Genomic DNA, 57,671 nt, shown 5'->3' with positions numbered 1-57,671 from the left:
GATCCTGACAGAAACCGTATTCAATTGGCCGGGGCTGGGACGCTATGTCGTCGATGCGATTCGTGACTACGACTATTCGGTGGTGCAGGCATGTGCGTTGGTACTGGCGTGCATCTTCGTCACGTTGAACCTGACACTGGACGTGCTGTTTCTGCTCCTCGATCCTCGTCTGCGTGAAGGGAATCGAAGTTGAGTACTGCGACGTACGAACTAACCAATACCGCGCCGTCGATTCGCAAGCGGCTCTTTGAAGTGCCTGGGATGTGGATTGGGGGGGGCTTAATCTTTACGTTTGTGTTCTGTGCGATCTTCGCCGGAGTGATTGCTCCGTATGGCAGTGACGATCGAGACGGAAAGAATCAGCCTCCCAGTGCCGCGCATTGGCTTGGGACCGATACCAACGAGAAAGATGTTCTGACGCGGGTGATCTATGGTTCCCGGCTATCTCTCATCGCCAGTATCACGTCGATCAGCTGCGCGGTGGTAATGGGGGTAGGGCTGGGGTTGCTGGCCGGCTATCGAGGGGGACGCACCGACATGCTGGTCATGCGGCTGATCGATATCTGGCTTTCGTTTCCTAGTTTGCTGATCGCCTTCCTGGTGATCGCCGCGATGCGACCTGGCTGGACAGCCGTGATTCTGGCGGTGGCTTTGATCAATGTGCCCGTCTTTGCCAGGCAGATCCGCGCCGAGATGCTTTCGCTCAAACATGCAGCATACGTCGAAGCGGCCATCGCGGCAGGTGCATCGCCCCTTTACTTGATCGCCTTTGTTTTTCTTCCAGCGGTGAGCGGCACGATCTGGGTGCTGGCGACGCTGGGACTGGGGCATGCCATCCTGGAAGTGGCCGGGCTCTCGTTTCTAGGCATTGCAGGCGATCCGTCGAATGCCGAGTGGGGGTCGATGCTAGTCGAGGCGAAGGGGGAACTTCACGTTACCATCTGGCCGGCGATTGCTCCGGGCATTGCCATTTCGCTGACGATCTTGGGATTCAATCTATTCGGAGACGGTCTCAGAGAGCTGCTGAGTCGACGCTCGCGAAGCTTCTAAAGGGAGCTGCTGCTAGCAAGAAGTCTGGTTTTCTCGGAAAAAATCGAACGAATTACCAACTCTGGCCGTAAGTAACGGCGTGAATCTAAGAAGAATGCGACAAGAATAACTCAGATTAGTCCGGTTTCGCCTATTCATGTACTCGCTTGCTTGACACGTTAATGGCGGCGAGCTTAACTAGAAGGGTAGGTTGAGATCTACATAAACTACCATCTTCCCGCCGTCGAATAACCCACCTGCGACGGTACGAATTTCAACGGACTGGGCGGCGGGTGTACTTTGCTTGGAGAGACAATTGATGAAGAAGCTCGCGTTGTGTTTGGTGGCTGTTGTTGCTGCCTCCTCGTACTATGCCACTCCAGCTTATGCGGTTAAGGCTTTCGCTGACGCATTTGTTGAGAAGTACAATATCGAAAAGCCTACCACGGACGCCGAAAAAGAATTGGCTGCTGCCGTAAAGGAAGCCAAGTGCAACCTTTGCCACGGTGGTAAGAGCAAGAAGATCCGCAACGAATACGGTGTCGCTCTGGGCGAATTGCTGGACAAGGACGATTACGGTGCCAAGCGTCGTAAGGATGAACCAGAAAAAGTTCAGGAAGAGCTCTTAGCTGCTTTGGACAAGGTTGCCAAAGAGAAGTCCAAGTCGGGCGAAACCTACGGCGACAAGATTGCTGCCGGCAAGTTGCCAGCTGCTGAAGGCACCGACGTTGAAATTGAAGAATAAACTTCAGTTTGCGATCGCCTAAAACAAGAAGCCCCGCCAATCGTGCGGGGCTTTTTTTATGCGCTACTGCAAGACGAACTACTTCACGCGAATGCGAACGGTCGTCTCGAAAGTATCGCCGCCGGCCAGAACACGCAAGCCGCCGTTGTACCCTTGGCGTCGCAACTGGAACGCATCGGGAATGCACGTGTACGGTTCGATACAAAATGCTTCGCGATGGCCGGGATTGTAGAGCACGACCGATTCGAATTGATCGTCGAACTGCTGCTCGATCGTGCGCCCTGATTCGGGGTCGTGAATTGAAGTGGTGCAGATACCATCCTCGCATTCGAGTCCGCCGAAGCCGTTATCGAACTGGGTATCCTTAAACAGCAACGGAATAAATGGATCGGAGTCGCGATTGAATTGATTGCCGCTGGCCAGTTGATCTTTGAATTCCCATGTGAACGTGAAAGGAACGATGATCTCGCAAGCGTCCGCAGAGTTGCCGCCGATGGGAACGTGGAAGTAGGGGTGCGTTCCCAGTCCAAACGGCAGAGGTTTGGTGCCGGGGTTCTCTACTCGATAGGTGCCAGACAACGTCGAGCCAGAGACTTCGTAGGTGACTTGGATCTTGAAATCGGCCGGCCATTGTTCCAGAAGGGTGGCATCGTCCTGAGAAGCTTGAAACTCGGCGGTTACTTTCGACTCGGTTTGCTCGACTACGCGCCACGATCGATTCATGACAAAACCATGGATCGCATTGCCGCGTCCGTCCCCTTCCGGGATAGTGAATTCGCGATCTTCCCAGATAAGTTTGGTCCCTTTTAGGCGTCCCGGGAATGGGAAGAGAATGGGAATGCCACTGCTCGAAGGGCGGGCCGTTCCCTCGACGAAATCTTTGGCCGCCCAAAGTACGTCGACGTGCTGATCGTCGAGTTTGGCAACAAACTGGAAACAATTGAATCCAAAGCTCGGGGTAATCTTGGCAAACGATCCGGTGGCTGGGTCGCGAATTTCGAGGACTTCCAAACTCATGGAAATGACTTCTTCGTTAGGTGACTCAATTTTGGTTGAGAGGCGATCCTGACAGACAAGCGACGGCGGCTACATTTCCCCGCGGCTTAAGAGCATTGTCGCTGTCATCAAGACGATCGTTCCTCCGAGTGTCATCAGGGCCATGTTGGCCTTTCGCAGACTGCGATCAAAAAAGGCGAGTCCCGCCAGATGATGCATCAGCCAGAAAGCCAGTCCCACGCTCAGAGCGAACATGGCTGTACACAAGGTATCACCGCCCATCAAACGCGATTGCTGGGCGGAATTCAAGGTGGTTGTTAACACAAATCCAACAGGAATCTGAAGCAGCGTCGGGATAAGGGCAATCGTAAACGCAGTGCCGGCGGTTGATTCTCGCTGATCTTCAGACAGATTCTTCAGGCAAAGCATGCCAGCAATCAGACCGCTGACGGCGAAGGAAGCGAACCAGAAGTGGAGCGTAAACCAGATCACTTCACCATGGACCAATAGCGTTCGGAACTGGCTGGAATCGACTGGAGATTCAATTTCGACTTCTCCGCGAGCAATGAGCCCAAGAATCGTGAAGAGGGTCGGAAAGTGATACAGCAGGTTTGTTGCTGACAGGATGGCTAGAAAACGAGAGAGAAATCGCTGCCAGCGACTGGCACGTTTTCCGAACCCCCACCAAACCAAATATCCAATGGTACACACCAGGGAGAAAGCGATTTCCCAGAAGCCATAGAGGATCTTAGAGTCCCAGACGCTTTCCACGGCCTGGAAGTAGGCTTCGCCTCCTTGCGACCAAATCAGGATTCCCTGGATCAGACCGAGAACGACGCCGAGAACCAAGGCCGCCACCGACCACCACCCAATGGTACGGCCCAGCGATGCAATTTCTTCGCTCGATTGCCGAGTTGATTTCGCGTCGAGCCAAATCGACAGAATCGGACCAACCGAGGCGAGATTCATCAGAATGAGGTGGAGCGAAAGGGTAATTATCCGCAAGTAAATCAAGGAGGACTCCTGATTAGATCGGTCATTGCGAGCGACTGTTACCTGTTATAGTCGACTGGAAGGCGACGAGATGGGAGCAGGAAGTTGGTTGTAGGGAATGTTTTGCGGCACGGAAACAGCCAAAAGTCGGATTGTGCCCTTCGCTTGCTGCTGGAGAAGAGGGATTGGCCTGCATCATCGGTAGATTTTGTCGATTTAATCGACTAATCGCAACCTTGCCCACCATTCGGGTGTCATGTTGACGAAGTGAAAGTCCGATTGTTAAATTGTGCGATCTCAGGGCGATTAGCTCAGTTGGCTAGAGCGCTTGCCTTACAAGCAAGATGTCGGGGGTTCGAGTCCCTCATCGCCCACTTTTTGCACCCGTAACTCGGTTTTGAGTTATGGGTCTTTCTATGCGCTGTGTGTGTGAATAAGGACATTCGGACATGGACGAACGCGAAGAATTGTTGGCAGCCGCTTGTGAAGAAAACTCCATCTCCATGGAGGATCTGGCTGAGCAATATGGTCCCGAAAGCTTTGGAAATCACGAAGCGGTCGATCGAATCTACGTGACCGAAGCTACCTGGAGCGAGCATATCGCCAGCCACCCGGCCATTCTGCTGGACGCCGAGGCCTATGAAATGGCTGTCAAAGTGAGTGAATTGATGGCCGAGCTTTACAATCGCATGTCGGCCAAAGACTAAGCCGCTTGCTCGCATGGGGAAAGCCACAGCACCAATTCGATGCGTGCTGTGGCTAATCTTCTTCATCCCCGGTGTCGTACTGATGCCGGGTTTGAGGAACATCTTTACCAGCGTGCAGTTGAGCGAGTACGTGCTGTAGCATCGCTGGCAAGTCGGACGATAACAGGTCGTCTGTGGAGAAGATCTGGGCAGTACAATTGGGAAGATTTTCCTGGTCTCCCCCAAATTCGTCCGCATCGATCAGCAGCAATACGCCTGTTTTCCGACGTACGAGCATCTCTTCCATGTATTCCATGGGGGTTATTTCGGCCAGCATCGCTTCGAGCTTATTTTTGGCCGCTTTGATACGTTGGGCCCTGTTTTTCTTTTCCCATTCGATCAATTCCGATAGCTCTCGCGCGGAAATCCCTTCTTTAAACTTGATGCCGAGTTTTCTTGCCTCTCGTTTCTGTGCTTCCGAGGCGGTTGGCGAATTCCGCAGGATTACGGTCGAGTCATTTCGATCTTTCTTGCTCGACCTTTCCGAATTCTTTTTCTTACTGGAATCGGAAGTCGTGTCGCCACCAGGCACGCGTATGGATTGCCGACAGCCGGGGCACGAAATCTTCGTACCAGCGTATTTAGGCTTGGCTTTGATGGTGTTTTTGCAGTGTTTGCACTTAAATCGGATCAGGTCGTCCGGCATCGTTGGCCCCCGGCACTCCTGGTTGAAGTCACACGTTCCCTGGGAAACCCATCCGTTCTGCCACCTCCTGGCAGTAATTTAGTTTAGATGGAACCATTAGCCGAACGCATCCTATTGCGTTTATGTTCGCCTGAAAGCAGCGAATTTGGCGAAGGATTACCGTTTCTTCACACTTGCTTCGATTTCCGCTGGGGGCGTTGCCCCTCCTGCATGTCTAAGGCTTCGCCTGTTATGTTAATTTTGTGGCGTTTTGCCCCCGGCAAGCGACCTCCTTCAACTAGAGGGAAGGCTCCGCTTCGAAGCGACATCGGCAGGAAAACGATAGGTTGTGAAGATGGCGATGACCCCAATGATGCAGCAGTACCACGAAGCAAAGAATGCTTGTGGGGACGCGATCTTGCTGTTCCGCATGGGTGACTTCTACGAATTGTTTAACGACGACGCAGTCACCGCCTCGAAAGTCCTGGGGATGACCCTTACCAGTCGGGACAAAGGGGAAAACGCTACCCCCATGGCTGGCTTCCCGCATCATCAGCTCGACTCGTACCTCGCTAAATTGATCCAGCAAGGGTACCGCGTCGGTATCTGCGATCAGGTCGAAGACCCTAAACAGGCCAAGGGGATCGTCAAACGCGAGATTACCCGCATTCTTTCCCCAGGCACGCTGACAGACGACTCGCTGCTGAGCCCCAAGGAAAGTAACTTCCTGGCTGCCGTCTTATGCGAAGGGGAAAACGCCGGCATCAGTTGGATCGAACTTTCGACGGGGCGATTTCTCGCTGGCGTCTTTTCGGCAGCGCGACTTGCTGACGAACTGGCCCGGATTGCGCCATCCGAGTGCCTTCTTTCCGAAGGGACCGACGCGTTGCCGAAGCATATGAATGGGCAGTTCCTGCAGACGCAGCGCCCTGCATGGGCGTTTGGCGGCAAGGCAGCCGATGAGAAGCTGTCGAAGCACTTCGAGGTCAAGAGCCTGGATGGGTTTGGCTTCGACGACGGAGATCGCCTGGCGATTCGAGCTGCCGGGGCGATTCTTGACTATTTGCAAGAGACACAGCGTGGTTCGCTGGAACATGTGCAGACGCTGATTCCATACCGGCAGACCAACTGCGTCGAGATTGACGAAGCGACCAGGCGTTCGCTGGAGCTTACGCGAACCATTCGCGACCAACGCCGGGATGGGACTTTGATTTCAGTCCTGGACCGTTGCCGCACGCCGATGGGAAGCCGCTTGATGGCCGACTGGCTGGGCAGCCCCTTGGCTTCAGTACAGCCCATCTGCGATCGTCACGACGCCGTCGAGGAATTGAAGAACGACCTTTCCCTCTCAGAATCGCTGGGCGATGCGTTGGCAGGCGTGTACGACCTGCAGAGGCTTTTGACCCGCGTGACTACCGGTCGGGCAAGTCCCCGCGACCTGAGCTTTGTCGGCCGCACACTGGCAAAGCTGCCACGAATCAAAGCGAAGGTGACCTCTCGGAAATGCAAGCTTTTAGGAGAGATTGAAAGCCAGATTGATCTGTGCCCTGAAGTGCACGACAAGTTAGCCGCGGCGCTAATCGAGGATTGCCCACTGACGACTGCCGACGGTGGCTTTATTCAAGATGGCTACAATGCCAGGCTCGACGAGTTGCGTGGCCTGGCTGCCGGCGGCAAGCAATGGATTGCCAACTACCAGGCTGAAGAAAGCAAGAAGTCTGGCATCCCGAACATGAAGGTGGGGTTCAATAAGGTCTTCGGATATTACATCGAGATCACGAACACCCATCGTGAAAAAGTTCCCACGTATTTTCATCGTAAACAGACGCTCAAGAATGCCGAGCGGTATATCACGCCGGAACTGAAAGAGTACGAAGATAAAGTTCTGTCGGCTGACGAGAAAGCGAAAACGCTGGAGTACGAGTTGTTCGCTGAACTTCGCGATCTCGTGCAATCGGCCGCCGATCGGCTTCGCAGCACGGCCACGGCTCTGGCCAACCTGGATGCATTGGTATCGCTGGGCAACCTGGCACGCGATCGCAATTACTGTCGACCGAGAATCGATGACGGCAAGGAACTGGCCATTGTCGATGGTCGCCATCCGGTGCTGGACGTGACTGAGGAAGCTGGTACGTTCATCCCCAACGATACGATGCTCGGCGGCGAAGATGTGGACGACATCGCTATCATCACCGGTCCGAACATGGCTGGTAAAAGTACCTACATTCGCCAGGTCGGACTGATTTCGATCATGGCTCAAATGGGAAGTTTTGTCCCGGCCAAGGAAGCCCGGGTTGGCATCGTCGATCGTGTGTTTGCCCGCGTGGGGGCAAGCGACGAACTTTCACGCGGCCAGAGTACGTTCATGGTTGAAATGACCGAGACGGCCCGAATTCTCAATACAGCGACCGAACGAAGCCTCGTCATTCTGGATGAGATTGGCCGTGGGACCAGTACCTACGATGGCGTTTCGCTGGCGTGGTCGATTGTCGAATACATCCACGATCGGATCGGTTGTCGCACGCTGTTTGCCACGCACTATCACGAATTGGCCGATCTGTCCCAGTCGCTGGCTCGTGTGACGAACCTGAATGTGGCGGTGAAGGAGTGGGACGATAAGATCATCTTCCTGCATAAGATCGTTGCGGGGGCGGCCGATAAGAGCTACGGGATTTACGTGGCTCGACTGGCAGGGATTCCCAACGATGTCAACGAACGCGCCAAGCAGATTCTGACGCAACTCGAGCAGGAACATCTCGACTTGGATGGGCAATCGAAGATTCGTCCCAAGCGAGATCGTCACCCGAAGACCGATCTTCAGCTGACGTTGTTCGGCCCGAGCGAACACCCGGTGGTCGAAGAGATTCGGCAGACGGATCTGAGCGGTCTGACGCCACTGGATGCATTCCAAAAGCTGATCCAGTGGCAGAGTGAACTCAAGAAGCCAACAAACTAGGCGTCCTTGCGATGCGTGGGCATCTTGGCTCCAGTCTCGTTACGCCACGCTTTGAGTTTGGCATGTAGCTTTTCGACGAGGTCCGGCTTCTTGGCGGCCAGATCGTGTTGCTCGCTGATGTCTTCAGCCACGTTATACAACTCCAGGTGGCCGTCTTCGTAGAACTCGATCAGCTTCCAGTCTCCTTCGCGAATCGCCGAAGTGGGGGAGCCTCCTTGGTTGCCGTAGTGAGGATAGTGCCAGTAGATCGCACCACGGTCGAGTTCTTGGCCTTCTAAGATTGGGGCGAAGCTCATGCCGTCAATCGTCAAATTCTTGGGAACTTCGATGCCTGCGATTTGCAGCATCGTGGGGAAGAAGTCAACACTGCTGACATACTGCGAAGTTTCGGTTCCGGCCTTGGTGTTGCCTGGCCAACGGACGATCATCGGTTCGCGAATTCCCCCTTCGTAGATCCATCCTTTGCCGGCACGAAGTGGCAGGTTGCTGGTTGGATGTCCTTCAGAAGTCGACAGGCCGCCGTTGTCGGACATGAAGATCACCACCGTGTTTTTCGTCAGCCCCAACTCATCGATTCCGTTGAGCACCTTGCCGACGGCCTGGTCCATGGCCTCGACCATGCCGGCGTAAACGGCGTGCTCTTGAATGAGACGTACTTTGCGTTCTCCTTCCTGTCCCCAAATCTCGCCGGGTTTCAGCGTTTCCTTCTTCTGCTGGTACTTCTGTTTGAGGTCTTCGCGAGACATCAGCGGCGTGTGTACCGAATAGAAAGACAGGTACGCCAAAAACGGCTCATCCTTGTGCTCGGTCATGAACTTGACCGTTTCGGTTGCCAGGCGATCAGGCAGATGTTCGCCGTCGGGGCCATCTTTCAGGCGAGGGTTGGCGTAGGGTGAGAAATACTTCTTGCCACCGTAAGGGCCCCCGCGATCGATGCCCCCTTTGTTGACGTCGAAGCCTTGATGCTCGGGCCAGTACTGTTCGCCTCCGAGGTGCCATTTGCCGGCGAAGAAGGTCGCGTACCCGTTGGCTTTCAACAATTCCGCGATCGTCGTTTCGTCGTGAGCAAGTTGCACTTCGTACGGAGCCGGCAGCATCTTGGTCTTGCGATTCCAACCCTCAGGCTGGGCCGCGCCAATATAATCGGTAATGCCGGTCCGAGTGGGGTATCGACCGGTGAGAATGCTTGCGCGCGTGGGTGAGCATACCTGGCAGGCCGCGTAGGCATTGGTGAACTTCAGGCCGCTGGAAGCCAGTTTGTCGACGTTTGGCGTTTCGTAGAACGAGCTTCCATAGCAACTTAGATCGGTCCATCCCAGGTCATCGACCAGGAAGAAAACGAAGTTCGGTTTCTGCTCGGCACCCAAGGCTAATTGAGGGGCCAGCAGTATTGCCAGGGCCGAGAGTATGATCGCAAGCGTTCGCATGGAAAGGGTCTCGATTCGCGGAAGGAAACAGGATAAGGAGTGAGGCAAAGCGGCAAGTTTATTGTGCTTTAGGTTTTCGGACGCGTCAAACTACCGCAGCCGGTACGGGGCTGGGTCGATATGGGGAGTCAAGCCGTCGAGAAGTTGCCACGCCAGCTTACCGGTACCTGTACTCATCGAAAGTCCCAGCATGCTATGTCCCGCGGTGATCAGCACGTTATTGAACCGGGGCGCAAAGTCGATGTACGGCAGATCGTCTGGTGTCATGGGCCGCCAGCCGTACCACTCTTCGTAGGTCTCGTCGGTGAATGGTTCTTTCAGGTAATGCGAAGCACCCTTCTTCAGGAGTGCCAGTCGCTTGGTGTTGATGCTGGGGTCGTATCCGCCGAACTCCATGGTTGAGCCAAGTCGATACCCATCGTCGAAAGGTGTCACGCCGACGCGGCTTTCTTCGAGCAGCATCGGGATCTGCGGGCAGATCGATGGCCGTGCCATGGTGATGGAGTATCCCTTACCAGGCTGAATTCGCAGCGTACAGCCCAACTGGCGATTGAAGAAAGGGCTCCAAGCCCCGGTGGCAACCACAAAGCGGTCAGCGGCCAGTTCTTCGGTTCCACAGCGAACCGCTTTCAGCTTGCCTCCTTCGCCGAGGAATTCAGTGACCTTGTGCTGTTCGAGAATCTTCACGCCGTGCTTTTCGAGGATCGTCTTCCAGGAGCTAAGCAGTCGATCGGGACGCAGGTGGGCATCGTTGGGGTAATGCCAGGCACCGGCGATTTCGTCTTTAAGTGCAGGCTCAAGCTTCTGTAGTTCTCCCTGGGCGTAGGGAGATGACGTCACGCCGAATTCTTCAGAGACCCAGTCGCTGATCTCTCTGAACTGTTCGAAGTGGTGCTGATCTTTAAAGACAAACAGCAGTCCTTTTTTCTCCCAATTGCAGTCCAGGCCTTCTCCTTCGATCAACTCTTGATAGAGCTGACGCGAAGAGTCGAGCAGGGCATGCTTCCCTCGAGCGGCCTTCTTCATTTGCTTCTCGCTGCAATTCCACCAAAACCGCAGGAGAAAGCTCCAGAGCGAAGGAGAAAGCCGAGGCCGTATATAGAACGGCGACTCGCTGCTAAGCATCGACAGCATCGTCGGACCGATCAGGCCTGGCTGTGGAATGGGAGGTACGTGACTCGGAGAAACGTAGCCGCAGTTCGCATGCGAACAGGCACCTCCGTGGCGGCCTTGATCCACGATGGTGACATCATGGCCAGCCTTGGCTAAATAGTAGGCGGCCGCCGTACCGACGACGCCTCCACCAATCACAATGGTCGAGCTACTCAAGGTGGGATGCTTTCAGAGTTTCAGTGGGATTGCTTTTGACTAAAGCCGAAGGTGAGTGTATCGGTGGGATCAATAATGACTTTCGTCTCCGCTGTAACGAAGGCCTCGCCCATGATACGTGGGATTACCTTGTCACCCTGCCAGACAAAGGAACCTTCAAACAGGCTGCCGGTAACCGATTCCTGACCCCAGGTCTGGCCAGGCTCTAGTTTTCCAGCCGCAGCCAGGCAGGCGATCTTGGCGCTCGTTCCGGTACCGCAGGGGGAGCGATCGTACTCGCCGCCAGGACAGTCGACGTAGTTCTTCGCGTTCGCGTCGTCTCGGCTCGGTGGGCCAATCAATTCGACGTGATCGATGATGCCACCGTTTTCGCCACCGATACCCTCGGTATCCAACGTGTGGCGGATTTCACGACAACACCTGTCGAGTTCAGCGAGATTACTTAGCGAAACCTCTAAACCGTGATCGGCGCACAAATAAAACCAGTTTCCTGCATAGGCGATGTCTCCGCTTAGTGTTCCGAAGTTTTTGGTCGCAACCGGAACATTTGTCCGATAGCGATAGCTGGGGACATTCACAAACGAGACTCGGTTATCTTCGTGCAGCGTGAAGACCACGTCGCCGGCAATCGTTTCCAGCAGGTGTTCGCCAGGCGAGATATTACCCAGATAGGAAAGGGTCGCGGCGACTCCAATCGTGCCGTGGCCGCACATCCCGAGATAGCCAACATTATTGAAATAGACAACACGGGCAACGGCTTCTGGGTTTTGCGGTTGTAGCAGCAGCGCTCCGACCATCGCCTCGTAGCCACGAGGCTCATGAGTTAAAGCCGTCCGCATCCAGTCGTGTTCTTGCTTCAGTTCCTGAATCTGGTCGGCAATGTTTGTTGTGGAAAGCTCTGGCGATCCTCCGATAATGGTTCTAGTGGGTTCCCCCCCGGTATGGGAGTCGATGACGTTCAGTTCAACGCGGTCTGTCGGCAAAGCCATGTTGCATGGTTTCCAATAGGCGATAATCAAAGGGATCGGGGATGAATCCACACATATCATAAGGCGCAGGAAGCGGAAATCGAAGCCGGATAAGTCTGGATCTATCTTTCTAGATGTGCACAATTCGGAGTAATTTGACGACTGGGGCGTCTTGTTTTCTGGCGAGAATGTCCCACAACACGACGTTTCACGCGTAAACCGTAGACACTGAGCAAGTTTCTACGAATTCAAGGGTTCGGCAATCATGGGAAAGTGGATTCAGTCGCTTCTCTATTTCATGCTGCGAAGACTTCTGCATCGCCGCTATCAGGTAGAAGTTAAGGGGCTCGAAAAGCTGGAAGGCCTGGAAGGGCCGATCCTGGTGTGGCCCAACCATCCGGCCTATATCGATCCGCCCACCGTCCTGAGCCACCTTCGTTTTGGGAAGTCGCTTCGGCCGTTGGTTTTTACCGACACGTACCGCAGCCCGCTCTTTTATCCCATCATGAAGATAATCGACGCGTACGAGGTGCCAAATCTGAAGTCGCATAGCCGGGACGCGCATGCCAAAACGACCGAACTGATCGAGAAGGTCGCTGAGGAACTAAAGCAGGGACAAAACTTTCTGATCTATCCCAGCGGCAGACTGCAGCGGCAGGGATATGAAGTGGTCGGTGGAGCACGAATCGCTTACGAACTGTTAGAACGCGTCGATAACGTGAACGTGGTGCTGGTCCGCACGCGAGGCTTGTGGGGTAGCCGGTTTGGTTGTGCCCGGGAAGGGGATGTGCCGGCGCTGGGTAAGAATGCATTGGCAGCGGCGTGGTGGATCATCGCGGGGCTTGTCTTCTTTCTGCCCAAGCGAAAGGTGACGCTGGAAGTCGTGCCGGTCGATCGCACATCGTTGCCTATGAAGAGCAAGTCGGCCCTGAATCGTCACCTCGAAGCGTTCTACAATGCCGACGGGGGCGAAGAGGCCAAGTTCGTTCCGTACAGCTATTTGTTCGGGCCGCGCGACTTTGATTTCGATGCCGTCAAAAAGAAGTCCGATGTCGATGTCAGTGAGCTTTCGCCAGAACTGGTGGCGGAGGTGTACGGGATACTTGAGCAGCGTCTCGATCGAACGCTCGATGACAACGAGAAAGAGCCAGGGACGACGCTTGATTTGATTGGACTCGATAGCCTGGAACGCATGGACCTGGCGCTAGAGCTAGAGCGGCACTTCGGGTTTCGCAGCGATCACGTGCCGGCAACGGTGGGTGAACTTTGCGTGCTGGCCGCCGGTCAGGCATCCAGCGACGAAAAGCCCTTGGAAGTTCCCGAGCACTGGGACGATGCCCGTCCGGCCGATAGCGATCATCCGGAGGTTCTGGCAGAGACCATTGCCGAGGCGTTTGTGCGTCGTGCCCTGAAGAGTGCCGACAGTCCTGCGGTTGCCGATCCACTTTCAGGCTGCTTGAGCTACCGCAAACTTCTCATCGGAGCGACGCTGCTTGCCAAGCGAGTCGCGAAACTCGATGGAAAAGCTGTGGGAGTCATGTTGCCGGCTTCGGTCGCTGCGGACACGGTACTTCTGGCGTCAGCGATCGCAGGCAAGTTGCCGGTCATGCTCAATTGGACGACCGGTCCTGCGGGGCTTCAGCACGCTGCCGATAAATTGGAAATCAAGTACGTCATCACCTCTAAAAGGTTCATGGATCGGCTGGGGGTCGAGATGGATGGCGTTGAGATGTTTTACCTGGAAGATACGCGTGAGGACATCTCGACATTCGAGAAGTTGAAAGCACTGGTTGCGACTTACATCGCTCCAGGATCGTTCCTGCGGAATCTGCCCAAGCCTGGAGTCGATGACCCGGCTGTCGTGTTGTTCACGTCAGGCTCGGAAAGCCTTCCCAAGGCCGTTCCCCTTTCTCATAAGAATCTGATCGCCAACATGCGCGGCGGTATCGATCATATGAACTTCCGCAGCGATGATACGCTTCTGGGATTCCTGCCGCCGTTTCATAGTTTTGGACTGACAGCAACCGCGTTGATGCCCATTCTGGCTGGAATTCGGGTGGTGCACCACGCTGATCCGACCGACGCGCGGATGTTGGCTCGGGTGATTGCGGCCTACAAACCAACGCTCATGTTTGCCACGCCTACGTTTCTGCAATACATCGTGAGCAGCAGTGAGCCAGGTGAACTCGAGTCGTTGCGTCTGGTCTTGGTAGGTGCCGAGAAATGCCCGCCGGCGCTTTACCAACGCACCATGGAGATCTTGCCTAAGCTGGATTTGCTGGAAGGATACGGCATTACCGAATGTAGCCCGGTGGTTTCTGGCAACCGCCCAGGGCACAACAGGCCAGGCACCATTGGCCAGTCGATTAACTGCGTTGATACGCTCGTGGTGCATCCGGAAACCCACAAGCCGCTACCTCAGGGAGAGGCAGGGCTATTGCTGATACGCGGCGACTCGGTCTTCAATGGCTATTACAAACACGACAAGCCACAGCCATTTCTAGAAGTTAATGGTCACCAGTGGTATAACTCAGGCGACCTGGTCTCGAAGGATGAGGAAGGCTTCATTGAGTTCCGAGGACGCATGAAACGCTTCCTGAAGATCGGAGGCGAGATGGTAAGCTTGCCGGCGCTAGAAGCCCCGTTGGCAGAGAAGTTCCCGGCTGATGAAGAGGGGCCCAAGGTCGCCGTCGAAGGAATCGAGCAGGATGGAGGTCGCTGCATCGTGCTCTTCACGATCGAGGAAGTCACCCTGCGTGAGGCGAACGATTGCTTAAAAGCCGCTGGTTTTCAAGGGATCATGCGTCTGGATGAAGTTCGTAAGGTTGAAGCGATCCCTGTTCTGGGGACCGGGAAAACCAACTATCGACAGCTGCGAACCTGGATTCAGGAAGGGAATGAAGTGACCTCGGAGTCCTAGGCTTGGGTGATCCATTGAATCACTTCGTTCTCGCCGTTGGTTGAGCCAACCAGCAGACGTTGTCCAGCCTCGCCGGTCTCGTACATCGCGGACACGCGAACTTTATCCCCTGGCAGAAAGCTCATTTCATAGCCGGTGTGATACGAGACCAGTGGAATGCCTGCGGTTGTATCGTACGAGACCGGGAAAAGCAGGCTGTCGTCGTGACCGCTGATTTCCAGCTCGCATTGCCGAGGCTCCTGCGGCCGAAAGAGTGTCTTTCGCTCAGGGATCCACAGTAGTTCTTCGTCTGTCAGGGCACCGCGAATGCTGAAACGGGTCCCATGATAGAACCCTTGGTTACCTTTTCGCTGAAGCATTACCTGGAAGGTGTTTTCATCCACACCAGGAGGACGCTGCACGTATTGCTGCTCGATGTGCTCGATATCGTCGAACTGAAATAGTTCGTGCGACGTGGACAGAAAACGCGTGATGACGTCGCTGCCGTAGATAACCAGGTCAATATCCGAATTCTCGTTGCCGACCCCCCAAAGCAATGAGTCGGTGATTCCAATCTCGGTTGCCGGAACGTCGCAGTGCTCGGCCAGGATATGAACCAGGTCGACGGCCAACGCCAACAACGGGGAAGCATGTTCCTTTTCGGTCAGTAAGTGTCGCGTACGCTCGAGCGGCTTCAGGTGCTGCTGGATCTTTTCGATGGGAACGCGAATCTTGCCGTCGACGTATGTGGGAAAAGATTCGCTCAGGAATCTTGCGGCGTCGTAATAGCTATCGACCCACTTGTTGCCGTTTGCATATTTCAAGCCGGATGTTACAAATCCCGCATCATGCTGGTCTCCGAGAACATTGAAGATCAGGTCATCCTGAGTTAGCAGGTAGTCTTTATCGCGATACATGGAGCGGCTTTCTCGTTAGGGGGCAGGGCCCATTGTAAACCAGTAGCGAGTGGATCAGATTAGAGAAAGAGCAAGTCAGGCACCATAGGCACATGAGGTAGTCGAATGACGCGATTGACGTTTCACGGAGCGGCGGAAACGGTCACGGGATCAAAGTATCTGCTAGAAGCGGACGATGCCAAGGTCTTGATCGACTGCGGATTGTTTCAGGGGCTTAAGGAGCTACGTCTACGAAACTGGGACCCACTACCTTTCACTGCGGACTCGCTTGATCGGATTGTGCTTACGCACGCCCATATCGATCATACTGGCTACCTCCCCAGAATCGTCAAGGATGGCTATCATGGCCCCATTCTTTGTACGCCAGGAACGAAACGGCTGACAGAGCTTTTGCTTTTGGATTCGGCAGAAAACCAAGAGCGGGATGCCGAGTACTTTAATTTTAAGGGACTGTCGAAACATAAGCCGGCGTTACCGTTGTACGATCCGAAAGATGCACGCAAGGCAATCAAGCAGTTGACGGCCAAGCCTCGAGGCGAATGGCATAAGGCCGCCGGTCCGATCTGGTTTCGTTTTCACGATGCTGGGCATCTGCTAGGATCGAACATGATCGAAGTCGAGATCCGCAATCAAGACCCGCCACTGCGGATCTTGTTTTCTGGCGATGTGGGGCGTTACAACGCACCGCTTTATCACGATCCTCACGAGCCACCTCGCTGCGATTTTCTGATTTGCGAGAGCACCTATGGCAACCGAGATCACCCAGAAGGAGACGTGCTCGACGACCTGGAAACGACAATGAACGAAGCGATCGATCGCGGTGGCGTGATCCTGATGGCTTCGTTTGCGGTGGGAAGAGCCCAACAGCTCATCTACTTGCTACAGGTATTGATGCACGATGGTCGAATTCCGAGAATTCCGATCTACCTGGACAGTCCTATGGCGGTCGATGCCACAGAGATCTTCCGCGACTTTGCCGAAGACCTCGATCTCGCGGAAGGTCGACTGAGCGGCCCCAATAGCGTTTTGAATGCATCGAACGTGCATATGGTGCGTAGTTCTAAAGAGTCTAAGGAACTGAACAAGCTGAAGGGGCCAGCCGTGATTATCGCGTCATCTGGAATGATGACCGGTGGTCGGATCCTCTTTCATATGCGACAGCGTCTTCCTTGGCCGCAGAATACGCTGTTGGCCGGCGGATTTATGGCGGCTGGCACGCTCGGGCGTAAGATCCAGGAAGGGGAGAAGACGGTCCGTATCCATAAGAAGGATGTCCCCGTACACGCTCACTTGGAATCGATATCAGGTCTAAGCGGTCATGCTGGTCAGAGTGAACTGTTGCAATGGGTTTCGGGACTTCCCAAGCCGAAAATGGTTTTCCTGACGCATGGCGAACCAGAGAGTGCGTCGGTGTTATCAGGCCTGATGCGACGACGGTTCGGCTTTCGCACCGTCATTCCACGGATGGGAGAATCGTTCGATTTAGAGGAGCAAACTTGATGACACCCCACGAACAAGAAAACCAGGAACAAATTGTCAACTCGCCCAGCTACGTGCTACCGGAACTGGATACCGACTTTCTTCAAAGCGAGGAAATGCGCGGTCTGCGGATGCAGTTAGAGTACACGAAGCCTGACTTATATCTGCGACGAAAGAAGATCAACTCGACGATCATCCTGTTCGGCGGCACGCAGATTGTGGAAGAGTCGAAAGCCCGGGCAACACTCGACAAGCTGAAGGAGCAACGCAAGAGGGAAGGGGATCGCCCGGAACTCGAACGAGCGATCCATCGGGCCGAACGTCAATTGGCCAAATCGAAATACTACGACGAAGCACGCGACTTCGCCTCGCTCGTTTCGCGACACTCTTATAACAACAATCGCTACGATCACGTGATTGTCACCGGCGGCGGCCCAGGCATCATGGAGGCCGGCAATCGTGGGGCCTGCGATGTGGGTGCGCCTAGCATTGGGCTTAATATTACCCTGCCGGAGGAACAGCACCCCAACCCGTATATCACGCCGGGCTTGTGCTTTATGTTCCATTATTTCGCTATGCGAAAGATGCACTTCCTCATGCGTGCGAAGGCTTTGGTGGTGTTTCCTGGGGGCTTTGGTACGTTCGACGAACTGTTCGACGCGCTGACGCTTCGTCAAACCGACCGGATGCAGGCGATCCCCATCGTTTTGTACGGCAGCGAATACTGGAAGCAGGCCATCAATTGGGAGTTCCTCGCGGACGAAGCGGTGATTCGTGATGAACATTTGAAACTGCTTAGCTTCGCTGATTCACCATCGGAAGCCTGGAAGATCATCCAGAAGTTCCATGAAGCGAACCCAGAAGCCAAGGTAATCGCACCATGATTAACGGCAAGCAGAGAACATTCGGCAACGTTCGGCCGGTGGCATTAGTGACCGGCAGTGCGAAGCGTGTCGGACGCGTCATCGCCCAGCATCTTGCCGATTGCGGCTATCGAATCGCCGTGCATGCCAACACATCGATGGACGAGGCAATTCGATTTGTCGAATGCTTGAGAGAGCAGGGGACCGAGGCCAGTGCGTTTCATGCCGATTTGACCAGTGAAGCGTCGATCAAGGACATGGTCGATATGGTTCACTTTTACTTTGGTCGGATCGATGTGTTAGTGAACTCGGCGTCGGTCTTCTTTCCGACCCCGCTCGACGAACTCACGTCTGACGACGTCTATTCTTTGTTTCAAGTGAATACGTTTTCTGTACTCAGTTGCAGTCGCTTTGTCGCTCAGCGGATGCAAGAGCAGTCGACCGGCGGGGCGATAGTGAATATCGCCGACTGGTCCGTCGAACGGCCGGCCAAAGGGTTCTCGGCTTATATTGCCAGCAAAGGGGCTCTTGTAACGCTGACCAAGAGTTTGGCCGTTGATTTGGCTGCTGCGAATCCGGCGATTCGTGTTAACGCTGTTCTGCCGGGGCAAGTGCTTTTGCCGGAAGGATCAGGCGAAACAAAGCGTCAGGCCGCCATCGATGCGACCCTGGTAAAGCGATTGGGGGAACCAGATGATGTCGCTCAGGCAGTCCAGTTCCTGGTGGAAAGTCCCTTTGTGACCGGCGTCTGCTTGCCAGTTGATGGGGGACGTACGGTTTTTAGCGGCCAATTCGACGACGCTAGCGTTCACTAGGCCCAGCAGCGAATGCCCCTTCTGTCGGCGGGGTCGTGCCAGCGAAATCCTCTGAAATCGGCGCTGTGTCCGATTGGCGATTGTTCTACAATCCCGCCGCGACTTTCCGTGGGCAATCGGGAAGGATCCGAGAAATTTCATCAGGAAGTGTTCCATGCGAGTTCGAGTGTTGCTGAACAAGTGTTGCTGGTCCGCAGTATTTGCGGCATCTGCTGGGGTAACTTTGGCTGGTTGCGGCGGCGGTGATGCGAATCCACCAGCGGTGAGTATTGAACAATCCGGTAGCACTGCGGCACCGGCTCAGGCTTCCGCTCCGGCTCATCAGCCTGCGGTTGAAGTCACGGCTTCGAACTCGGTTGAAGCGCCGGCAAACCCTGCGACCTCCGCGGCCATGCAGGCTCCGGCCCCATCGCAGCGTACGACACCGGCTCAGTTAACTTCCACTCAGCAAGCCTCGGGCAGCAATGCTCAAGTCGCGGCAGGGCCGGCACAAGGTGCTGCGGACATGCAGATCAACGCCGGAGCCACCGCCGCTGCTGGTCAGCCGGAATTGCCACCGCCACTCACGGCTGCTGAATTGGCCGCTGAGATGAATCTAGACAACGTGCCGGACGGAACGCCCACGGAACTGTTGACCTACATGAACAACCTGACGGCTGTTCCGTTTCCCGATAATGCCACGCCGCAGGAACTGCGTCAGTTTGCGACCAAGGTTTACTCGAACGTCATTACGGCGGCGGACAAACTGCTGGTCAGCCAGGGTGCCAGTTCCGAAGAACGTCGCAACGCGGTTCAATTTAAATTCAACGCCTATGAAATGCTGATTCAGATTCTGCCGAATCAAGCAGAAGAAATCCGTCAGGAACGAATTCAATTCGCTCAGCACATCGCCCAGGCGAAAGATCCAGAAGTCTCGCGATTTGCTCGCTTGTTCCTGTTCGAGCAGATGTTGGCTCAGTTTGCTGCCGGTGAGCCTTCGCTGTTTCAGCCTGTGCTGGAAGACTCGCGATACATCATCGAAGATCCTAACGCCGACATTATGCACTTTGGTGTCGCTGAGAATGCAGCGACTGTCTTTGCCCGAATGGGACATACCAATGAAGCGGTTTCGATTTTGTCCATGATGAAGAACTCCTTCACTGGGGCAAAAGACGAAAAGCTGGCTGCCCGTGCCGCTGAACTGGATGACATGATCATGCAGTACAAGATCCTGGGCACGATGATGGCTGCGGCGAATGGGGATGAAGCCGCCGAAGATCAACTGGTTGCCGCGATTCGTGCCTGGATCGCGACCAAGCAGAAGGATGATCTAGAGCCGCTGCAAATGCTTTCCACCATCGAAATGCAGATGGAAGATTACCGGAAGATGCAGGTGGCTAGTAAATTGGCCAACATGATGCTCGAATTCTATGGCAATCATCCCGATCCCCAGGTCGTCGAGTCGGTAAAGATCTCTGTTTCCAACGCAGCAAAGCGAACTGGTTTGATTGCCAAGCCATTTGTCGTCGAAGGCAATAACCTGAATGGTACTCCATTTGATTGGAGTCAATACAAAGGCAAGTGGGTCTTGGTCGACTTCTGGGCTACCTGGTGTCCGATCTGCATCGAAGAGATGGAAAACATCAAGCAGGTTTATCAGAAGTACCGTGCCAAGGGCTTTGAGGTGGTCAGCGTCAACCTGGACGACGATCCGCGTGCTCGTAGTGCGTTCTTTCAAAGCAATGCCTTGCCTTGGCCGACGGTGGTCAGTGCCGACCCGGACAACACCGGTTTCTCGGATCCCAATGCCCAACGCTGTGGCGTTGAAGCCTTGCCATTTCTGGTCTTTGTTGGTCCGGATGGAACTGTTGTAGAAATCAACCCACGCGGAGAACGGCTGGAGGAATTGTTGCAGAGTGTCCTGAATCAAGGAGCCGGCGGTGTCGGATCGTTATCCAATCCGACCGTGGGTGCCATGCAGCAGGTTCCGGGAGCTACGGCACCTGTGAATCGCGGCCAAGTGTCGCCTCCGCAACAGGTTCCGTCTACTGCGGACGCCGACGTCAGCCTGAAGGTCGTCCGTTAATAGGGAACGCGACTTCGCCTCGAAATCTAATAATCGAAAGCCACGGATTGTGATTATCCGTGGCTTTTTTTGTTGCTGGTAAGCTACTGCACGGTTCGAATGCGGTGTGGGTGTAACTCTATAATGGAAGTTGCTCGTTTTCCTTCCTCGAACCCAAGGAGAGATTTCCATGTTTACCCAATGGATGACCGGTCTCAGTATTCTCGCCATCGCAATCTTGGCGTCGCCGATCATGGCCGACGAGTTGAAAGTCGGGGACAAGGCTCCTGATTTCTCCCTGGATGGAGAAGGAGCTGAAACGATTAACCTGAGAGACTTCAAAGGCAAGAAGCTGGTGATCACCTTCAACCGAGCCAATTGGTGTCCCTTCTGCATGAAGCAGGTCGTCGACTTGCAGAAGCATTACGACGCCATCAGGGACGCCGGTGCCGAACTGTTGATCATCTGGCGTGAAGAAGCCACTGGTTCAGACGGGCTGAAGAAGATTCGCGAACGCACCAAAGCCACCATGCCGTTTGCCCTGGACTTGGAAGCCCAGAAGACAGGTGCCTATAGCCCCGAAGGATTCGACGCCTACATCGTCGACGAAGAAGGGAAGATTATTGCGATCTTGGAAGGTACCAAGCCAGATCGTGCGATGGGGGACGCCATTATCGAGAAGCTGAAGCAGGACTAATCCATGTTTGCCCGGGGTGGTTCCTTACCGGGCGCAGGCAACCAGGTGACTACCGGGGGCGAGTTTCCCTTGTAGTCACGGATGGCCAGTTCTTGCTTCACGTAGTGCTGCGGAGTGCGACTTCCCTGGATGCGGAAGTTGTCTCCTTTCTGGAGAATCGGTCGTTTCTCAGGCGATTGCCCAAAGGGCCAGTTACCGGTCATTTCGACCGCCACCCAGCGATCGGAGCCGTCGTTCGACTTGGTTAAAAACTCAGGGTAACAGTGACCAGGCACCCAGACGGTTCTCGCGGGAACTTCGCCAGCACGACAGAGCGCGACGAATAAGGTCGTCATTTCTTCGCAGTCCCCACGACCTTCATCCAGGGCAGTGACGGCTCCCTTCATGGGACCGTTTTCGTACTTCACATTCTGATGAACGAAGTCGTAATAGGCTTTTACCTGTTCCCATGGAGTCGCATTGGGCATTGCTAAAGAATTGGCCGCGCCGGTGATCTTCGTATCACGGCTTTCAATAAATGGACTGGGAAGCAAATACTTACGCTGATCGCGATCCAGATCTTTACTCGCCGGAAGCGTCAACTGTTGTGGCTCACTCGGAGGAGAAACAGCTTGTCGGGCAACTCGAAAGCGAAGCAATACCTTGGCTGTATCACCGGCAGACAGGCGAGGAATTTCAACACGTGCCTGACGGGTACCGTCCAGGTTCACGAATCGCAAGTTCGCGCTGCTGGGATGAATCTCTTGATGGACAAGCTCGGCCTGTTGGTCGTCCCAGTTCGCAGGCACGGGAAATGTCGCCGCGATTCCTGATGCCTGTCCAGAGACTTGCAGCGTGAACCCGGTCTCGAAGGTCGTGCCATCGGTAAGCTTCGCGGAAGGTGTTTCCACGGGGCCGAACTGGGCCAGTGCGTTACCACAGATCGCCAGGATAAACGCGAAACAATAGCAAAGCGACTTAGCCACCGAGCACCTCGCGGACGAATTCGACTTTGGGTTTACCACCACCACGGATCGCTTTGCCACTCAGCTTCTCGTTCACAAAGCGAACGGGATCCTTGCGTCCGGGAATGCGAAAGTTATCTCCCTTTTGCAGGATGATCGGATGGTCGGGCATTTCGCCGAACGCACGATCCCCAGCGACACGACAAGGATACCAGTGACCTTCCCCTTCGGCATCTTCCAGGTAGAACTCGGCGTAACTGGAGCTAGGGATCCAGACTGTTCGAGCAGGGATATCCGCAGCTCGGCAAAGGGCGATGAAGACGCCAGTGACGTCCTCGAAATCCCCTTTCTTTTCACGTAGCGCCGTGACGGCATTGGTTGGTTTCATTGATGTGTAAGTGATATTCTCGCGAACCCAGTCGTAGATTGCTTCGACCTTGGCCCAATCGGAATCGATGTCTTCGATGATTTCACTCGCCTGACGACGAACTTCACCATGGCGCGACTCGATGTATGGGCTCGACCCGAGGTAGCGTCGCATCGCCAAAGGAGGCCGCTTGGGGATCGTCAGCCCCGAGGTGTCTTCCGGAGGAGCGGCCGAACGCCGTTCGACTTCGACGGTAATGACGGCGACCGCTGTTTCCCCTGGATTGATCCGAGGAACGGTGATCATCATTTCTTTCACGGTTCCTTCGACCAAGCGATAGCCAACGTTGCCAATCTCGGGCGAAACCTGTTCGTCAGCGAGACGCACCGATTGTTCAGGCCAATCGGCCGGCACCGGAATGGTTGCCGTCAGGCCTCCGCAAGGGCCCCCCACCGCTGAGATCTTTACGCCGACCTGGTACTTGGTTGTTTTCGCAGTACCTAAAACGGTGGCTGACTTGGCTTCATCGGGTTGAACGTTTTCAAACTGGGCCCATGCCGTTTGGGGGCAAAGGACGCACAGGAGGAGCAGGGCGAAGATTGATCGAAGCATGAAACTCAAGCGAGGTTGGAAGATCGAAAGGGTGTTCGTCTCTTCCATGACAACCGCCAGGCAAGCATTCCTTTTCCCACCGCTCTTTACTCTATCTTAGTCAGACTATCGACGACGGGGTAATCTGGGGCACGTATTCCGGAGAGTTGCCAGATAGCCGAGGTGTTCTAAGTGAAGCAACTGTTTTGACAGTCGTATGGATTAAGAGGACTGGTGTAGATAAGCGGGCGCTGGGCCGGTGGATAGTCCGAAGAGAGGTTTAGCTAACAAAAAAGCCGCCCTAGCATCGAGTTATTCTCAATGCTGAGGCGGCTAATTTGACCGTGTTTCCCTTGATGGTACATCAAGGTGATTCGATTAGCGGGCAGGGGCCGGCAAAATGGATTCCGGCGATACGATCACGGACGATCCATCACCGTACGAACCTTCGTACGAAATGGCTGGATCATAGGTGGTTACCGCAGGGCCGACTGATTCAACAGGTCCGCAGCAACCATCGTTGCTCGATCGCCCGCCGAAAAAATTACCCCCGCAGCGGCAACCGGCGGTCGCAGCCAGCAAGGCCACGCACGTCAGCAAAAGCGTAAATCGCTTCATGGGAAATCTCCTCATGGGAACGTTGCGACTGGGGAAATGAACAAAGCACAGGTTTGGCTGCCAAACACTACCCCACAAATAACGATGTGCAACTTCAACATGAGAAATTCCTGCAACATCGAATGTTGAAAAAAATCATCACATCACACGTTTTAGGTGGTAGAGTTACGGCGATGGATTGCGTGACCGCCAAACTCCCCCCAAGCCAGCAACTTTGATGAACGCTTACGCTTTGCCTACCTGCTCCGCTCGTTTTGGTCTGTTCGCCATTTTTTTGACGATGGCTATAAGCACGGATCTCTTGGCCGAATCGGCAGGATTTCGTCAGTCGATCGATGGCTATCCGTGCGGCTACGCGTGCAAGTCTCCGCGTCCTGGGGACGAGGTCTTTCTCGTCTCGACACGCTGCCTGTCAGGCGGCTGTGGATGGGAAATGCCGATCGAACAGATTCAGGTCTCGCAGTATGTGCCTGGCGAAGGCTGGGTTTCGATCGACTGGGAAACCTTCACCAATAGCCCATCTCCTGGCGGCTTGACCAGCATTTACGTCCACGGCAATTGGATGGATACCTATTGGGCCGAACGCCGCGGGTGGGAAATGTACCACGAGGTAACGCGGAATCTTTCGATGGACCAGAAAGTGCGCCACGTGATGTGGTCGTGGCCCACTCAGGAAGAACCCAAACCGCTGCAAACGGTTCGCGAGCATGCCCAGCGTGCGGATATCGATGCCTATTACCTGGCTTCGTATCTAATGACCATTCCCACCGAAGAACAGGTCTCGATATCGGCGTTCAGTCTGGGGGCACGCGTGACCATGGGGGCTTGCCATCTGATGGCCGGCGGTTCGCTTCGCGGTCGGGCGATTCCACAGCATGAAAACAACACGCACGGCTATCGCGTGGCGATTTTCTCAGCAGGCATTACCTATTCGGCAATCTATCCGTCGGGACGCAACGGCCAGGCACTCGAGGTGATTGATCGCATGTACAGTGCATTCAACAGTGCCGACAAGATTCTGCGTTTTTATCGTATGGCAAGTCAACGCAAAGGGGACGAGGCCGCTGGTTACATCGGTTTCAGCCTGGCCCACGACCAGCGTCAGAAGGTCGAACAGGTCAATGCTGCCAATATCCTGGGGAAGGAACACAGTTGGGACAACATCGTCCATGCTTACTGTTTAATGGAGCGGGCACGCGATTACTTACAGTGGAAAGAGATTTAGCCGATTCCGCCTGATTGCGTTCTCTTCAGCGGAAGTTGATTTTGCTGAGCGCGCAGCAAAACACCGCGCTGCCGGGTGATGCAACGCGGTGCTCCGTGTTGTGCGGTGTGCACTCGAGACGGATTAGTAGTCGTAGTCGCCTTCGAGAGCGGCTTGTTCGGCCTTGTAGGCTTCCATGGCGTCCGATTCACGTTGCAGTTTGAATTCCGGACCTTCGGAATAGTACTGAACGTCGTCGCTCATGTAGTAAGGGCTGGGAAGTGTCTGTCCACCGACATCCACTTGGCAACCAGTACCGGCCAGCAGAGCTAGACATCCGAGACCGGAGTACAACGTGGTCTGAATCCAGGTGCGTTTGGTTTCCATCCTTGGAAGTCTCCACCAGATCGGCGACTGGTTCGTCCTGAACCACATCCAATTTTCGCCGCGGGCTGAAAGGGTCGCGTGAATGAACAACGCATGTGATGCGTAAAGTCGTTACATTCGGTATCGACCCTTCGCGGAGGAAACTTTGCATCAAAAAAGGGAAAAACCCGTACAAGCATCCAAATCGGTTTATTTGGTGTAATTTGACACCCTAGTGATAGCACGGTCGAACTGGATGAGATTCCGCCGGGCTGCCAATTTGATAGTTAGGTGACCAAACGTTGTGTCTTTTTCTGTGAAACGTTTGCATGTGGGGGGTAGAATGGCGTTAACACCACCGTTGACGCAATTCCCAAGGAGCTTGCCGATGTTATTGGCTAGCAGCCGTATAATCCCCGCACTCATCCTCGCTATTGTTGTTAGTCTCGCGATTCCTGCCGAGGCTTGGGCTCAAAATAGGGGGCGTAGTACAGTCGTCCCGAGTGATGCCTACTATGCCGGGTTTGTCCCTTTCTACCAGGGAGACTACCAGGGAGCAGGCGAAGTCTTTAACGCTGCCGGACGTGCCGGGGTTCGCTCGACCGAGGGGCGTTGGATTGACTCGATCTGCTACGCCACCATGCTCGGCGAATGCCACTTCCAGATGGGTAATAATGCCCTGGCACTTGAAAACTACAACACGGCTTTGCTGCTGTTTGTTCAGCATTCTACCTGGATGCTGCGTATCTCTCCTGAGAGCTTGCAGCCCATTGGGCCGATCAGTAACGATCTGAGGGCAAATGTCACCTGGGGCAAGTCGGCTCGAAATACGATGATCGGGAATTACCCCGATTCTTTACCAACATTCCAAGGGCAGACCGATGCCCAGAACCAGCAAGCCGTGCGCGGGGGTGGCGTTATATCGTCCGGCCGGATCATGCCGGTGCGAGCCGGCGAGATCGCACGCTGCATTGCCCTGGCGATCTACCGGCGACAAGAGATCATGGGGCCGATCAGCCAATACGATGGTCTGACCGGTAATCTCGTTGGTATTCTGCAGCGTCGTCCGGCTCCGCCGAATCATTGGACCGGGGCGTGGGTCGATGTGCAGTACGGTTTGGCTCTCGCTGCAGCCGGAAAGACAGAAGAAGCCGTTCAGACACTTCAACGAAGTCTGACGACAGCCGGTCAATATGACCACGATCTAACGTCACTAGCACTTCTGCAACTGGGGAGAATTGCTCTTGAGCAACAAGACTTTCCCGCAGCGCAGACCTACTTCTTAGAAGCAACGTACTCGGCGGCTGCGTTCCAGCAATATCAGCAAGTCGAGGATGCCTTGGAAGGCCTGGCTAAGGTCAGCATGATCACCAAGGCAGGACAGATGCCGCAAGGCTTGCTGGCGATGAGTAACTGGAACGAGCTTCGTAAGCTTGATGCCTTGCGGGCTAAGCTGAGCCTGGCACTTGCCGAAGCCAATTCGTACATGGGCAACTTGCCTGCGGCCAGCGCAGCGTTGGAAGATGCCCGAAGATCGATGAATCGCCGGTCGATGAGCAAGGGGCGTGTCGGTATTCGCTATGGCTATCTCTCGGCACTGCTGGCATATCAAGGTGGAAACGCTTCTGGTGGTGCTAGCAGCTTTGCCTCGGCGGTCGCGGCCAATCGAGCCGCTTCGACGCGGGTTTATCAGACCGAAATGACCAACCAGCTGTTCGTATCGAACACGATTACGGAGCGTTCGGCCCAGCTTCTCTACGATGAACTCCTCCGCGAGCCAACGGATGCCGATTGGATTTCCGAGCCGTTCGAGACCCTCACGGTCCTTTTAACCCCCAACCCAACCGCGATGGAGAATTGGTTTAATACGGCCGTCATGCGGAAGCAGCCGGAACTGGCGCTTGAGTTGGCCGATCGTATCCGTCGTATGCGATTCTTCGCTACGCTGCCCCTGGGGGGACGTTTGTTGGCACTGCGATGGGTGCTGGAATCTTCCGACGCTGCGCTCGACACCAAGGGGAAATTGCAGCGGCAGGACCTCTTGGCAAAACACCCTGAACTCAAGGCTTTTCAAGACGAAGCAAAGCGTCTGAAGGGAGAACTGCTGCAAATCGAGCTGCAGCCGGACGACAAAGATGGTTTCGTGAAACAGCGAGACCTGGCCGAGAAGTTACAGAAAGTTTCCGATGGTTATGAAGTATTGCTGGGTGCGATCGCGCTGCGACGGACACCTAGTCAGTTTCTCTTTCCTCCACTCAAGTCGACTGCCGAGATTCGCGAAAAGCTGGAAGACACACAGCTCGTGCTGACCTTCTTTTCGACCACTCGCAGTGTGCATGTCTTCTTATTCACGAAGAAGGATTACGTGCACTGGACGCTCGAGAATCCTCGCGAGATCAAGGGGCAGATTGGCGACCTGTTGAAGCAGATTGGCCTGGTCAAACGCGATGCCCCGGTTCAAGCAAAGGATCTGGCCGAAACCCAGTGGCAGACAACTTCAGCCGAGCTGCTCAAGAAGTTTATTCCAACGCTCAAACCAGGCTTTTGGAATACCTATTCTGAACTCGTTATCGTGCCGGACGATGTGTTGTGGTACGTCCCGTTTGAAGCACTGCACACCGACGACGGCCTGGGGGCAGGGCATACGGTGCCGGTGTCGGAAGTGATTCCGATTCGATATGCTCCGACGGCCAGCCTGGCAATTCCGCAGAAGGATGCCCGTCCACGACCTCAAAACACGGCAATTGTTGTGGGGCGTTTGTTCAACTCGGATGATTCTGACATTACGATCGAGCAGTTCGACCAGTTGCAAAGTGCCTTTATTGCCCCCGATAAGATCGATCGTCCACCGGCTGGTCCTTCGAGTTTGTTGGCGAAGGTATGGGATCAGCTGGTTGTGATTGATGATAGTGAAGACGCCAATCGCGGCGATGTCTGGAACTGGTCGCCAGCGCAAGCCGATCGAAGCAAGCCAGGTAGCGAGTTGGCGGCTTGGCTGCGATCTCCTTTGGGCGGTCCGGAGGTGATCTACCTACCGGGCTTCCATACCGGTGCTGAAGATGCATTGAAGGGGAATACAACCGGCAGCGACATTTTTCTGACGGCCCTGGGGCTAATGGCGACCGGTTCGGAAACGGTTGTCCTCAGTCGCTGGCATTCGGCCGGTTCGGCCAGCATCGCTACCGTCGAGGGAATCGCCAAACGTATTTCCGAAATGCCGGCCAGCACGGCATGGCAAGAGTCGATGGCCGATGTCCGCAAGTTATCGCTCGACCCGAAGAAGGAACCGCGTCTTAAGGGAAGTGGGGTAACGACCACGCAGACGCTCGATCACCCTTACTTTTGGGCTGATATGATGCTGATCGATACCGGCATTAATCCCAAGAAAGAGATGCCATAGCATCACGCCGCGCTGCGGTGATACTTCCACCAGTGTCCCATCCGTAGAACACTGGCCGAAAGCGAGAGTCTGGAATAGTGGCAAATCCGCTGTGACTCGAGTGTGCGGTTGATCCAGCGTGATTTGATTTCCAAGTGTTCGGGGCCGAGGTCGATGATCTTGTCGCCTCGCTTGATCGAATCGCGAATCTGGTGCGACATCATCACGGTTCCCGGGGTGAGCTGTTTACTATCTTGCTCGTACCCCATCCGCATACCTAGCAGTCTCCCCTCATGATGGAAGTTGTAGCTGAACGCGATCATGCGATCTTCATGCCGCAGCGTCATCAAGTCGATCATCCCCAGTCGCGAAGCCTGGGCGAAGCACTCACGAAAGTAGTCTGCTGCTTCTGGATGAGAGATGGTTGTTCCCGTGGTGCTTCCGGCCTGCCACGTTCGTCTTGCAAGTAATACGCACTCGTCGTACAGGTCGAAATTGGGCTCGGTGTTGCCCGTTGGGCAGGCAGCAGGTCGGTATCGAACGCTAGTCACCCCAACATCATCCGCCTTTCGTAAGGTTCGACGGATCGTGGCCCGAAACTTGGAACTGCGGGTCGAAACAAACTGTTCAAAGTCGCCTGGCAACTCGATGGCATACGAAGGATTCCACGGCAACACGCTGGGGGACATGCCATGGCAACGCATGGTGTTAAGAATTCGACCTCGATCGACGGTTGGGTCAACAAAACGCAGATCGAGTAGGTCCCACGTGCGTGGCGTTGCCTGCAGGTACTGCATCGCTGCGTAGAGCGTGGCGGTCTGGTCACTGCCAATGGGACCAAAGAACGGTCCCCAACCATCCAGCGGATAGGTCAATATGCGGACGGCCCCGGCCTTGGTCCGCTCGGTTTGCTCGATCAGCGGTAAGATTCCCTTGATTTGACAGTCGATCTGAACCAGTAGTACCCGCAACTTCTTGCTTTGGCCAAAAAACTTCCAGTAAGTTTCCAGCCAGGGCAGGGTTTGAAAGAACGTCGCTTGCGGTGTCTTGGCATGCAGGCGATTCCAGAAACTGGCGTAGGCGCGAAGATCTTCGATTTCGTTGATTTCGATCACTTCCGACATAGTTCTTTCCCCGGTTGCAGCAGTAGCAATGACCTGAGGAAACACATTGCAACGAAGGTGCCACACCTGGGGGGAAGCATGGAAATGCCGTGTTGAAACTACTTAAGTCTTTAATTTGCTATGCCTTGCGCTGCCAGGCCTTCCGTCAGGCAAAAGATGCGTATTGTTGAGAAAAAACAACGTTGTTTCACCATCGCAACGTCGTCTGAGGATGTTTCAAGGAGAGTCGCCCTGAAATTGCGTGCGTTTGTAACACTTGAAACTTTACGAGGTTGCAATCGGTATTGCGATTTATGCTGAGAATCTTTTCGTAGACTCTATGCGTGAAACGAATCTCGGAACACTACTTTTCCGCACCGATTCGCTATAATGATTCAGCTCAGACGAACGGTGATGTGTCTTACTCAATTTGGCACTTCGTCCACGTTCGCCGGGTTCGCCTACCACGAAGCGGCACCCATGAATCAAAAGTAAAAGTGAAGATCAGCACGCGCAAGGGATGTTGAATGCCAGCCGAGCTCTTAAGTCTCGTATCCGAGTTGGAAGCGAATATTAATCAGGTAGTGGTGGGTAAGCCCGACGTCGTTCGGAAATGTCTTGTCGCCCTACTTGCGGGCGAGCACATTCTGCTGGAAGACGTTCCAGGCGTAGGCAAGACCTTAGTAGGCAAGGCGTTAGCTCGCAGCCTGTCGGGGCATTTCTGCCGACTGCAATTCACGCCTGACCTTCTGCCCAGCGATATCGTTGGTTCCAACATCTTCAACTCGAAGACCAATGAGTTTGTATTCCACTCGGGGCCAATTTTCTCGAATATTGTGATCGCGGACGAAATCAATCGTTCTTCTCCGCGAACGCAAAGCGCCTTGCTGGAAGCCATGAGTGATCGCCAGGTTTCGATCGACGGCGAAACGCACAACCTGCCACGTCCGTTCATGGTAATCGCGACGCAAAACCCGTTTGAATTCGAGGGAACCTATCCGCTGCCTGAAAGCCAGTTGGATCGCTTCCTGATGCGGATTTCGATGGGGTACCCTGATCGTGCCGCTGAACGCACGATTCTGGAATCACACCGCACCGGGGAACCTGTCGAAGACTTGTCTCCAGTGGTAACCTGCGATCAGATCGCACAGCTACAAGATTCGGTTCGAAAGATCGAAGTGAGTGAGCCGATCAGTGAGTACTTGCTGGATATCATCGATGGAACACGAACGAGTGACGATCTCGAGGTCGGGGCGAGTACCCGGGCCGGTCTTAGCTTGTTCCGCGCTGCTCAGAGTCAGGCTCTGTTGGAAGGTCGCGAATATGTGGTGCCTGATGACGTGAAGCACCTTGCCGTATCGGTGCTCGCCCACCGGGTGATACCGAAGGGGTTCCTGCATGCGGGGCAGCGGGAAGCGGTCGAATCGATGGTCGGCCGGATTGTGGAAGAAATTTCGGTACCTGTGTAGAGGCATATCGGCCACCGATTCAGCCGATAAGTTGCTTCAACAACCAAAGGACTAAGCGGCAGGCTTATGTCGGAAACCGGTTCGAGGATGTTCTCGTGGTTTCGCTTGCGTGGTGTATCCATTACGCAGGAAGGAACGTACTATTTTCTCGTCTTTATCTTCATCCTGGCCGGTGCGATCGTACGTAGCAACATTCAGTTGCTGATGATCTTGGCCTGCATGTTGTTGGGGCCTCTGCTGTACAACCTGTGGGTTGTCACGAGCAGTCTTCGCAGCTTGAAATTCTCGCGGCGGGTTCCTTCGTTACTTTCGTGCGATGATCCCTTTTTTGTCGAACTGACGGCGAAAAATGGTAGTCGCCACGCGACCTACGCCGTCGTGATTGAAGACAAGCTAGTCCAGGTGGAAGGATACGACCCCGAGCCTGCCCAGAATGTGGATGTGTTCTTTGCCAAGATCGGCAATAAGGACGAAGCGGCTATCTCGTACAAAGCGGTCATTCGCAAACGAGGTAAGTACCAACTCGGACCTCTCTCGGCAACGACGGCATTTCCGCTTGGACTGATGCGAAGTACGCGCGTTGATACGTTGGTCTCTACCATCGTGGTGATGCCCCGACTGGGACAAATGACGCCGGCTTGGCGCAGGATGATCCAACAAGACAAGTCCGGATTCGCATCGTCTCGTCGTCAGCATGGTTTGCTGGAAGGGGACTTTTATGGTCTTCGAGAGTGGCGAAACGGCGACCCCAAGCAGTGGATCCATTGGCGCAGCAGTGCCAAACAAGGAGAACTGGTCGTACGTCAATTCGAAAAACAAAACCAGCAAGACTTCGTATTGATCGTCGATGCATGGCTACCTGAGTCACCCATCGAAGAAGACAAAGACCGCGCCGAACGCATCATCAGTATGGCTGCCACGGCCGTGCGTGAATTGGCCGTTGCTGGTGGGTGCCAGTTGCAGTTGATCAGTTGCGGTGAAACGACCGAGAGCATTGCCGGAAATGTCTCTCAGGCATTCGTCGTTCAAGCGATGCACGATCTGGCTGTCCTGGTCCCTACCGACGCGCATGACATTGGTTCCACGATGGCGAACTGCTTGCGGACCTCGCGGCCAGGGGCTCGCGTGATTCTGCTCACGACTCGTAAAACCGATCTGTCAGATACGGACGTATTTGCCGCTGTCTGGAACGACGCGAAACTGCGTAGTGAACTGGGGCGTGTGAAAACGGTCTCGGCGGGACGGGGGGACGATGGAATGTTCTTTCACAAGCCCACACCACGGACCAGCAAGAAATCGGAGAGCTTGGTATGAAAGTTGAGCGGCTTCTCCAGATTAGCGTTGCCCTATTAGCGGCGCTCGGTTCCCTCTTTCTCGCCTTTGGCCAGGGGGGGAATTCTGCACTACCGCTACTGGCGACCATTGGCGCATTTCTGTCGGTTTACTTAACCGATATCAAGGGCTGGATAACGCTGAATCGAAATCTCGCGAATTTCGCAGCGCTAGTTGCTGTCGTGTTTTCCTTTTTCGACTTTTGGGACGATAGCAGTTCTAAGCTGGTGGCGATTGCCAAGTTGCTTATTTATCTGCAAGTTGTGTTGCTTTTTCAGCCGAAAACGACCCGCGTCTATTGGCATCTGGCGGTACTAAGTTTGCTGCAAGTGGTGGTGGCCGCTGCGCTTGACTTTGGGGTCACATTTGGCCTGATGCTGGTTCCGTACATGTTCACGGCGTTAACGACGCTGTGTCTGTTCTTCGTTTACCGCGAAACGTTACGAGTTGATCCCGAACTGAAAGCGGCACACGATGCCGTAGAGAACCGCCCGTTGTTCGCCTTTCTGGCGAAGAAGCCGGTCGAGGCGAATGATTCAACGCTCGTCTCTGCGCCGGTGATTGCGTTGTCGGGGCAATTGCCTGGCAACCTGGCCTCGGTCTTTACCAGCGGCAAGATGTTTGCCCAAGTTCTAAAACTGGGGGTTTTCACGCTTTGTGCGACGGTTGTGCTGTTTTATAGCTTCCCTCGTTTCGATCAGGGGCAATTGTCGCAGTCGATCGGGGGCGAGTTTGGGGCCACGACCGGGTTCAAAGATCAGATTTCGTTAAACGATATGGGACACATCCTGCAAAGCGATCGATTCGTGATGCGGGTTCGGCTGTCTGATTTGAGCACGGGTACGGTCATCGACACAGAATACGAGCCTTACTTCCGTGGAACCTCTTTAAGCACTTACTTCCCCAACAGCAAGACGTGGATTGTAGGCAACCTGAAGAACTATCGGGTAAGTGAACTCAAACCGCCGCCGCTGAAGACAAACCTGGTCCGACAACAAGTGGCCACCAACCAGTCAATCCACTTCGATCGAACCAACGAAGGCGTGCTGCTGTTTAGCATTTATCCCGCGTATTCGTCGCTGAATACGGCTCGCGATATTGTGGATAACCAAACGCTCGGTATCGTTTCGATGGCGACCGACGCCCAGGCCCAGGTTCGCCAGCCCGATCAATACGAGATGCTGGTCCCCTGGAATCCGTTCGGTGCGGACGGAGACTTGATCCCTGGCCGCCATCCTTTGAGTGATCGCCAGTTTTATCATTACATCAATAGCGATTTGACCCAGGTGCCGCTCGACAAAGAGTTCGCCGATACGCTCTTCAATGGTTTAACCGAGACGGCCAATGAACTGGTGGCGGAAATTCCCGGCAACGGTAACGAGAAACCGACGAAGTTCGCAATTGCTCAGAGCATGGAACGCCACTTTGTGTTGGATGGGAACTATACCTATTCGCTGCACGTGCCGGTGCATTTGAAGAATACGCGACTCGATCCCATTGAAGACTTTGTGGTCAATCATCGGACCGGGCACTGCGAGTTCTTTGCCAGCGCTTTGGCAATCATGTTGCGAACCCAGAAGATTCCCGCTCGCGTGGTCGTTGGCTACAAAGGGGGCGAGTTTAACACGGTCGGTGGTTACTACGCAGTCAAACAGAAGCACGCCCATGCTTGGGTCGAGTGTTTTCTTAGTCCCGATGATCTGCCGGTTGGGATTTCCAAGGAAGACTACCCCAACGGAGCGTGGATGCGGCTCGACCCGACGCCAGCTTCTCGCCCGTCGCCAAACCGGAAGGATAATGGTACCGTCTTCGATACCTTCCTCGATTGGTTTGACTACGTCGAACTGGCCTGGCGTGACTGGGTCGTGGGTATGAACAGCGAACGGCAAGAGAAAGACATTTACAAGCCGCTGACCGACAACCTGGTCAAACCGTTTGAAGGTTGGGTGAGCCGCGAGCAGTGGACGAAGTTCTTCCGCGATAGCCTTGCTTCGATCGGCATTCACATGAGCGACGAATGGTTTAGCGGTTTTGCCTCGATCTTTACGATGTTGGTGCTGCTCTTGTTGGTTGTGATCTTTGAGTTGGTGCGAACGCTACTCCGGCGTTACTGGACCAGTATCAAGCGGATGTTCTTGCGATGGTTCCCGAATAAATCGCAGCGTATCGGCTTCTACTTCAAGGTCGAGAAGCTATTGGCCAAAGCGGGATGGCAGCGAAAGGAGTCAGATACTCCACGCGAATTCATTGCGTCGGTTATTTCCGACTGCAAGGCTCGTGGGGTGGGCAGTGAGATGCTCTCTCCGCTATCGGATCTGACTGATTGGTACTATCAGATCCGTTACGGCGGTAAAGATCTGGCACCGGCTCAGCAAGAAGCCATTAGCGAACATCTGCTGCTGATTGAGCAGCAGACGATCGCTATGCGGAAGACTAAACGTTGAACAGAAAGTGGACGATATCTCCATCTTTCATAACGTAGCTTTTTCCTTCGACGCGAAGCTTACCTGCTTCACGAATGGCCTTTTCGCTCTTAAAAGTTTCCAGGTCATTCAGCGAATAGCATTCTGCCCGGATGAAACCGCGTTCGAAGTCGGAGTGAATCACGCCTGCGGCTTGGGGGGCCGTTGCTCCGACAGGAATCGTCCACGCGCGAACTTCTTTCTCGCCGGCGGTGAAGTAACTTTGCAGTCCGAGTAGCTTGTACGCAGCACGGGCCACAACCGCCAAAGCGGGTTCTTCCAAGCCGACGCTTTCCAGCATTTCCTTGCGGTCGTCGTCGTCCAGTTCGCTCAGTTCCGATTCGATCTTGGCACAAACGGGAACGACTTCGCCCCCTTCCGCGGCAGCGCGGGCACGAACGCGATCGACAACCTCACCTTCGCCGGTCAGGTTGTCTTCATCGACATTGGCCAGGTAAAGAACGCTTTTCGCTGTTAACAGTCCATAGTTCCGCACGATATTCAGCATCTCGGGATCGTGCCACTCGGCCGAACGCAGGGGCTTGCCTTCGGCAAGCAGGGCCTGGCATTGGTTTAAGAGCTCGACCTTAGCCTTGGCGTCTTTGTCGCCAGAGCGGGCCGTTTTGGCGGCTTTGTCGCGAGCTGATTCGACCGTTTGCAGGTCGGCGAGCATCAGTTCGGTGTCGATCGTGTCGATATCGCGAATCGGATCGACACTTCCGTCCACGTGCACAACGTTGGGTTCTTGAAAGCAGCGAACCACATGAATGATGGCATCGACTTCGCGGATATGCGACAGGAACTTGTTCCCCAGGCCTTCCCCCTCGGATGCGCCTCGGACAATCCCGGCAATGTCGACCAGACGCAAAATCGCCGGAATTACCTTCTGAGTCTTGACGTAACTCTGAATTACATCCAGACGCGGATCCGGGACAGACACAATCCCCACGTTGGGTTCGATTGTGCAGAAGGGGTAATTCTCGCTGGCGATGCCTGCGGCTGTTAACGCGTTGAATAGGGTCGATTTACCGACATTCGGCAGCCCGACAATTCCGGCTTCCATGAACTCTCGCTTGATTTGGCAAAAGATTCGCTGTTTTCAGGCACTTTCGACGGGAACGTGCCTATTTGACGTGGGATCTAAACCGGTGATTTTAACCGAAATGAAAAAGGCGACTAGTCGTCATGACCGGTCGCCTTCGCGTGGTGTGCGGATTGAACCCTGCTCCGGTGGTCAGGAGCAGGGCCTTGAGTTGCCAAAGCTTATTCGATAAATCGCTTCAGCATGATCGTATCTTCGACGTTCAAGTCTTCGCCTGGCACGTAGCCGACCGGGACAGAGCGGTCGATGATGTAGAACGCCCGGTGACGATTGATCTCGCCGGTATCGTTCCCCAGTTCTTCCGCCAGACGCCAGCCATCGGGATGCGTTGGGCTGATTGCCACTGGTTCCACCTCGAAGTAGCCGACGGTGATCCAGACAGCAAATACGTTTGACTGGGTACCGGCAATGTTGCCCAGACGCTGATAGGCCTGGTAACGAAGCATGGGGTTGTCGTCGGTACGGTAGTGTCGCATCTTAGCGTTGGTGAGACTACCATCGGTCAAACGCAAGTCGAACAGCGGTTTCCGATCCGAAGCCGGCGAGACGGTCCGATCGACCGATCGCAGCAGACCTGCTTCCTCTGGGGCAACTTGCAATCTCTTGTCGTTGCCAACCAGCACCGGCATCATTTCGGCGGCAGCTGCGGGTCGGAAAGGATTCGAGAAGTTGGAAGGGAAAGCAGAGTTTGTCGAGCCAGCGAAACCACGGCGGCTGGCCTTGAACTCATCCCATGTTGCGAAATTAAAGTCTGTGCCTTGCCAGAAGGCCGGATCGAAGATCGAATCGTAGACCTTTTGCGATGGAATCGTGTTCAGGTTGATCTTGCCTGGTTCGCGGAATTCCGATCGACGGTTGAAGGGGAACATGTACCCCAGCCGAGGATCTTCCGTCTTCGTTGAGTCGTTACGAAGGTCCCCGCTCATGCTATTCATATCGGGATTGAACTTCGAGATGTTGAACCACTTGTTGGTTCCGTTGAACCGCGAAGGAACGTGGACGAAGTCGAATAGACGGGCCAGTTGCAGCGTCTTTTTGTCGTTGCTCGGACTCGCCGTCAATCCATCGGTCTTGGTGCCGTGGAAGAAGTTGAACAGGTACGAGTACGGTGCCATCTGGGCGTCGAGGTTATCGCCATTGGTCGAACCCGACTCGAAGTAGAAGGCCTCGTCACCACTATTCGAGGCATCCTTCCTCGCCTGCGAGTACTCGAACAACAACCGTTGTGGCGAACTGGTCGGCACCATCATCAGGTCGTATTCGCTGATGAACGGTGCGTTTGGCCAATGCAGGTACGACAGTGGATTGTTCTGTAAGGCGGTGGTGCCTTGCGTCGAATCGTAAGGGTTGAGCGAATGCGTCGATTCAAACGGGTTCGGGCTGGCCAGATACGTGGCATCGACACCTGAGCCAATTTGAACCCCTAGATTGTGATTCACATAGCCCAAGCTATGGACTACTTTACGTCCAAAATGCTCGTCGGACACTGGGTTACTGGTGACGAGCGTTGTGTCGACGGTGCTTTGATGAATCGGCGGGGTTTCGTTGAACGAAGGAATCAAACTGGTGATATCTCCGATCGTGATGGCAGACGTCAAGCGTTTAAGCGTACCGAAGTAGTTTCCACTGGACGTGCCTCCTTCAAGTTCGGCTGCGACAGGGGTGTTATTCGGATCGGCGTCTACACGACGTCCCTTTTCGCGACTGGCGAAGTAAACATCCGTCGAAGTCGTAGCGCGAGGGTCCTTGTGATTCTCATCGGGATCCCAATCTGCAGCACCGGGATCTGTGCCAGGTGTTCCTAGCTGGTCCATCGCGTTTGCTGCCGCGTGACTGTCTTCGCCGTTGAACACCGTCAGGTCGATCCCTAAATGATCGACACTGATGTAGGGGTTGGTCTTCTCATTGTAGTCCGACAACGGATTAGCCAGCCGCTGGAGAATGGCCGTTTTGTAATCTTTGATGAATTCGGCGGCACCCTTGCTACTCTTGTCAGGGTAAGTACCGGTATCGCTAATGTTCGAGTCGATGGCGAGCGGGTTATCAGGTGTTGGGTCCGTATCGAACGGGACATCCTGGATCAAAGTTCCCATCGTGCCATCCGTGTAGAGGTCGTAGACCGCGAGGTTCGGGGCCGAGTTCTGAAAGGTTGGTCCCGGGTAGTAATCGTCTATCAGCGGTTCGGAAACGCTGAGTCCAATGCCGATGACGGAATACGGTGCCGCACCCCCAGCGCCAGGCGGTCCATCGGGATCATGGGCTAGATCATCTATGGTAATCGTATTGGGTTTGGTTGCAACGACTGCGAAGTCTTGATTGTTTCCCTTGCGAGAGCCGCCCGTTGGGGCCAGCATATTGCTGGAAACATAAACCCCATCGGAATCACCCGTGAGAATGATCGATTGCGCGCCAGGATTGTTGGCTACGTAGTCGGTCATGCCCATGGTTGTGGGGCGTGGCTTGGAACCGATATAGGTCGTCTTGCGTGGGCCAATCACGGCGTAGCTATCGGGCACGATACGCCGAGCAGAATTGCCTGGGTAAAAGAACACCCTGGCGTCCGGAGTAGTGGTGGGGTCGGGTTTCGTGAACAGAATAATACGTTCGATGTCGTATTGTTCCTTCGACACACCCGTGCCATCCATCGCTAATCCGGCCTGGTCGGCTGTGCCCATGTCAGGAAGGGGTTGGAAGTTGATGTAGTCCGGGCGATCGGCAATTTCTTTGACGATGTTTTCGCGTGTGCGACTGCCGCTGGTGTCCTGCTCGAACTTGGTGATGATAATTCGCCAAACCGGATCCTTGTTGGGGCCAGTCGACTTCCGATCAAGAGCAAGCCCGAAGTTAGCCCCCAGGTCATATAACTCTGGTGGGAAGAAATTGTTGTTGGACTGAAGGTTGCGGGGGTTATACAGTTCGATAAACAGCGATCCCTGCGGAATACGATACTGATCTAGATCGTCGTCAGGGGTGGGGGTGGAGAAACGCGATCTGCCGTCGGTATCCCACTTTGTGTCTTTCGTACGACGATCGTGGAACGCCAGGGTTTCTGACAGTACCAGGTCAGGGGCTTCGGCACCCCACACCACCCGGCGATAAAGTGAATCTTCCGTCGTGCTCAAATTGCCGTCGACATTCCACGGATCGTTGGTCGTAACACCGGAAGCGACCTTGAAGGGTTCCAGGTCGTATTCAAACGGGGTCATCACCCCATCCCGATCGCGGAAATCAACCACGTTGATCGCCCACTGGGCAATACGGCGTTTGGTGAGTTCTCGTCGCTTACTGGCATCGGTCATCAGGCTGGGGTCGATTGTCGGCAGTTGATAGTCTTCTTCCATCAGTAACAGGACCATCACGTACAAGTAGCGTGCCATCATCTGGCGCGAAACGCTGTACGAGGTCGGGTTCGTGAAATTGACTGGAGTAATCGAAACTGGTGGGTTACAGCTCACGGCCTTGTTGGCATTGTTGGCACTGCCGTCTACCCAGTTCAGGAAATCGGATTTTGGCGTTTGTGCGCTCGAAGTGCCATAAAGTGATTGGAATGTAATGCTGGCGCTGCTCTGTAGTTCAAAGATGTCGTCGGTGCCGTTGCCATCGGCTGGTGCTTCCAGCAGGCGATTCAAATCGAATGGCTCGCCTCGCATGATCTCAGGCGGTAGGAGCTGGTAGATTTTCTCTTTGAAAAGCTTCTTGCCAGCGACCGTTGTCGGATCCCAGTTGTTTTCCTTACGCAGACGCTCTTGCAGCAAGGTGACCAGGGTTGGGGCAGGGCGGCGAGCCTGGGCGGCCTTGTCTGTGAGCATCATGTTACGAGGCGGATCACCTGGCGTAACAGCATCTTCGTCTCGATATTTAGAAGGAATATCGACACGATTGGCCACGGGAACCTGGAAGCTGGCCGTGGTGATCAAGCGTCGGTTTTGCGGCGAGCCGACGAGGGCCGCGCTGGCCAGGTCCATCAAGCGATCTTCCGACTCGGCAACCGAGCTGGAGTCGTATTCTTCATACCGCAGGACACGCTCCAGTTCCTGGTAAGAGAACGGCGAGTCGTAGCGGTAACCGTGAATCAGGTCGAATTCGTACGGGTCGTCGGTACGTTGACCAAAACCGGTGGGCGCGGTCTGCATGGTTGCCGAGCTGCCGTCGGCCAGCGGCATGTATCGCGGTCGGCCTGCGTAGTCGATGTACATGCGTCCCAGGCCAAGTCGATCGGTAGGTGTGCCGAAGCGGTTATTTGTTGTCGTGTTGAATACGTTCGCCAGGCCGATGTTGTCCATGTGGCTACGCACGTCATCGGTTTTGTCTTGCCCCGGTGTTCCGGTGGTGGAAGTGAAAGCCCCAATACCTTTGTAGCGAGCATCCATCAAATCGTAAGCTTCGCGTGGTCCAAAGATTTTACGCAGGCTCACTTCCGATGGACCGTAACCGCTACCCAACGGCAATTGCATGTTCTGGGCGGTCGTGCCGGTCGCGTCCCACGACGGCGAGAACTGGTTGTGTTTGTTGGTCATGCCCGCAGCGGCTAGCAGCAAGGTCGTAGCGTCGTTGGGCGTTGCGGTGGATGCTGGCGGGAACGAGCTTCCCTCGAACTCGGCGAACTGCGAGTAGAACCCATGCGCGTTCACGTTGATCAGGCCGTCCAGATCTTTGACCATGACGGCGACCAGTGGACGATAGCGTCGACCTTGACGATCGGTCTTCAGCGGCAGCCCGATATCGATCCAAATACTGTCGGCAAAGCCGTCCAGGTCGTTGTCGATATCCCAGCGGGCGTTGGTAGCGGTGCCCAGAATGTCAAAGTTCGCATTGCTGCCGGTGAAGTTGGGATGGTCGGTCTTGGATGGGCGAAGCATAAACTTTCGACGCATGGCCCAGGCATTAGCCCGATCTGTTGCCGACGGGCCGTTCATCCAGCCACTCGTATCCAGGTCGGGGTTCTGCATAAAGGCCATCGGGTTATCGAAGGCACCCACGGTCATGGAATTCGCGTTGATGTATCGCTGGAACCAGTACAGGGCCAGTTCCGGGCGATGGAACGACGGGATAATGGACGAAGTGCTCGTGGCGAAACCACCATCGACGTGGGCCAGGAACATGTTCTGGTAATCCGGGGCATCGTATGGCTCGTCGGCCCCGCCTGCCTCGATCGAGATGCTACCAGTACGTCCGTCAGGAAAATTGAATGGGATGTTGGGGAGCAATGCGACAGGATCGGCACCGTGGGTCAGGCTCAGTGTCCGCTTATTACCACCGCTGGGGTTGTTGGGGTTAAAGCCCAGACCGGTACCGTTGAAGGGAGGATCGTTCACGACGAAGTCATCCCCATCGACCGGAGCGATGCCGCCATCGCCGTTCGAGTCGACCAGGTTTTCACGGGCAACGACCGGATCTTGATCGATGACGAAAACGACCCCTTTCTCTTCGGGGTTGCCCATCCCATCGGTGCCAAACTTCATGCGGTAATGAAGAATGCGATGCGATTGCCCCTTCAACTCGCCTGAGGTAAACGTCAGGATCGAACCGGCGTAGTACTGCTCGATGCGGAACAGGTTGAATGGCACCACGTTTTCGGCAACTTCGATCTCCCACAATTGGTTGATGTCGTTACCATTGGCATCTTGGGGCCGCTCAATCTGCGTAATATCGGCCGAGGCAGCGCCTTGGTCGCTGATGATGATCGATTGATTGCCCCACATATCGCGGAGAATGTCGTGGCCGAGCATCATGCTGTACGTGCCGGGACGCGGACCGCGCAGCAGTTGCATCAGCGCGGCATCCGCTTCGTTCGGAGCTTCATATGCTCCCAGATCGCGGTCCAGGTTGGCCTGGGCACCGGTGTTGAAGGCCAACGCCGAGACGACGAAGGTCAATCCGACCAATGCGAAGAGGACCAGAATGCTAAGAACCACCAGCAGCAAGGCACCGCGTCGCGGTTGCTTGGTTTTCATGATGCTCTGGATGCGTTTCATAAGTCGTCTATCCTTGCTCACTCGTCTGGAAACCAGCCCCCGCAAAGTTTCCGAGTTCGCTCTTTATGTCAGGCTCGGCCTGGCTCGCCGAGTTTTGGGTTACGCTTGAATTGGGAAAGGGAATCGTGATGAGGACCCTGATCACGGAGACCAGGGAGATTGCGTTTCCAATCGGACTCGCTTCGAGTACACACCCACAACGCCGTCGACGATGATCGCATGAGTAGGAATCGTCGAGAACGATCCGATATCATCCGCGTCTGTCGTGACAAACGGCCAGTCGGGGCCACTAATGGTTAACCGACGGGTAAAGTTACTGCCGCTGGCTTCCACGTCGTCCACCATCACCACCTTGTACCACTGGTAAATGTCGCCACGCGGGTAACGCGTGTTACTTTTGGGCGGGAAAGGTGCCATCGTCGCAAGCTGTTCGCGACGAGATGGCAGACGTCGTGCGAGGCAAATCCAATCACCATTGCTGATCTTCAGTGTTTGTTCCTCGGCTTGCTTGAGCGTGCCTCCTTCTTGGAAGATGGTGACCTCGCCCGTTGAATAGCCGCCGGTGCTGAAGAACTGGGTGACACGCAAGACGCGCTCGTTGGAGTATTCCAGGGACTCGGGGTCCGCAGTATCTTCGCCATCGACCTCGCCGACTGGCGTCGACGTCGAATCTCCGTCGGGAATCAGCCCCAGACGATTTCGCATGATGATGACGTGGGCCGTGTATTCGTCTGTGGCCTTGGCGTCGATAATACTCTGTAGTTGGGCACGAGCGTTGGCATCCAAGCCCGCGCCGGTATTCAGGGCGTTGTAATTGATCGGTGGGTTCAGCCAGTTTTCGAACGCAATGCTGAGGATGTTGTTTGACGGACCGCGACATTCAAATGTTTCGGTGGTCTCAGGAACCAGCATCACCATCCAACTGTATTCTCCCATTGCCTGGCGGCGGACACTGCTACCACTGCGATCGTAAAAACGCTGGAATGGGGCCAGTTCGCCATCTTCAGGGCGTTCGAAGGCGAGGTCGTCGTTCGATTGAAAGGCATACTTTGCCTGGGGAAGGGACAAGCCCGTACCAGGCGTTCTCTGGAGACCCAGACGCCACATCTGAATCAACTTCGAGCTTGTCGCGTCCGCTCCATTGATCTTTGTCGTTCCATTCCAGGTCGTTGTCATGTTGACGTCGGAGTAACCATCTGGAGTCGTGGAACTGTCTTTTCGGGCGAACGTCTCTGGGTAAGGAAATTTGCGCCGTGAAGGATGAACGGCGGTCCCGCCAAAGAAGGTGGGGTCAATCAAGTACGGTTGACGAACCAGCATACTCGGACGGGAGTCTGTTCTGAACGTCATGAACTGAAGGGCCTGTTCCCCTGACGGAGTTGTCGTTTGCGTGACCCAGTTGTTCGGGTTGAACACGCCGCGGGCTCGCGCTTCATGGAAAGCACGCGGCCCCAGGCTGGCGATCCGATCGGCGCGGACGCCCCGTTCGGTGAGATGCGTCCCCAGCGGAATCAGCGCGACCAGGCCTAAAATACCCAGGCTGACGACCATGGTGGACATCATCACCTCGATCAGCGTAACGCCGAGAGGAGTACGGTGACGAATCACGTTGGGATGTGGCAAACAAAACATGCGTTAGTTATCCCCTTGTCCCTTCACGACCAGAACACTGCGGGCAAAGTCGCGTGATTCGGCCAGGATGGCCTGATTCTTTTGCGCCTGCGTCAACGCCGAGATGCTGGTGAGGAACGAATTCTGAATCATTTTGTTGCGAGTGGTGGTGATCTGGCCCGTCTGGAAGTTGACCGAGACCCACATGGCCGTAGCATCGGCCAGGTTGGTTTCCCAGTCGGGATCGGCGGGATCGACATAATCTTCGTAGTCGATCGGCGTGCCTGGTATGAACTTCGTGATTTCGTTCAGCCCGTCGGTATCCATCACATCCAGGGCATTCACGGCATACTCGTACTTGCCCACAAGCATGTGAATGTTGCCGGTTGGCTGCAGCCAGACGTTGTTGTAGTTCACTCGCTCGACGTTGCCGCGCGGACTGAACAGAAACTTGATTGAAAAGTTGTTGCTGCCAGAGGCTGCTGGAGTTAAGCCCAGGTTAATGGCCCAATTGGCGAACTCGTTGCCTGTGTTGCCGATACCGGAGCATGTTAAATCGATGCACATGTCGGTTGGTAATTGCAGCGGCGTGGCACTGGTCCGGATCGGCTGCACATAAATCTGATAGGGAATGAATTGGCCGACATGGTAGGTCTCGCGGTTCTCGTGAACGGTCGAGGTCAGCACATCGCTGGTTAAATCAACCGTGATGCGAAACGGCTGCTTCACCATGCTGAAAGGGTCTGCCAGGTTATCGATGTTGGCCAGGTATTTTCGCCCCCGGTAATTTAGACGCACTTCCACCTTTTGGTTGGCGGTAAAGAGGCCGGATGAGGACGTGGAAGTGGCTTGCCATAACGACGGGGTAGGAACCGACGAGTTGGGGTCATCAACCAAAGTGATGGTGCCTGAACCGATCGACTCAACGAAAAGCCCCGCCGAAACCGTGTCGCCGGCATAAGGCGGCGGGGTTTCGATGGTGTACATCAGCAGTGAGGCATTTGCGATCCCGGTGTCGGTACCGGAGACGTAAAGGTCGTCGTTGTCGGCATCGATCAGGTTACGAGTGATCTCGATTCCCACAGGCCGATTGATCTGTAGGGCCTTGGCCTGGGCCGCCGCGATATAGGCATTCACCTGGCGAGCCGCTTCACGCTGCTTCTTGCCGCGCGTGCCGGTTTTGACCGCCGTGGCCGCGATGCCCAGCAGAATAGCGAGCACTCCCAGCACGACAAGCAATTCGACAATCGTCATGCCAAGGCGTGTTTCGCGGTGGTTTCGCTTGAAGAAGCTCATTGACTATTCCCCGCGATCACGAGTACATGATTGGTGATGTTGTCGAGTTCGTCCCCTGACTTATCCAAGATCGCGCCGATGCGTTTGGAGTAGCCAGCCGTGGTGTCTTCCATATAGGGATTATTGGGAGGCGTGGTGCTTGAATAAGCAATTGCATTTCCCGAACTGTCATTGATCCCGGTGCGAATGTTGTAAAGCTCATCAGGACCGGCTGAAAAAATCAGCGGGTGCAAGGGGAAGTGGGCGTATTCGACACGTGGCGATGTGGAGGTTGTCGTGCGGCCTCCACGAACGCCTAGCGGATCGAAAGGATCGGGTGTCGTGTTGTCCATGATTTGCGACAACCCATTGCGACGCTGGGCAGGCGATACGTTTTCGATGTTCGGATAACCATAGGGCCAGCGTAAAAACAAAATCGGCTTTCCCCAGGCGTCGAGGATTTCAGGGACGCCATCACCGTCAGTATCGCCAATTTCCGAAGGTTTGAAGAAATCGAGCCCGTTGGTCTCACCACTCTGAATCGATGCCAGAATCATGTAGAGACATTCGGAACTCTCGTTTGCATCCGACCAACCACTAACCGCCGCGGCGTAATTGGCCGCACCTTTCGCATTAGTGATCGACCGCTGATAACGCAGTTGCAGCGCCGGAACCGTGCTCAGCGAAACAGGTGCGTTCGAGACGTCTGTCTTGCGATCAGGCATCTCGATTCGCATCATTTCACGAATCTTGTCGACTCGCGATGTTAACCGAGTCCGAACATCCCCAGACTTGCTGGCTTCGATGCGGCGATAGCGATACTCTTCCCACCGCGTCATTAACAGCTCGTGGATCTTTTGAACCTGGCTGCGGGTGCGGTTGACGCGGGCCTGTTCGGCGGCCGACGCAAGGCCGACCAGCACCAAGCTGCTGAGCATCGCGAGCACTCCCATTACGACCAGCAGTTCCACCAAGGTGAAAGCGGGACGCAAGGGGCGTCGGACGAATTGTCTTGCCGTAATTGGCATCGGAAAATTCCTCTTACAAGTCGGTGTCGCTTTCGAGCGTGGCAGCCTCGCCGAAGTTCACGATGTTGTCGAAGTCTTCTAGCGAATAATCGACGCTGGTCGGAGCAGCACTCGTGTCAGCGATGCCGGATGGGTACATCTTCATTTCGTCGGCGTCGACATAGCTACCGAAATGACCATCAAGTCCGGCACAAATCAGCTGGAATTTGTCGTCCTCCGCCCAGGCAGCAGTACCATTGGGTTTCAGCGTGGCGTAAGGACGTGCTTTGCCTTCCCCCTGACGTGATCCGGTGAAGTCCATTTCAGCGACTAGCGGCGTAGTGGCACCGTCGTCGTAGGTTTTGTTGTTGAAGTAGACATAAAGCGTTTCGGTGAAGTCTGGATGGTACGACCACCAGCCGTCGTCGTCGTCGTCGACCAAACGGGCCTGGTCGAACTCAAACAGCGGGGTGCGTTCACCGGAGCCAGTTAGGGGCTGCTCGACGTCTGGGCTGAAGCCCATCAGGAACAGCACGTAAGCTTCGGTAGGATCAAGCTCATCAATTTGATAGGGATCGGAACTGGTGGTCGCTGTATTAACAATGTTGTGATCGGTGCCGGCCTGCTTGATCCGGGCCACGGCATTGGCTTTGTCGGTCGCGTTCGTCGAGCTTGGGTTGTCGTACTTCAAGCTTCGCTGAGGAAACAGCTTGGCCAGATGACGATTAAAAGCCGTTTCGCGTTCGGCCGCGGTCAGAGCGACCGTGTTGCCATCCGGCGGATAGGCACCGTTGTTTTGCTTGTAGAGGTCAAGCGCCGTGGCGATGTTGTTGACTTCAACCTTCATGGCGGTACTTTGCGCCGTAGTAACGGCGGCCCGGACACCGACCAGGGCGAGGCCAGCCAGGATGCCGATGATGGTGATGACCACCAGCAGTTCGACGAGGGTAAAGCCACGATGGCATGCGCGTGGACGGGATGTCATGGTAGACCTTTCCTAGTACGAAGCGAAGCTCCGCCCCTGTGTTGGTAAGTAGACTGACGCTACCGCGCCGGTCAGGCTGTTGGATTTCAAGATGTAGGTTTCCCAGTCATGGCGTCCCGAAACCCCTGAAACCGGGACGCCGTGTGAGCCGCCGGGCTGTCTTAACTCAGGTTCTGAATTAAGTCGACCAGCGGAAGGAACAGTGCGATCACGATGAACCCGACCGAAAAGCCGAGGAACACGATCAGCAGCGGTTCCATAATTTTGGTGAGTGAGTCGGTGAGCACCTTGACGTCTTCGTCGTAGGTATCGGCCACCTTGTACAACATGGTGTCGAGTTCACCCGTCTCTTCCCCCACGTCGATCATGTTGGTAACGAACAGTTCCACCATTCGTCGCCGCAGTGTGAGGAAGTACCAGCCGGCCCCAAGGGCACCAGCCACGCCGACTGCCTGCCAGGCAAACGGTTGCATCGCAGGAATGAAGAAGAATGAGATAAAGGGGGCCAACGGGAAGATGACCCACAGGAAAAGCGCGATCGGATGGAAAGGAGCTCGGCAGTTCTCTTCCATCGGTTTGAAAATCGATTCACCTTCCTTCACCGATTCCGAAACGTTGTGGTACATCCGCTCGAACATCGCGTTGCCGCTGGTATCGCGGGCGATGTTCAGACATTCCAAAATCGGAACGCCAGAGGAAATCAGCGTGCCCAAAGTACGCGTTGTACGAGCCAACACGTTCTTTTCGACCAGACCGCCGAAGATCGGGATGTTCAGGAAGAACAAGTCCCAGCCCATGCGGCCATGTTTGAATTTTCTAAGTAGTTTGACGAATAGGAACACCGCCACCGGAATCAGCGGGATGCAGTACCAGTAGTTGACCACACCGTTACTGATGGTGATGAGCAGTTCGGTAACCGGCGGCAGGTCGAGCCCGAATTCCTCGAAGATCTGGCGGAACGTCGGCACGATCTTGATCATGATGAACGTCAAGATACCGACCGCCACGGTGATCACCACGCACGGGTAAATCATCGCACCTTGCACCTTGCGGCGAAGGTCGGCATCGCGTTCCATGAAGTCGGCCAGACGCATCAGAATGACTTCCAACGCACCGCCCGCTTCACCAGCACGAATCATGTTCACGTACAGGCGATTGAAGCACTTGGGGCACTTGGCCATCGCTTCGGAAAGACCGGCACCCGATTCAATGTCTTCGCAGACGTCCATCAAGCTGTTCTTGAGACGACCGGGCTTGCACTGCTGTTCGAGAATTTTGAGGCTTCGCAAAATTGGCAGGCCGGCATTCTGCAGAATGGCCAGCTGACGAGTAAACGTGGTCAGCTGTCGATGGCTGACGCCGCCGATCGTAAAGCCACGGTTCTTACCTTTGGCTTTTGCACCGGCCTTTTCCCGCGACTTCTTTTCGTTGATGCGGGTAACGAAGTAGCCCATCTGACGTATAGTAGCCTGGGCATCGTCTTCGGTCGGGGCCTCGATGACGTCGCGGATCTCCTGACCTTGAGCGTCCATCGCTTCAAATTGATAGGTTGGCATGGCTACGTCCGGCTCTTGCTTATGGGGTCAAATATGGGTGTACGTGGATTTGCTGGCCAGCAATGGTTGTATGTTAGTCGACGACCGTTTCGCGAAGCACTTCGTCCAGGGTGGTTAGCCCATCGAAGGCAAGTGCCAGCCCTGCATCACGCAGGGGAGTCATGCCAAACTTTTTGGCTTCATCTCGCAGTTCGTCGGTGGAAGTGTTTTGCATGATCGACGAGCGAAGGTCATCGTTCATGATCATCAATTCAAAAATGCCGATACGGCCTTTGTATCCGGTTCCGTTGCAGTTTTCGCAACCGGTCCCTTTGTAGAACTTGCGGCCTGCGAGCTCTTCTTCTTTCATTTCCAAGAGGAAGATGGCATCTCTCGAAGGTTCGTGTTCCTGACGGCACTGGCTACAAACACGTCGCACCAATCGCTGAGCCAAAATGGCTTCGACGGTGGCCGTGATCATGAACGTGGGGATGCCCATGTCCTTGAGTCGCGTGATCGTGGAGGGAGCATCGTTGGTGTGCAGCGTGCTGAACACCAAGTGACCGGTCAGCGAGGCCTGGATGGCGATTTCGCCGGTCTCCAGGTCGCGGATCTCACCCACCAGAATCACGTCAGGGTCTTGACGCAAAATGGCACGCAGGCAGTTGGCAAACGTGTTGCCGATGTCGGCATCGATCGGAATTTGAATGATGCCATCGATGTCGTATTCGACAGGGTCTTCGGTGGTGATCAGTTTTTCGTTGATCGAGTTTAGTTCGCTGAGTGCCGAGTAAAGCGTGGTCGTCTTGCCGGAGCCAGTCGGCCCGGTAACCAGCACGATACCGTTCGGCTTGTGCATCACTTTGCGGAACATCTTGAGGGTTTCGTCCCCCATCCCCACCTTCTCGATGTTGAGCGAAACGACGCTGCGGTCCAAAAGCCGCATAACAACGCTTTCGCCAAACATGGTTGGCAGCACGCTCACGCGCAGGTCGACCGGGTGACCACCGACCGTCAGTTCGATACGACCGTCCTGCGGCATACGACGTTCGGCGATGTCCAGGTTCGCCATCACTTTGATACGCGTGGTAATCGCGAAGGCCAAGTGACGCGGCGGCGGCACCATTTCAAAGAGAACGCCGTCTGCTTTGATGCGGATGCGGAACTCTTCTTCGAAGGGCTCAAAGTGGATGTCGCTCGCGTGGTCCTTAATGGCCATCAAGAGCACCATGTTCAGCAGCTTGCGAACCGGGGCACTGTCGGCGAGGGCTTCTGCGTCGGTAATATCGATCGGGCCGTCCCCTTCCAGGGCGGCAGCCGCTTTGGCAAGGTCGTTGTCGTCTTCCAGGTCGCGGACGAGACCTTCAAAGCTTTCGGAATCTTCTGAGTAGTAGCGATCGAGTGTCTTTTGAATGTCGCGTTCGGTAGAGACGACCGTTTTAACGTCGTAGCCCAAAAACTGTCGCAGTTCGTCTTGCGTCGACAGGTTTTGTGGTTCGCAGGTTGCCACCGTCAGGCGGTTGAGGTCTTCTTCGTACGAGACGGGGATGACTTTGTACAACTGGGCCATCGGTTCGGTGATGCGACGCAGCAGATCCGGGGCAATCGAAACATCGTCGAGACTGATCACCTGCATGTGCAGTTGCTCGGCCAGCGCTTGGGCGAGCTGATCGTCGGTAATCAGATTCATATCCTCGGCGATCTTGCCAAGGGGCTGATGTTCGGCCTGGGCTTCTTGCTCTTCCAGCAGCAGCACGAGTTGCTCGTCGCTGATGAAGCCAAGGTCGACCAGAATCTGTCCAAGTCGGCGAACTGCCATGAAATCGTCTCGTTGTCCGTCAGGAATGGATGAGGAAAAGGGGAGAAGAGGCGCGAACGCTTACGCGGCACCTTCTCGATCGTCAACGTTACCGCGTCGGGCGTCGGCGATACGCTTTGCCAGGTCGTTGGGGTTTTGGGCTTTGGCCAACGCGTCTTCCATGGTGATGCGATCGGCCCGCCAGTGATTGAAAAGGGAGTCGTCCATCAGAATCATCCCGTGCTTCGAGCCGGTTTGAATCATCGATGGAATACGGAATGTCTTGTTTTCACGAATCAGGTTGGAAATACCTGAGGTCACGTTCAACAGTTCGTAAGCAGCCACGCGTCCGCCGCCGATCTTGGGGGCCAGCGTCTGGGCGAGAACGCCCAGAAGGGCCGAACCCAACTGCGTGCGAATCTGATCCTGCTGGCCAGCCGGGAAGACGTCGATGATACGGTCGACGGTACTTGCCGCACTGTTTGTATGCAGCGTTCCGAACACCACGTGCCCCGTTTCTGCCGCAGAGATCGCCGCCTCAATCGTTTCCAGGTCACGCATTTCGCCCACGAGGATCACGTCAGGGTCCTGACGCAACGCACGGCGAATGGCTTCCGAGAAGGAGGGCACATCCACACCGATTTCACGTTGGTTGACCGTCGACTTCTTGTGGTAGTGGTAAAATTCGATCGGGTCTTCGATCGTGATGATATGGTGGTCGACGGTTTCGTTGAGGTGGTTGATCACCGAGGCCAGTGTCGTCGACTTACCCGAACCGGTCGGCCCGGTCACCAGGAACAGACCACGGGGGCGATGGCAAAGCTCGAGCACTTTTGCCGGCAGCCCCAACTGTTCGGGGGTGAGCATGTCGTTGGGAATCTGACGCAAAACCATCGAGATGTTACCGCGTTGTCGAAAAATCGACACACGGAAACGAGCCAAGTCAGAGAACGCGAAACCAAAGTCGGAACCACCCGTTTCCTGGAGTTCCCGCTGGCAGCGTTCCGGCGTGATACTTTTCATCAGCGAAACAGTATCGTCCGGTTCCAACGACTTCGTATCGAGCTGTCGCATACGACCGTGCAAACGAAACACAGGCGGTTGGCCGACCGTGATATGAATATCGCTTGCGCCCTGCTTCACAGCAGCCTGCAACAACTTGTCAATAAGAATCGTGGCCATTGGCTCCCTTTACCACTGATGGATATGCTTCCGTGGCGGGGTGTGTTAGGTGAACCCTGCTCAGGAAGGAGATCCAGCCTCTTTAGGGTCTTGGTCGCTGAGATGGTGTCTGCTTTGAGCGTTGCCCATCCGAGACAAGCATCAAAACTCTCAGTTTGCCGACCCGACCGTGAACTGCTGATGAATGTAGGTTGAAAAGCGTAGGAAAAGCTGTCCCGATGGAAGAATTGTTGGGCCCTGCCATCGAAGACTCAAATAAGTCGTGCTATTTTCGCGTTTACGGACCGATGGCGCGTAAACGCTTGTTTCATCGTGATTTGTCAATTGATGGGCGATGTTTGTCTTATTGGTCTCTCTCGACCACCTTGGCGACGCGGAAGACTTCTTCCAATGTCGTCTTCCCCATCATGGCTTTTTTCACCCCGTCGTCGAACAGGGTATCCATGCCCGTAGCGATAGCAGCCCGGCGGATATCTTGCGTTGCAGCCCCTTGGAATGCCAACTCTCTAAGTCGTGAATTCATAGGCATTAACTCAAAAATACCCATACGTCCCTTGTAACCGCTACGCTGGCAGTTGCCGCAGCCACGTCCCTTCATGAAGGTTGCGCCTTCGGCCATTTCCGGCGTGATGCCAGCAGCTTCGAGCGACTCCTTGGTAGGCTTGATCGGACCCTTGCATTTCTCGCAAATGACCCGGACCAGACGCTGTGCCAGCACACCAATAATTGTACTGGAAACAAGATAAGAGGGAACACCCATGTCGATCAAACGTGTAATGGCACCGGGCGCATCGTTCGTGTGTAGTGTACTGAAAACCAAGTGTCCAGTAAGTGAGGCTTGAATCCCCATGGAAGCTGTTTCACTATCGCGCATTTCACCGACGAGGATGATATTGGGTGCCTGACGCAGCATGGCCTTAATAATCTTCGCGAAATCGAGCCCAATGCTGTGCCGCACCTGGGTCTGATTGATCCCCGGCAGGTAGTACTCGACCGGGTCTTCCGCGGTGATGATTTTGGTATCTGGGCGGTTCAGTTCGTTGAGGGCCGCATAGAGGGTGGTCGTCTTCCCCGAACCGGTGGGTCCGGTGACCAGCACGATACCATTAGGGCGTTTGATGAGGTTGTTGAACTTGATGAAGTTCGAGTCGGACAACCCCAGTTGGCGAATCCCCACCTTGATACTGTCTTTATCCAGAATACGCATCACGATCGACTGGCCGTGATTGGTCGGGATCACGCTCACGCGAAGGTCGATCGTTTTAGTTCCGACGTCGGCCTTGATACGACCATCCTGGCAGCGACGTCGCTCGGCGATGTCGATACCCCCCAGAATCTTGAGGCGGGATAGAATTGCCCCAAGCATACGTCTGGGGGGGCTGTCGCGTTCAATTAAACGACCATCGATGCGATAGCGAATGCGCACGCGATCTTCAAACGGTTCGACGTGGATGTCCGATGCTCGAAGCTGAACGGCTTCGTTGATCATCAATTGGACCAGGCGAACCACCGGAGCGCTTGTCTCGTCGATGGTTTCTTCACCCGCCATGGTCATGGTGTCTTGTTCCATGGTGTCGGTGAAGTCGATCGCCGTGTCGGTGAATTCCTGCAGCATCGTATCTGCGGATTCACCTTCCTGCTGGCCGTAGTAGCGGTTGATCGATTCGAGAATGTTTTCGCGCGGGGCGAGGGCGATCTCGACTTTACGATTAAGGATAAACCGAAGTTTATCGATGGTTTCCAGGTCGAGTGGATCGGCGATGATGACCTTCAGGGCCCCATCATCTTCGGCCATCGGCATCACCACGTTTTCGCGAGCAACCGATTCCGGCACCAGTTCCACGGCCGACATGGGGATTCGGACTTCGTCCAGGTCGATGTACTCGAGTCCATGTTCTTCCGCGACCGCTCGCATTACGTCGCTTGCTCCGACGTAACCAGAACGAATTAGTGCCTCGGGAACCGCGATTCCCTGGGCATCGGCCATGGTTTCAGCCTCGCGAAGTTGGTCAGGACCAACAAGGCCACGTCGAATCAGAATGTCCGCAAAATTTCCCAGGGTTCCAGCCAAAGCGGTATCCTCCGAGCGGAATAGAGAAAGGGAGTGTTGAACTAGAGAAAAAAGATAAGTGCATCCTTAGCCTACCATGTGGCTGAGAATGCCGTTAAGCCTTTTGTGCGTGAATTTTACGTCTATCTACGCAATCTTATCATCCTTAAAGAGCAGGGGCCTCGTCAAGCTCCTGCTCTTTTAGGGGGGGGGGGCTGTTTGCCTTAAAGATATTGTGGTTAGCGTTTTCTTGGTTCCGGCTGGCGAGGAACACTGAAACGCTGGTTCGGGGCAGAGGGTACGCCGTACTGCGGTGCTGATTCGGCAGGTCTCTCAGGCATCGATGGTTTGACGTCATGGGGCGGTCCGTATGGGTTTGGCGTAGAAACTGGGGCCGCGCTGGGTGGTGCTGGGGTTGGTCGCCACAGTTCGCGGTAATCTCGCGTTGAGCGAGGTTGCGAGAGTTCCCGGGCAGCTTCCCACTGGCGATGGGCCATTGCTCGAAGTTGATCGGCGAGGGCGAACTCCGATAACTGCTCGGCATGGGCTGCCATCTCTTCCAGGTGTCGTGCATCGTTACGGAACTTAGTGACAAATTCGCGAACTTCCTGATGTAGCTTCGTGCCAGACCATGGTTCGTTAGGCCTTTCGTTTGTGTGAGGACTGCTCAGGTCGCGATCCCGCTCGATCCCAAGTTCTTTAGACTCGATCGAGTATTCGGGGCCCAACTGGTTGCGAATGCTTTCTACCTCTTTTAGCACGGGGCCCTTGGGGCCTTCTTGGAGTTCCCAATTCTTTTCCTCTGGGATAGCTTCTGCGGGGCGCGCCTCTTCACTGCGGCCCGGTGGTTTTTCGTCTGCTAGCGTGATGGTGACTGAGAAGAGCACCAGGGCTGCCGTCATGAATAGCTGGTTTTGCATCATTTCGATCCATGCGATGTGGGGTGAACTTACCGAGCGCAGCCATAAAACTAGCAAATCCGATAGAGTTCACCAAATTTGACTTAAGAATCTGCATTGACGTCGAAGGGGGACGTTTCGATAATCCGCTGCCCAATTGGGATTGCTATCAGTGAAAGTCCGCAAAGGTTCGTGGATGGGTCGCAAGTTGAGTCATGGTTTCTCGATGCTTCTGACGCTTGGCGTCATGGCTTGCGGTGCGCCGTTGGTAATCGCTCAGGAACCCCTCTCCGCACAAGCACCCATTCTTGAGGAGATCGAGCCGCTGCCGAAATCGATTCTGGAAGCGGAAACAATCGACGTTGATCCGAAGCGTACCTATGAGGAGCCTGGCACGACCGAGAACTGGTTTGGCGGAAAGCATGGCCACGGTCAGTTTGCTCACCGTTTTGATCTCGTGCATAGTCATCCGGATGACCCTTCGCGGCATATTGGTTTCGGGCAACCGCTAACCGGAATGAGTTGGCGAAATCGGCCGATTCATGCGGACGTATTCGCAGGGGCGATCATGCTGCAAAATCTCGTTCCCGGAGAAGTCGAGCAGGAAGGCTCGTTCTTCGACGGCGTTCGACTGGGCTACGACTTCGATCATTACTGGGGAGCCGAAGTTCGATTGGGTTTCGCTGAAGGGCGATTAACCTATCCAACGAATGCTTCATTCTCAGGCAAAAGTCAGTTGATCATTCTCGACTATAACGTGCAGTTCTATCCCTGGGGGGATGCGGCCTGGCGTCCCTACGCGACGCTTGGTTTGGGTGCGGCCATGTTTCAGTACGAAGACGCTCTGGGACGCGACCGAGGTCAGGCTCAGGTTTCTATGCCCTTTGGTTTGGGGCTGAAGTACTTTGTTCATAAGCGACTAGCCCTGCGATTCGAATTGCTCGATAACATGACGCTCGGTGGCACCGACGCCATGTCGGCAAGCAACTTCTCGGTCACCGGCGGCTTTGAGTATCGCTTCGGCGGAAGTGCCCCAGGCTACTATCGCTGATTTCACTTCGCCTGGTTTTCTACGATCTTTTTCGTTGCGTGGGTGAAGGACGTTGCGTATCTAACGATGTTGCTAATCGCGGTGACCCTGGCGCGAGCAGGCATCTTTGAGTTATCTGCTGCCGATCTGCGATTGATCGCTTCTGTAAGATCGTTTGACAGTGAAGATGGTGCGGCGATGTCACGCGAATCGAAAGCGATCGGATCAAGAAAAAAAGAGACGCGGTCCAAGTGTGACCGCGTCTCTTCAAAAGCCCCCCTGGCTATTAGTTTGGTTACATGCTTCCGCGACCGAGGTTGGACGGGTGACGTCCAGTCGTCGAGGTCGGGTAGCTTTGCATCGATCCCGAGTTCATGCGGTAAATCGATTGATCGGATGGTGATACCGGCGTTGGGGTGCTGTACTGCATGGGAACTTCGGAGTCGTACAGAATCGTCGACTCGCCTGGGAGCATTTGCTCGTAGCTCACAGTTTGCGTTTGGGCCTGGCAAGCACAACTGTTGCATGGGATGCCTTGATCGCACATGCTCGAGCAGCACTCGTCTCCGCGGCGAATGCCGACAATGCCAGGGCGACATTGGCCACCGACCGGGCCAACATAGTGGCCAAAGCAATCGCACGGATCGCACTTTGGTGGATCAGAAATCCATTCGCCCCAATACACTTCGTCAGAGCAGCCGGCGGTGCATGTCAGGTTGTTGCGCAGGTGTTGGCGAATCTCCGCGAATGGCGGTTTCGGCAGGCAGACTTCATAGTTAGGGCCACAGCTTTTCCCGCAGCCGCACGAGTCTCCGCAAGTTGCACCACAATCATTGCAGCCGCATCCTGGACCAGGGGCAACATGACCCATGTGACACGAGTTGCAGTTAGGGACGGTTTGACATCCGACTGCGGATAGTAACGCAGCGGCGAATAGGCCAAGGATTAAGTGGCGTGACATCATGTCGAGACTTTCCTGGTTCACATCAAACGAACCACCCTGAAACAACAGGGCAGGGGGGAGTGGGAACGTGACTCAAGAATGGATATCGACCAGAAAGTCGACATAATCGAGAGAATTGCCGTAATCGGCAAAGTTTGCCATAAAAAGCCGGGGGGCTATCACAGGCAGCAGATCTGTCCGCGCATGAAAAAACCGTTGTGATCCGCCCCCAGATACACAACGGCTTCCTATCCGCGATTGATGTCGCGGCATTTCGGTATGTAAAAGCATCGGTCGTGCTAGCCACAAGCTAGGGAGAAGTTACTGGGGAATTCGGGGAACCGCACAATCATTCGCAATGGGTGTTGGTCGAAAACGTGCGCAAAAAAAGGCCGTCAAGTGGGGCAGATACTTGACGGCCTTGACCAACGACCGAAGTCGCCAGTCATGAATAAAGTGAATGGACAGTGTCCATGTGGCTTTTGATCGGCGTCCGTCACCAAATAAAAGATGACAGTTGCAGTAGATGTCAAAGCTTAGCTCTTGTGCGGCAACTTGCAGTGATTTACTGGATGATTTGCTCCAGATTCTGAAAATCTAAAAATGGTCAGAATTACGTTATACGGGTTTACCAGTTAATTCGGCTCGCCGAGGTTCGACAAGCCGAATTGTGCTGATTATTCCGAAGCAAGATCGGTGGGTTTGGGGGAGCGGCGGAAGAAGCTTTTCCAAAGCGAGTTCCAGGCAGACTTGGCCATTGTGCTCAGGCGAAAGTCTTGAATGTCGTTGGTCTGAAATACCTGGGCTAACGCTTCTTCTTGTCCACGATAGGAAGCCGGGAAACGGACCACCAATTGCGCACCCTTTTCAGTAGAGAGCAGCAGCCCAGGGAATAGCGATCCTTTGGCAATGCTGT

Annotated in this window: 42 protein-coding genes and 1 tRNA gene (2 of these 43 only partly in view); 18 read left to right on the top strand and 25 right to left on the bottom strand. The window is 54.8% G+C overall.

Annotated elements, in window-relative coordinates:
• The 3 genes from C5Y96_RS18005 to C5Y96_RS17995 all read left to right on the top strand — a co-directional run.
• Positions 1-193, top strand: partial view of an ABC transporter permease gene (locus C5Y96_RS18005; protein WP_233199020.1) — the 3' end only. The gene continues 803 nt to the left of window position 1, outside the view; 193 of the gene's 996 nt are visible here — the last part of the coding sequence; the start codon falls outside the window, past its left edge; its stop codon occupies positions 191-193.
• Complete coding sequence (locus C5Y96_RS18000) at positions 190-1,050, top strand: ABC transporter permease (protein WP_105356169.1); 861 nt, start codon at positions 190-192, stop codon at positions 1,048-1,050. The genes C5Y96_RS18005 and C5Y96_RS18000 overlap by 4 nt, the downstream gene beginning before the upstream one ends.
• A gap of 298 nt (positions 1,051-1,348) precedes the next feature.
• Positions 1,349-1,774, top strand: coding sequence for a hypothetical protein (locus tag C5Y96_RS17995; protein WP_105356167.1), 426 nt, complete (start codon positions 1,349-1,351; stop codon positions 1,772-1,774).
• A 78-nt stretch (positions 1,775-1,852) separates the two neighbouring features.
• Here C5Y96_RS17995 and C5Y96_RS17990 read toward each other — a convergent pair whose 3' ends face one another.
• Positions 1,853-2,791, bottom strand: a complete 939-nt coding sequence (locus tag C5Y96_RS17990) for an aldose 1-epimerase (RefSeq protein WP_105356165.1) — start codon at positions 2,789-2,791, stop codon at positions 1,853-1,855.
• A 69-nt stretch (positions 2,792-2,860) separates the two neighbouring features.
• A complete protein-coding gene (locus tag C5Y96_RS17985) occupies positions 2,861-3,784 on the bottom strand; it encodes a hypothetical protein (RefSeq protein WP_146115714.1) in 924 nt (307 codons plus the stop codon).
• A gap of 279 nt (positions 3,785-4,063) precedes the next feature.
• Between C5Y96_RS17985 and C5Y96_RS17980 the strand changes: the two genes are divergently transcribed.
• Positions 4,064-4,137: transfer RNA gene (locus C5Y96_RS17980), tRNA-Val, on the top strand.
• Positions 4,138-4,212: 75 nt separating this feature from the next.
• On the top strand, positions 4,213-4,470 hold the full coding sequence (locus tag C5Y96_RS17975; RefSeq protein ID WP_105356161.1) for a hypothetical protein: 258 nt from the start codon (positions 4,213-4,215) through the stop codon (positions 4,468-4,470).
• Between the two features lie 52 nt (positions 4,471-4,522).
• Here C5Y96_RS17975 and C5Y96_RS17970 read toward each other — a convergent pair whose 3' ends face one another.
• Entirely contained in the window at positions 4,523-5,155 is a 633-nt protein-coding gene (locus tag C5Y96_RS17970; RefSeq protein WP_105356159.1) for a hypothetical protein, read from the bottom strand.
• Positions 5,156-5,495: 340 nt separating this feature from the next.
• Here C5Y96_RS17970 and mutS point away from each other — a divergent pair, with 340 nt between their 5' ends.
• On the top strand, positions 5,496-8,090 hold the full coding sequence (mutS, locus tag C5Y96_RS17965; RefSeq protein ID WP_105356685.1) for a DNA mismatch repair protein MutS: 2,595 nt from the start codon (positions 5,496-5,498) through the stop codon (positions 8,088-8,090).
• Here the strand turns inward: mutS and C5Y96_RS17960 are convergent.
• The 3 genes from C5Y96_RS17960 to C5Y96_RS17950 form a co-directional block, all read right to left on the bottom strand.
• Positions 8,087-9,517, bottom strand: a complete 1,431-nt coding sequence (locus C5Y96_RS17960) for a sulfatase (RefSeq protein ID WP_105356157.1) — start codon at positions 9,515-9,517, stop codon at positions 8,087-8,089. The two genes, mutS and C5Y96_RS17960, sit on opposite strands and share 4 nt — an antisense overlap.
• A 90-nt stretch (positions 9,518-9,607) precedes the next feature.
• A complete protein-coding gene (locus C5Y96_RS17955; protein ID WP_105356155.1) occupies positions 9,608-10,846 on the bottom strand; it encodes an NAD(P)/FAD-dependent oxidoreductase in 1,239 nt (412 codons plus the stop codon).
• 20 nt (positions 10,847-10,866) lie between these two features.
• The gene (locus C5Y96_RS17950; RefSeq protein ID WP_105356153.1) at positions 10,867-11,835 is read right to left on the bottom strand and encodes a proline racemase family protein; all 969 of its coding nucleotides are present in this window, start codon (positions 11,833-11,835) and stop codon (positions 10,867-10,869) included.
• Between the two features lie 244 nt (positions 11,836-12,079).
• On the opposite strand from C5Y96_RS17950, the gene C5Y96_RS17945 reads away from it, so the two are divergent.
• On the top strand, positions 12,080-14,734 hold the full coding sequence (locus C5Y96_RS17945; protein ID WP_105356151.1) for an AMP-binding protein: 2,655 nt from the start codon (positions 12,080-12,082) through the stop codon (positions 14,732-14,734).
• On the opposite strand, the gene C5Y96_RS17940 is transcribed toward C5Y96_RS17945, so the two are convergent.
• Positions 14,731-15,630 (bottom strand): hypothetical protein, encoded by a 900-nt coding sequence (locus C5Y96_RS17940; protein ID WP_105356149.1) that lies wholly within the window; start codon positions 15,628-15,630, stop codon positions 14,731-14,733. The two genes, C5Y96_RS17945 and C5Y96_RS17940, sit on opposite strands and share 4 nt — an antisense overlap.
• A 105-nt stretch (positions 15,631-15,735) precedes the next feature.
• Between C5Y96_RS17940 and C5Y96_RS17935 the strand changes: the two genes are divergently transcribed.
• From C5Y96_RS17935 to C5Y96_RS17915, 5 genes are all read left to right on the top strand, one after another.
• The gene (locus C5Y96_RS17935) at positions 15,736-17,130 is read left to right on the top strand and encodes an MBL fold metallo-hydrolase RNA specificity domain-containing protein (protein ID WP_105356147.1); all 1,395 of its coding nucleotides are present in this window, start codon (positions 15,736-15,738) and stop codon (positions 17,128-17,130) included.
• Positions 17,130-17,993, top strand: coding sequence for an LOG family protein (locus tag C5Y96_RS17930; protein ID WP_105356145.1), 864 nt, complete (start codon positions 17,130-17,132; stop codon positions 17,991-17,993). The genes C5Y96_RS17935 and C5Y96_RS17930 overlap by 1 nt, the downstream gene beginning before the upstream one ends.
• Complete coding sequence (locus C5Y96_RS17925) at positions 17,990-18,787, top strand: SDR family oxidoreductase (protein ID WP_105356143.1); 798 nt, start codon at positions 17,990-17,992, stop codon at positions 18,785-18,787. Before C5Y96_RS17930 ends, C5Y96_RS17925 begins: the two co-directional genes overlap by 4 nt.
• Before the next feature lie 154 nt (positions 18,788-18,941).
• Positions 18,942-20,852, top strand: coding sequence for a TlpA disulfide reductase family protein (locus C5Y96_RS17920; protein WP_105356141.1), 1,911 nt, complete (start codon positions 18,942-18,944; stop codon positions 20,850-20,852).
• 169 nt (positions 20,853-21,021) lie between these two features.
• Positions 21,022-21,528 carry a peroxiredoxin family protein gene (locus tag C5Y96_RS17915; protein ID WP_105356139.1) on the top strand — a complete coding sequence of 169 codons (507 nt, stop codon included), beginning with the start codon at positions 21,022-21,024 and terminating at the stop codon, positions 21,526-21,528.
• On the opposite strand, the gene C5Y96_RS17910 is transcribed toward C5Y96_RS17915, so the two are convergent.
• The 3 genes from C5Y96_RS17910 to C5Y96_RS17900 all read right to left on the bottom strand — a co-directional run bounded on the left by C5Y96_RS17910 (position 21,525) and on the right by C5Y96_RS17900 (position 24,048).
• A complete protein-coding gene (locus C5Y96_RS17910) occupies positions 21,525-22,493 on the bottom strand; it encodes a transglutaminase-like domain-containing protein (protein WP_105356137.1) in 969 nt (322 codons plus the stop codon). The genes C5Y96_RS17915 and C5Y96_RS17910 overlap by 4 nt on opposite strands.
• Complete coding sequence (locus tag C5Y96_RS17905; protein WP_158261302.1) at positions 22,486-23,451, bottom strand: transglutaminase-like domain-containing protein; 966 nt, start codon at positions 23,449-23,451, stop codon at positions 22,486-22,488. Before C5Y96_RS17905 ends, C5Y96_RS17910 begins: the two co-directional genes overlap by 8 nt.
• Positions 23,452-23,808: 357 nt before the next feature.
• Positions 23,809-24,048: a hypothetical protein gene (locus C5Y96_RS17900; protein WP_105356133.1), complete on the bottom strand. Its 240-nt coding sequence runs from the start codon at positions 24,046-24,048 to the stop codon at positions 23,809-23,811.
• A gap of 217 nt (positions 24,049-24,265) precedes the next feature.
• Here C5Y96_RS17900 and C5Y96_RS17895 point away from each other — a divergent pair, with 217 nt between their 5' ends.
• The gene (locus C5Y96_RS17895; RefSeq protein WP_105356131.1) at positions 24,266-25,273 is read left to right on the top strand and encodes a hypothetical protein; all 1,008 of its coding nucleotides are present in this window, start codon (positions 24,266-24,268) and stop codon (positions 25,271-25,273) included.
• Between the two features lie 123 nt (positions 25,274-25,396).
• Here C5Y96_RS17895 and C5Y96_RS17890 read toward each other — a convergent pair whose 3' ends face one another.
• Positions 25,397-25,639 (bottom strand): hypothetical protein, encoded by a 243-nt coding sequence (locus C5Y96_RS17890; protein WP_105356129.1) that lies wholly within the window; start codon positions 25,637-25,639, stop codon positions 25,397-25,399.
• A 367-nt stretch (positions 25,640-26,006) separates the two neighbouring features.
• Between C5Y96_RS17890 and C5Y96_RS17885 the strand changes: the two genes are divergently transcribed.
• Positions 26,007-29,018, top strand: coding sequence for a tetratricopeptide repeat protein (locus tag C5Y96_RS17885; RefSeq protein WP_105356127.1), 3,012 nt, complete (start codon positions 26,007-26,009; stop codon positions 29,016-29,018).
• A gap of 2 nt (positions 29,019-29,020) precedes the next feature.
• On the opposite strand, the gene C5Y96_RS17880 is transcribed toward C5Y96_RS17885, so the two are convergent.
• Positions 29,021-30,121 (bottom strand): GNAT family N-acetyltransferase, encoded by a 1,101-nt coding sequence (locus C5Y96_RS17880; RefSeq protein WP_105356125.1) that lies wholly within the window; start codon positions 30,119-30,121, stop codon positions 29,021-29,023.
• Between the two features lie 506 nt (positions 30,122-30,627).
• On the opposite strand from C5Y96_RS17880, the gene C5Y96_RS17875 reads away from it, so the two are divergent.
• The 3 genes from C5Y96_RS17875 (at position 30,628) to C5Y96_RS17865 (ending at position 35,345) form a co-directional block, all read left to right on the top strand.
• Positions 30,628-31,569 (top strand): AAA family ATPase, encoded by a 942-nt coding sequence (locus C5Y96_RS17875; RefSeq protein ID WP_105356123.1) that lies wholly within the window; start codon positions 30,628-30,630, stop codon positions 31,567-31,569.
• A 66-nt stretch (positions 31,570-31,635) separates the two neighbouring features.
• The gene (locus C5Y96_RS17870) at positions 31,636-32,883 is read left to right on the top strand and encodes a DUF58 domain-containing protein (protein WP_105356121.1); all 1,248 of its coding nucleotides are present in this window, start codon (positions 31,636-31,638) and stop codon (positions 32,881-32,883) included.
• Positions 32,880-35,345 carry a DUF3488 and DUF4129 domain-containing transglutaminase family protein gene (locus C5Y96_RS17865; protein WP_105356119.1) on the top strand — a complete coding sequence of 822 codons (2,466 nt, stop codon included), beginning with the start codon at positions 32,880-32,882 and terminating at the stop codon, positions 35,343-35,345. The genes C5Y96_RS17870 and C5Y96_RS17865 overlap by 4 nt, the downstream gene beginning before the upstream one ends.
• Here C5Y96_RS17865 and ychF read toward each other — a convergent pair.
• From ychF to C5Y96_RS17810, 11 genes are all read right to left on the bottom strand, one after another.
• Entirely contained in the window at positions 35,335-36,426 is a 1,092-nt protein-coding gene (ychF, locus tag C5Y96_RS17860; protein ID WP_105356117.1) for a redox-regulated ATPase YchF, read from the bottom strand. The genes C5Y96_RS17865 and ychF overlap by 11 nt on opposite strands.
• Before the next feature lie 200 nt (positions 36,427-36,626).
• Positions 36,627-42,440: a hypothetical protein gene (locus tag C5Y96_RS17855; RefSeq protein ID WP_105356115.1), complete on the bottom strand. Its 5,814-nt coding sequence runs from the start codon at positions 42,438-42,440 to the stop codon at positions 36,627-36,629.
• Positions 42,441-42,581: 141 nt separating this feature from the next.
• The gene (locus tag C5Y96_RS17850) at positions 42,582-44,072 is read right to left on the bottom strand and encodes a hypothetical protein (RefSeq protein ID WP_105356113.1); all 1,491 of its coding nucleotides are present in this window, start codon (positions 44,070-44,072) and stop codon (positions 42,582-42,584) included.
• A 3-nt stretch (positions 44,073-44,075) separates the two neighbouring features.
• On the bottom strand, positions 44,076-45,347 hold the full coding sequence (locus C5Y96_RS17845; RefSeq protein WP_105356111.1) for a hypothetical protein: 1,272 nt from the start codon (positions 45,345-45,347) through the stop codon (positions 44,076-44,078).
• The gene (locus C5Y96_RS17840) at positions 45,344-46,354 is read right to left on the bottom strand and encodes a type II secretion system protein (protein WP_105356109.1); all 1,011 of its coding nucleotides are present in this window, start codon (positions 46,352-46,354) and stop codon (positions 45,344-45,346) included. Before C5Y96_RS17840 ends, C5Y96_RS17845 begins: the two co-directional genes overlap by 4 nt.
• Before the next feature lie 13 nt (positions 46,355-46,367).
• Positions 46,368-47,318: a type II secretion system protein gene (locus C5Y96_RS17835; protein WP_105356107.1), complete on the bottom strand. Its 951-nt coding sequence runs from the start codon at positions 47,316-47,318 to the stop codon at positions 46,368-46,370.
• 161 nt (positions 47,319-47,479) lie between these two features.
• Positions 47,480-48,874: a type II secretion system F family protein gene (locus C5Y96_RS17830; protein WP_105356105.1), complete on the bottom strand. Its 1,395-nt coding sequence runs from the start codon at positions 48,872-48,874 to the stop codon at positions 47,480-47,482.
• Positions 48,875-48,947: 73 nt separating this feature from the next.
• Positions 48,948-50,672, bottom strand: a complete 1,725-nt coding sequence (locus C5Y96_RS17825; protein WP_105356103.1) for a GspE/PulE family protein — start codon at positions 50,670-50,672, stop codon at positions 48,948-48,950.
• Between the two features lie 60 nt (positions 50,673-50,732).
• A complete protein-coding gene (locus tag C5Y96_RS17820; RefSeq protein ID WP_105356101.1) occupies positions 50,733-51,833 on the bottom strand; it encodes a type IV pilus twitching motility protein PilT in 1,101 nt (366 codons plus the stop codon).
• Positions 51,834-52,176: 343 nt separating this feature from the next.
• Positions 52,177-53,904, bottom strand: coding sequence for a GspE/PulE family protein (locus C5Y96_RS17815; protein ID WP_105356099.1), 1,728 nt, complete (start codon positions 53,902-53,904; stop codon positions 52,177-52,179).
• Positions 53,905-54,122: 218 nt separating this feature from the next.
• Positions 54,123-54,806, bottom strand: coding sequence for a hypothetical protein (locus tag C5Y96_RS17810; protein WP_146115713.1), 684 nt, complete (start codon positions 54,804-54,806; stop codon positions 54,123-54,125).
• Positions 54,807-54,954: 148 nt separating this feature from the next.
• Between C5Y96_RS17810 and C5Y96_RS17805 the strand changes: the two genes are divergently transcribed.
• The gene (locus tag C5Y96_RS17805) at positions 54,955-55,833 is read left to right on the top strand and encodes a porin family protein (protein ID WP_105356095.1); all 879 of its coding nucleotides are present in this window, start codon (positions 54,955-54,957) and stop codon (positions 55,831-55,833) included.
• A 274-nt stretch (positions 55,834-56,107) separates the two neighbouring features.
• Here the strand turns inward: C5Y96_RS17805 and C5Y96_RS17800 are convergent, their stop codons facing one another.
• On the bottom strand, positions 56,108-56,776 hold the full coding sequence (locus C5Y96_RS17800) for a hypothetical protein (protein ID WP_146115712.1): 669 nt from the start codon (positions 56,774-56,776) through the stop codon (positions 56,108-56,110).
• A 656-nt stretch (positions 56,777-57,432) separates the two neighbouring features.
• Positions 57,433-57,671 carry the 3' portion of a hypothetical protein gene (locus tag C5Y96_RS17795; RefSeq protein ID WP_105356091.1) on the bottom strand. The gene runs 1,033 nt beyond the window's last position, so only the last 239 of its 1,272 coding nucleotides appear in the window; its start codon lies beyond the right edge, outside the window — the gene reads right to left on this strand; the stop codon is at positions 57,433-57,435.

Source organism: Blastopirellula marina (genome assembly GCF_002967715.1).
GTDB lineage: Bacteria > Planctomycetota > Planctomycetia > Pirellulales > Pirellulaceae > Bremerella > Bremerella marina_B.
This window is presented reverse-complemented; position numbering and strand designations above follow the sequence as displayed.

Bases quoted from the DNA above. Each gene is read 5' to 3' on its own strand.
- C5Y96_RS17995 (WP_105356167.1), top strand. From the start codon at position 1,349: ATGAAGAAGCTCGCGTTGTGTTTGGTGGCTGTTGTTGCTGCCTCCTCG.
- C5Y96_RS17990 (WP_105356165.1), bottom strand. From the start codon at position 2,791: ATGAGTTTGGAAGTCCTCGAAATTCGCGACCCAGCCACCGGATCGTTT.
- C5Y96_RS17975 (WP_105356161.1), top strand. From the start codon at position 4,213: ATGGACGAACGCGAAGAATTGTTGGCAGCCGCTTGTGAAGAAAACTCC.
- C5Y96_RS17970 (WP_105356159.1), bottom strand. From the start codon at position 5,155: ATGCCGGACGACCTGATCCGATTTAAGTGCAAACACTGCAAAAACACC.
- mutS (WP_105356685.1), top strand. From the start codon at position 5,496: ATGACCCCAATGATGCAGCAGTACCACGAAGCAAAGAATGCTTGTGGG.
- C5Y96_RS17960 (WP_105356157.1), bottom strand. From the start codon at position 9,517: ATGCGAACGCTTGCGATCATACTCTCGGCCCTGGCAATACTGCTGGCC.
- C5Y96_RS17950 (WP_105356153.1), bottom strand. From the start codon at position 11,835: ATGGCTTTGCCGACAGACCGCGTTGAACTGAACGTCATCGACTCCCAT.
- C5Y96_RS17945 (WP_105356151.1), top strand. From the start codon at position 12,080: ATGGGAAAGTGGATTCAGTCGCTTCTCTATTTCATGCTGCGAAGACTT.
- C5Y96_RS17940 (WP_105356149.1), bottom strand. From the start codon at position 15,630: ATGTATCGCGATAAAGACTACCTGCTAACTCAGGATGACCTGATCTTC.
- C5Y96_RS17935 (WP_105356147.1), top strand. From the start codon at position 15,736: ATGACGCGATTGACGTTTCACGGAGCGGCGGAAACGGTCACGGGATCA.
- C5Y96_RS17930 (WP_105356145.1), top strand. From the start codon at position 17,130: ATGACACCCCACGAACAAGAAAACCAGGAACAAATTGTCAACTCGCCC.
- C5Y96_RS17925 (WP_105356143.1), top strand. From the start codon at position 17,990: ATGATTAACGGCAAGCAGAGAACATTCGGCAACGTTCGGCCGGTGGCA.
- C5Y96_RS17920 (WP_105356141.1), top strand. From the start codon at position 18,942: ATGCGAGTTCGAGTGTTGCTGAACAAGTGTTGCTGGTCCGCAGTATTT.
- C5Y96_RS17915 (WP_105356139.1), top strand. From the start codon at position 21,022: ATGTTTACCCAATGGATGACCGGTCTCAGTATTCTCGCCATCGCAATC.
- C5Y96_RS17905 (WP_158261302.1), bottom strand. From the start codon at position 23,451: ATGCTTCGATCAATCTTCGCCCTGCTCCTCCTGTGCGTCCTTTGCCCC.
- C5Y96_RS17900 (WP_105356133.1), bottom strand. From the start codon at position 24,048: ATGAAGCGATTTACGCTTTTGCTGACGTGCGTGGCCTTGCTGGCTGCG.
- C5Y96_RS17895 (WP_105356131.1), top strand. From the start codon at position 24,266: ATGAACGCTTACGCTTTGCCTACCTGCTCCGCTCGTTTTGGTCTGTTC.
- C5Y96_RS17890 (WP_105356129.1), bottom strand. From the start codon at position 25,639: ATGGAAACCAAACGCACCTGGATTCAGACCACGTTGTACTCCGGTCTC.
- C5Y96_RS17885 (WP_105356127.1), top strand. From the start codon at position 26,007: ATGTTATTGGCTAGCAGCCGTATAATCCCCGCACTCATCCTCGCTATT.
- C5Y96_RS17880 (WP_105356125.1), bottom strand. From the start codon at position 30,121: ATGTCGGAAGTGATCGAAATCAACGAAATCGAAGATCTTCGCGCCTAC.
- C5Y96_RS17875 (WP_105356123.1), top strand. From the start codon at position 30,628: ATGCCAGCCGAGCTCTTAAGTCTCGTATCCGAGTTGGAAGCGAATATT.
- C5Y96_RS17870 (WP_105356121.1), top strand. From the start codon at position 31,636: ATGTCGGAAACCGGTTCGAGGATGTTCTCGTGGTTTCGCTTGCGTGGT.
- C5Y96_RS17865 (WP_105356119.1), top strand. From the start codon at position 32,880: ATGAAAGTTGAGCGGCTTCTCCAGATTAGCGTTGCCCTATTAGCGGCG.
- ychF (WP_105356117.1), bottom strand. From the start codon at position 36,426: ATGGAAGCCGGAATTGTCGGGCTGCCGAATGTCGGTAAATCGACCCTA.
- C5Y96_RS17855 (WP_105356115.1), bottom strand. From the start codon at position 42,440: ATGAAACGCATCCAGAGCATCATGAAAACCAAGCAACCGCGACGCGGT.
- C5Y96_RS17850 (WP_105356113.1), bottom strand. From the start codon at position 44,072: ATGTTTTGTTTGCCACATCCCAACGTGATTCGTCACCGTACTCCTCTC.
- C5Y96_RS17845 (WP_105356111.1), bottom strand. From the start codon at position 45,347: ATGAGCTTCTTCAAGCGAAACCACCGCGAAACACGCCTTGGCATGACG.
- C5Y96_RS17840 (WP_105356109.1), bottom strand. From the start codon at position 46,354: ATGCCAATTACGGCAAGACAATTCGTCCGACGCCCCTTGCGTCCCGCT.
- C5Y96_RS17835 (WP_105356107.1), bottom strand. From the start codon at position 47,318: ATGACATCCCGTCCACGCGCATGCCATCGTGGCTTTACCCTCGTCGAA.
- C5Y96_RS17830 (WP_105356105.1), bottom strand. From the start codon at position 48,874: ATGCCAACCTATCAATTTGAAGCGATGGACGCTCAAGGTCAGGAGATC.
- C5Y96_RS17825 (WP_105356103.1), bottom strand. From the start codon at position 50,672: ATGGCAGTTCGCCGACTTGGACAGATTCTGGTCGACCTTGGCTTCATC.
- C5Y96_RS17820 (WP_105356101.1), bottom strand. From the start codon at position 51,833: ATGGCCACGATTCTTATTGACAAGTTGTTGCAGGCTGCTGTGAAGCAG.
- C5Y96_RS17810 (WP_146115713.1), bottom strand. From the start codon at position 54,806: ATGATGCAAAACCAGCTATTCATGACGGCAGCCCTGGTGCTCTTCTCA.
- C5Y96_RS17800 (WP_146115712.1), bottom strand. From the start codon at position 56,776: ATGATGTCACGCCACTTAATCCTTGGCCTATTCGCCGCTGCGTTACTA.